This is a genomic window from Janibacter sp. CoH_79_TC_3 (genome assembly GCF_058197955.1).
Window position 1 is genome coordinate 1 of the sequence record NZ_JBXWIV010000017.1, and the last position, 57,671, is coordinate 57,671.

Sequence of the window (57,671 nt, forward strand, 5' to 3'; positions counted from 1 at the left end):
GCCGACTGTCATTAACACGGCACAATCAACCATGATAACCACACCAACCACCACCAATCCAACTCGCGCTATAATGAGTAATTTTTTTGCCATAGTTTTGCTTTTATTATGTCTAGATAAATATGCTAGTGTTTAATTTTTATTGAATCGAATATTGCTTTGTTTATTTAATCAAACGTTTTTTTAATTGCATGGCTGTTTGGTGATATCAATCCGTACCAAATCCGATCCCTTTAACATTAAGAGAAAAACCTTATGACGCCAATGATTTTTCATAATCCAAAATGCGGCACCTCTCGTAATACACTTGCCATTATGCAAGCATCAGGTGAAACGCCAGAAGTGATCGAATACCTAAAAACACCGCCGTCTCGTGAATACTTAGTTGAGCTATTAGGATTGATGCACATCACGCCGCGCGAGCTAATACGCAGTAAAGAGAACATCTATACTGAGCTTAACTTAGACAATCCAGTATTGAGTGATGCGCAGTTGATTGATGCCATGATAGCGCACCCTATTTTAATCAATCGTCCTATTGTTGTTACCAATAAAGGCGCGGCGCTATGTCGACCGGCAGAGCGGGCGTTTGAGTTACTGGAAAATCCAGTCAGTAGCTTTACTAAAGAGAACGGGGAAATCGTTAAACATATCAAAGTTTAAAGACACTAGAGCGCTAGCAGCAGAAGACTATCTTGATAGTAAACGTGATGGTAATAGTGCCTCTGTGAATGCTGATTTGCCCAATGTTGATTTACTTAGGAATGACTTGGGACCAAAATTCACGCCTATCGGTAGTTTGGCGACGTGATTGTGGTTACACGTATTGGCAGAAAAAGACTATAAGATAAGCTGGAGACAATATATGAAGGTCGGACTGCTGATAATGCCGCCGGTATTATTAGCCACGCTATTGGCATTGGTGTTTTGGTTGCCTAAATTGCCTAGCGTTTAAGAATAGGTTTTAAAGGTTTATTTCTAATAGCTGTATTGTCTAAACCATTATAATAAAGACAAATTTGCACTCGATTTTATTAAAGAGTGGATTATGTGAGATAAATCATAAAAATTAACTTTATTAGTTAATAGAAATACATCTTCTATTGTCAAGCTAATGAATACTCATATCTAAGTTTTGATTTATGAATAAAGGCTATTTTAGGCTTTTATTAGTAATTAACTTTAATAGTAACTGTATCAGAGTATGTATCTGGCTTAAAATCAGCGCTAGGTACAGTAACGTATACACTTTCTAATTGTTCTGCTCCGCTACCAGTTTTGGTAACACCGTTATTATCCCATTTCGTACCATTAAGGCCTGGTGCTGAACGTAATTGGTAGGGAACTTTATCATCATTATTACCAGTAACACTCATAACCCCCGATCCATCTCGGTTACCGTTGGACGGTGCTAGACCGATCGTATAGGGTGCGTTTTTTGTACAGGTTACGCCAATAGCATTACTTCTGCTACCAAGGATATTTGTATTACTTGCTGGATGGCTACCTAAGTTGACATCGTTCGTAGTAGTGATTTCACAACTATTGATCACGGTAGCTTGGACGGTAAAAGTTTCAATTGGCTTTTTTTCTCTACGATCCGTTAGACAATTAGCATCACTTTGATTTGTATCCGCGTCAAAAGTAAGTGTCGCTGATAATCCACTAAATACAGTGCTATAAAGCCCAGCTGTGGGTAAAGTGCCGTCTGTATTTGGTATTAGAGATACATTAATAGGCACACTACCTGATCGACTGCCGCCAAATAACCCTGGAACGTATAATTGAGGTGCTTGATATTCCGAACCACCATTGGTTCCTGTTCCCCAAACTTTACCTTCTGGCAAAATTATAATGAATGGTAAGGTTGAATTATTATTAGTACGATTCATCATATAACGAGGATTAATGTCAGTGGAGTTATCATTGCCACCATTAGCTGCAAGACAAACTGAGACATAACCACCAACGATTTGACTCCTACACTTATACTGTAATGTAGCATTAATTTTCGCACTGCCAACGTTGGCTGAGGTAATGGTATTGCTGATATTAATAGGGTTGGTAAGTATGCTTGCATCGCAGTCAACAAGTGATAAAGGGTAAGCATTCACATTGCTTGAATACAAAAATAATGTACCTAATATTAACAAAGGACTGTAATGCCATTGGAATATATTTATTTTCATTATGGTACCTTATGACAGATGAATGGCCCTAGTAGTGGAATGCCGTCGCCTTGCTTTTGATAATCAAAACTGACTTTGCAAATATCACCAGATGGAGTAGTGACTTCTAATGCATTATGCTCATCAAGCGTATCTAAATATACTTCGCCATCGAACCCGACGATAGCTGACGGCGCATCCTTCTTATTAATCAACCGTACTTGACTGCCAATCTCTATCGGTTTATTTTCGCCGTCTGTCAAAATAACAGAAGCAGAGCGTGCTTGTGTAATGCCAAATGCTACCAGAGTACCAGCGCGGTCAGTTGGTGTGGCACTCATACTTACTTGGTCGATACGCAAGTCAGCAGGCAAATCCATAGGATCGATACCAATCTTATTATCTTGATAAGCGTTGAGCGGCGATATCAGCAATAAGCCACGACGATTGGTGGTACCGATGACATTGTTCTGTAGTAATACTGGAACGTCGGCGATGCCATCAGTAGATACGACGGCAAAGCCATCGTTGATCTGACGCGCCGCAAATAATCCGCCGCCCATCATTACTAGCGAACCTGTGCCACTGGCATAAGTAGAGTAACTATCTTGGTTGCTGCTGAGGCCCGCCTGTACTTGACCGTAACGACCAAGATAATTTAGCTCAGCCACACCACGAGTATCATCGTCGCTATCACCTTTATCGATACTGTGTTGGGCCTGTGCACGCCAACCTAATCCACCAATACTTGGAGCGGATTGAGAAATATCAGCTACCATGATATTTTGTGTATTACTGTGCTGTAAACTACTATTTACTGAGATATTACGGTCGAATGAAAAGGACGCTCCGATGGTGGCACTATTATTATCAGAGTTATTCAGGTCATGATTGTAGTTAGCGTTGATACTTAAGCGCCGACCTAATGACTTGCTCCAATAAGCGCTGGCAAATTTTGCCGTTTCTTGCTCGTTATAATCTACCTCATTATAACTCACGCCGAAGCTGCCTAAAGACTGGGTGCCATAACCTGTAGAGAGTTGATAGCTATGACGAATAGGTGTCGAACCATATTGAGTAGCTACGTCACGATAGTCGCCTTCAGTGCCAAGGGTATTGATACCGAAGTTATAGCGGTTGCTATTCCACGAATAGCTCGCGCTGTATTGGGCACCATTTTTATTTTCACTGTTGCTACCAGCTAATGAAGCAAATAAAACCCCACCAGGTCCACCTAATACCCATGTCCCACCAATGCCTGCATTAGCGAGATCTTTGGTCGCTTCGGCATGAGTTTCTGCAGTAAAACGATTGTTTACCCCATAACGTAAAGTACCACTGACGGCGATATCGCTGCCGTAATCGAAGGATTTTATACCATAGTTTTCACGTACGGTACCAAGCTCTATAGACCAGTCAGCCAGACCAGGCTGTAGCAATCTATGAGTATCATATAGAGAGAAGTTAACGGTAGAGCTTTGACCTAATGCATCGGTCAATACCAGTTGAGCATTACCTGTTCCACTAATACTAGGAGTGGTATTGAGCTCAAACGGACCAGCCGGCACATCACCACTATATTGCTTTAGACCATTTACATACAGCTCTACCGCGGAAGGCAGCGTTGCAGAACCAAAGAATGAAGGAAGTGGAGTAGTGGTCATATAGGGTTGCAAATTAAAATTGCTACCAATTTGTAGACCACCCAAGCGTGTAGAGCGTGTCCACGACAACGCCTCTGTGAGAATATCTCCAGCACGCAGGGTCACAAGCTTATCAGGGAATGATTTGCTCCAACTGGTATCTAATCGCACAGTACGATTATTCCAATCTTGATTGCTATTATCGTTATTTGCTACATGATTACTGGTTGTAAGCGCAGTCGAGCTTAAAACACCATTAGTATTAAAGGCGCGCACTTCAGTAAAAGCACTTAAATTGGTTGAGTTATTCTCTGACCTTGAGCCATAAAGGTTATAGTTTAAGAGAATACCAGGTGAGGCGGTAGGTTGTGGACGTCTAGTATCGTGAGTATTAACGACGGTTATAGAGAGATTGAGCATATTTAGCGGTGCAATAATACTGACCGTTTGCTGACGCGCGTTATAATTGATTTTCACGCCTGTTAAGCTGCTTAGTTTAACAGGATCAGTGATATTTTGCGGTAAAATAAAGCCGAGCTGTTTAAGAGTATCGATACTCGCCCAGAGTTGATTTTTATCATACTTAAAATGAGTTAGACCAACACTGCTACCATTGAGAGTAACATCCAAATACAGATCGATACCGTCCATGTTTTCAGTAGGGTTGCTGGCGAGATTAAGCTGAGCTAGGCGAGCATCGGCATTGTCGGTAGAGTCAAGATTACTCAGATCGACGGCGTAGCTGCTAGATATCCATACACTTTGTAGTAAAAGTACTCTAGTGAGTGGAAGTGTCCAGATTAACGTCTTGTGTCGTTTGAGTTCCATTAATCATTACCTTGAATTTACCGCCTGTCTTTAGTGTAGAAGGTGGTATTTTCAGTGTCCATTGCATGGTAGCGCCTGGTAATACATAGCCTAATAATCCCTGATGGATATCCATATCATTGCCAGTAGAGTCTATAAGGCTTAGACCAGCCAGTTGAGCATGACCATTACCACTATTTTTGACGCTTAATTCTATCTGTTTACCATCTGGTTGCAAGCGATAATTCCAATGCAGTTTCGGACTGGTCTCGGTGATACCAACAGGATTTACAAATACAGGTAAAGAGTAGCTTAGTGCAAACTGCAATCCTGCCTTTTGTTCAGCAGATTTAATCGGTATCTCGTCAATTGATAGGCGATAGCTGGCTTCCACGGCTCCGGCACCACTTGGTGGAGCAGATGCACGGATGACCCGAATAAGTTGCTTTTCACCCGGCTGCAGTTCAATCATTGGCGGACTAGCCAATAATCCTCGAGATGTGGTGAGCTGATCGCCTTTTTCATTCTGCGACCATTGGTACACACGTACCTGCGCATGTACCGCATTGTCACCAGTATTACTTAGCGTCAGTCCACTGGCATGTTCTTTGGCTTGTAAGCTTAGGGAAATAGGGGAGACCTGGAGGCCGCTCGCTGCAGCAAAGCTTGAAGATACAAATAGTCCAGCAATGAAAGTATATTTAGCAATACGGCTTAGCAATGAATTTGTCATAGATGTTAGTAAATTACAGATACATTAACGGTATCAGCATAGTCACCTACTGTAACGTCTGTAGAACCAGTAACAGTAGCATAGACAGGATGATTAATAACTTTAGTTACTCCTGTACCTGTGCCTCCAACACCATTACCAGTTGCACCAAGGGATCCCGTGTTACCCCAAGCAGTATAAGTTCCAGTTGTAGATGATAACTGATAATTTATAGTATCTGTAGGTGCTGAAGTACGTGTCATTATTCCTGTACCATCAGTTTTCTTACTTGAAGGGGTTAAATTAATAACATATGGCGCACCTTTTGAACATTTTACTGATAAAGCGGTGGCTGAAGTTTTGGATTGAAGAGAAGTTTGGGTTATAGCAGTACCAGCGGCTACTTCACCGAAATTAATATCTTGTGCGCCTGTGGCGGCATCTACAGTACAAGCCGAAACAATTTTTATTTTAACATCAAAGTTTCCAGTAGCCGTGCCAGCAGCGTTAGCGGAAACAGCAGTCAAACTAACAGCAGCAAGTAAAGTAGCGGTCAATAGTGATTTATTAAATTGCATGGTATACCTCTAAATGTTTAAATAGTTTTTGTTACTTAATAAACACATTGTCACATAGGGGTATTAGCGAATCCATTAAGAACAGATGAATGACGCTTTTAGTAGGATGAACGGTAAGTTATTAATTCTTCAATTATTTTGAAGGTATGTTTGAAATAAGGAGCGATTGCTCAATCTATGAATATAAGGCATGACAAATATAAGCAGTAAGCTTTATGTAGAAAACTTTAAGGAGGTATTTATAGAGGATGTTCAGGCAGATATGGATTAACTAAGATTGGCGGTGAAGGAGGGATTCGAACCCTCGATACGCTATGAACGTATACACACTTTCCAGGCGTGCGGTTTCAGCCACTCACCCACTTCACCGTTTTTTGCAAGACCAAGATTTTTGGCTGCCTAAGTATAGCGGATAGCATTTAAAATGTCACGGCCTGCGCCGCATCTTTCTTTATTGCTAACTGCCTGCTAGGATAGCGCATACGTAATAGTAGGCATAGATGGTTGAAAGTGGCATGATAAGTTTTTTTAAAGATAAAGCACGGGTTAAAAATAACATCATAATGGCAGTATTGATTTTCATAGTAGGGTTATCGTCTGCACAGGCTGATGACCTGAGTAAATGCAGCCAATCTTTTTATGGTGGCGTGTACCCTGAATTTACCAATCCTAAGCTCAGCAATAATATCCAAGCGCTATGTATGGACGGTTTTGCCGTTATGTACTCAGGCGTCTCACGCACCCCGCTGTGGTCAGCAGAATATCTTGACCGCAAGCGCTTGCAGCAAGCCAAAGAGATTGACCGTGAAGACAGCTTTCATGAAGAAAGCCGCCTGCCAAAATCTATGCGTGCCAAACTATCTGATTATTCAAGCTCTGGTTATGATCGTGGGCATTTAGCACCCAATGGCAATATGGCCAATCGCAGCCAGCAGTACGATAGTTTTAGCCTTGCCAACATTGCGCCGCAATCACCGCGTAATAATCGCTATATTTGGCGTAATATTGAGTCAGCCACACGCTATTTAACCCAGCAATACGGTGAGGTTTACACCATTACAGGGGTAGCGTTTACCAGTAAAAAAACCAAACAGCTGGCCGATCGGGTGCTGGTACCCAGCCATTTTTTTAAAGCGGTTTACATACCAGCAAGCAACCAAGCAGGCGTGTATTATGCGCCCAATGATGAATCAGAGCGTATAGAAGTGATTAGTCTTGATGAATTAACCCGCAAGATTGGTATCGATGTGTTACCGGTACTTGATGCCCAAACCAAAGCGCAAGCGTTTGATTTGCCTTTAAAGGCAGGTGACAGCTCCGATTTGCCCGAAACTTCCCCAGAAGAACCAGTTTGGATGCTATTTGTCCTAGCAATCATTGACTGGCTCATGGCACAATTGCAGGCATAAATGCAACTAAATCCACACAGCATTGAAAGATCGTGTAATGCCCTGTTAAGGTAAAGGAGGACTAAATGATTGATCCATTTGCAAATAATCACCAAAGTATGCAGATTGGAGATTTGGTAATCGAAAATCAAGAAGACAAAATTATTATTTATGGCGACATTAATCTGGTCTTTAATGATGTTGGATATGAGCAAGCACAACAGCTACACGAGCTCACAAGTAAAATTATGCTGGCATTTGAAAACCGCAGTCAGTATAGTAATACTGAGGATAAGTCAAAAGAAAAAGATGACCAATCAGATAAAATTATAGACAATCCGTTCCTGTAACTGTTTGATATGCTTTTGGTTTTAGAGAAATAATAAACTATAAAAAAATTACTAGGCAAATTCTAAAAATTGCTTATAATGAGTCAAGACATCGCTTATGTCGATCAGGTTTTTTATATAAGGCTGAGCATTAATTAAATACTAATGCAGGTTACTAACTGAAACTTAGGATAGAACCTCAAGCTTACAATAGAAGATTGTTGATAAAAGGATAAGCGTAGGACATCAGAAACATAACGTTTCTAGTAATCATTGAATGAAGGGAGTCAATTTATGAAATTATTCGCAAAAACCACTTTAGCAGTTGCTGGTATCAGTTTAGCAAGCATGGCATTCGCCGCTGACCCATTACACAACACTACTTGGCAGACTTTTGATGAAGGCCAGCCAAAAGGCGTGGTTAAAATCACTGAATCTAACGGCGTCCTAACTGGTAAGCTTATCAGTACGACTTCAGAAAAAGGTAAAAAGCATGTTGGCATGACGATCATCTCTGGTCTGAAAGCTGACGGTGGTGGTAAATACAGTGGCGGTACGATTACTGACCCTGAAAAGAATAAAGACTATCGCATGACTGCTAACCTAAGTGGCAGCACTTTAAAACTAAAAGGTTATATCGGTCCATTCTCACGTAGCCAAACGTGGAAAAAGAAATAAGCTGATATAATTCTGCTTTATTAAGCTTGGTTGTTAACGTAGATTAAGCTTTATAAAGAATAAGAAATAAAGAATAAGAAATAAAGAATCCCGCATGACCAAAAGGTTATGCGGGATTTTTAATGCTAGCGTTTTTATTAATAACGATTCTATTGGTGCGTGCTTTATCAATACGCTTTTATCAATCCTAATTTTATTAATGATGGTCTTATTGTGGATAAAATGAACCTCAATAAAACCATCGTACATAGTAATCTTACCTTATAAATTCTGGATAAGCTTCCATACCGCATTCGGCTATATCTGCTCCTTGGTATTCTTCTTCTTCAGAGATACGCAGACCAATCACCACTTTAATAACACTCCATACAATCAGGCTACTGATAAACACCCAAGTAAAGATGGTTGCAGCACCAACCATCTGCCCGATCAAAGTAGCAGCTGGATTTGTTAGAGGAACTAGTAGTATACCGAATAAGCCGGCCACGCCATGCACCGAAATAGCCCCTACTGGATCGTCAATCTTGATTTTATCTAATATTAAGATAGATAATACGACGATGACACCTGCCATTATCCCAAATAGCGTTGCCTGAAGCGCCGACGGTGTAGAGGGTTCTGCAGTGATAGCGACAAGACCTGCTAGTGCACCATTTAAGAGCATGGTCAAATCTGCCTTACCAAATATAATACGCGCGATGATAAGTGCGCCGATGGCACCACCTGCAGCAGCGGCATTGGTATTTAAAAACACCACCGCAACTGCATTGGCGCTAACGATATCGCTAAGCTTGAGTACGGAACCACCGTTAAACCCAAACCAGCCCATCCATAAGATAAGCGTACCAAGCGCGGCCAAGGGTAAGTTGGCCCCCGGAATAGCGCGTATCTCACCATTTGGACCGTATTTACCTTTACGCGCCCCTAAGAGCAAGACACCCGATAGCGCGGCAGCGGCTCCAGCCATATGGACAATACCTGAGCCAGCAAAATCTGAGAAGCCCAAGTCGCCCAAACTATATAAACCAAATACTTCTTTACCGCCCCAAGTCCAGCTGCCTTCTAATGGATAAATAAACCCAGTCATGACAACGGCAAACAGTAAAAAAGACCATAACTTCATGCGTTCAGCCACTGCACCTGAAACGATTGACATGCAGGTGGCGACGAAAACCACTTGAAAGAAAAAATCAGAGGCGGTCGAATATACCGCGTCGCCAGCAAAGCCATTTTCAGCTGAGGTCGCTAATGCATCTGCTACTAAGGTTTCAGTGCCTGCAATACCGCTCAAAAACAGAGTGCCATCGTACATAATGGCATAACCGCATATCATATACATGGTACACGCAGTTGCAAAGAGGGCGATATTTTTGGTAAGGATTTCGACGGTATTTTTTGAGCGTACCAGCCCTGCTTCTAACATGGTAAAGCCGGCGGCCATCCACATGACTAGCGCCCCACACATTAAAAAGTAAAACGTATCTAGCGCGTACTGGAGCTCAAAGATTTGATTTTGCATGTTAATTCCCCCTTGAATATATGCAAATATAGAAATCGAGATGACCTATAACTCAGTGTTTATAGGTGGTCTGGCGCTTAAGTATTAAATAGCATCAGGACCTGTCTCACCCGTACGAATACGAATGACTTGCTCAAGATTAGTCACAAATATCTTGCCGTCACCGATTTTGCCAGTACTTGCGATACGCGTAATGGCTTCGATAGCAGGTTCGACCATCTCATCCATCACTGCCACTTCGACTTTTACTTTAGGTAAAAAGTCCACCACGTACTCGGCGCCGCGATAGAGCTCGGTATGACCTTTTTGACGACCGAAACCTTTGACCTCGGTGACGGTGACACCTTTCACACCGATGTCAGAAAGCGCTTCACGCACATCATCGAGCTTAAACGGTTTTAAGATCGCAGTGATTAGCTTCATAAAAAAATCCTTATATGGGTGATGTCGCAGGTTAATAGAGGCAGTTTGCTGCCGCGTACTATTGTCATGCTTACGGACAGTGCTTCAAGAACTGTGCCAAATCTACTCAAGGGGGTAGGTAGGTTTGCACACAGGCGCTCAAAAACACTCATAAAAATGACAACGAATAGCGCTTATATCATAACGATAAATAGCACATTTATTGATACAAGTTAGGGAAATTAACCTTTAACGTTGAGTGAACGAACACTTTATTATAACCAACTTTTTAAGCACTTAGGTAGGCTATCACTTTATTTCATGTGATGATTTGCTAAAAGATGATGGCAGAGAAAAGGGCAGGTATAACAGGAGGAAGTCGTAGAGGTTTATGCGAAATGGAATATTAAAAGCGCGATAAATCACGCTTAACATTAAGCTTCTACAGTCAAATGAAGGAGGAGTGTTATGTTTGATTATGCCTTGGGGAAGAGTAAATACGGGGTTTTAGTGCTGCCAAGTAGTTTTTTGGTCTCGCTACCTTTTAGTAATTCAAGCAAACGCGGCTGCCCAAAAGCACCGGTCATCAGCATACCAATATCGTTTTTGCTTTGGTAGTAATTTAGGGCAGCAGTCACATCGCGGCAATCTAGCAAGGCTTTTTTACATTTGATGCCCGCTTGTTTGAGGCGCGCATACGCTTCACGTAACGCATCGCAGTTTTCTGGATTTTCTTTGGCAACCATGACAATGTGTATTGTCAAAGCACGAACGAGTGGTGTTTTGCAGAGCCAATTTAGCAGTTTATGCGAGGTTGGGCTATTATCAAAGGCAAACAATGCCGTGGTTGGGGGCAAAAATGGTGCATGAGTCACCAAAATGGGGCAGTGACTTAAGCGGATAAGCTGGCTTAAGGTTGATTTACAGGTGACATGATGACCGATGACAATCAATTGAGCCTTGTCATCGACGTAATCAATGCTATCGCTCAGACTTTCATGCCGATGCAAGGTATAGGTTTTAAACTTATGGGGTTGCTGCTCACAGTAAGTGGTCGCTTGGTGTAGTAGCAGCTTACCTTGGGCCTTTAGCTCGCTATTACTCGAGTGTTCTTTTGCCGTAAATTGATCGAGCAAGGCATTTTCATCATCAATATTTAGGCAGCCGGAATAATCGACGGCGGCTTTTTGTTGTAAACTTGGTACGGAATGGAGCAGACCAATAGGTGCTTGCAGACGAGCAGATGCCCACATACTGGCATCCAATACCGCTTGCACATGATTGGGACAATCCAAGCAAGCAATCACACTATCTGGCTTCAAATTACTCATAAAGGCACCACATATCTCAATAATAAAAACGCAGGCCCGCTGATTAAAGTCATTCCTTTAACCAGCGAGCCTGATTTTATATACCAATATAATTGCTGATGAATAAACTAAGCGCTTATCTCAGCTTGATAACACTAATGCAGTTTTACTTAATCTAAGAGCCCAATATCTCGGCGATCATGAATCGAAAAACGATCGATAAGGGTACGGCTGGCGCTGTTCAGTCCGACCACTTTGACGTCAATACCTTCGCGTTGCAAGCGCATGACCAGTTTGTCCAAAGTATCAACGGCGCTCACATCCCAAAAATGGGCTTGGCTGACGTCGATTTGTACGCTATCCAAAGCTTCTTTGGTATCAAAACTCTGCAAAAACTGCGTCGTTGAAGCAAAGAACACCTGTCCTTGTACATAATAATAGCGGGTATTGCTGCTATCATCATATTCGCTAAAAACAGTTAAAAATTGCCCGATTTTATTGGCAAATGCTAAGGCAGATAACAACACCCCAACGCCGACACCATACGCTAGGTTATGCGTAAAGACGGTGGTCAAAACTGTCGCCAGCATAACGATATTAAAGGACAGCGGATGGGTTTTAAATTCACGAATAGACTGCCAGTTAAAGGTACCGATAGAAACCATAATCATCACTGCTACCAGTGCGGCCATCGGTATCAGGCTGACCCAATCACTTAAGAATACCACCATGATAAGCAGCACCACGCCGGCGATGAGCGTTGATAAACGCGTACGACCGCCAGATTTGACGTTAATCATTGACTGTCCAATCATCGCGCAACCTGCCATACCACCAAAGAATCCTGACACCACGTTAGCAATACCTTGACCACGGCATTCTTTATTTTTATCACTTGGTGTGTCGGTCAATTCATCGACAATGGTCGCGGTCATCATCGATTCTAATAGGCCTACAATGGCAAGCGCGATGGAATAAGGGGCGATAATCAATAAGGTATTCAAATTGAGCGGAATATCAGGCAATAAAAATACTGGTAAAGAATCTGGTAAAGCGCCCATGCTACCGACGTTACGAATATCAAGATTCATATACATGGCGACCGCGGTCAAGCCAACGATACAAATCAGCGGTGACGGAATCACGCGACCGATTTTGGGAATCAGTGGAAACAAGTAGATAATCGCTAACCCAGCAGCGGTCATGATATAAACTGTCATACCGACGCGCTCAGTCATCGGGTTAAGCTCAGGCAACTGGGCGACAAATATCAAAATCGCCAGCGCATTGACAAAACCAATGACCACCGAGCGCGACACAAAGCGCATCAAGTTACCGAGCTTTAGAATGCCCATGATAATTTGGATACCGCCGCATAATAGAGTGGCGGCAAGCAAATATTGCAAACCGTGCTCGGCGACCAAGTCAACCATAACCAGTGCCATTGCACCGGTTGCCGCTGAAATCATACCCGGACGCCCACCGACAAAACTGATCACCACAGCGATACAAAACGATGCATACAAACCGACTTTTGGGTCGACACCAGCGATAATAGAAAAGGCAATCGCTTCTGGAATCAAGGCCAGTGCGACGACCAAACCTGACAACGTATCACCGCGGATATTAGAAAACCACTCTTCACGCAAACTGCCAAAAAAAGATGTCATAAGTAAACTGCATAGGGTTAGAGGCAAAAAAAACAATCATTTCTAACTCAGCAATAATGCTTAGCGATAAAATGATTGTATAGAGACCAACTATTTATTGACCTTTATAACGGTATCGCAAATGCCATCACCCATAATCACTATGATGACAGTCTTTAAAATGATGAATAAGTGTCCGCGATGGCCTATTGCGGTAGAAGAAGATAACAAATCTGTCAGACAAAACGCCATAATCTAGGGCAGTAATTGTCTGTCATACCATTATCAACAGACGAATCGTTGCTGAAGGAAGATGACAATATCCCGATACGTGTGACAACATGCTAAACTAAAATGCTAGATTGCATACTTGGTCAAAATAGCTATTTGCGATAGCAGTTACTATTAAGGCAGCTATTATAGCATTAGCGACTCAATATAAAAACAGGCGCATAATAACACAAAGCCTCAAAAAATCAGTACCGAAATCCGAGTAATGGCTTTATGATGCTGTTCATCTAAAACGTCTTATTCAGACTATATAGCACGTATTCATAGAGCTAAACTTATAGGCAAGTTTTTTATAAAAATTGCTTATAAAAGCTGTTTATTAAAGTCGAGTTGCTTGACACAATTTTGTTTGTCCAATAGATAGAAGGAATAGATATGACCGCCAGCACCGCAAAAGAAGCCTTACTTCATAAAGGCAGTGGTTTACAAGTCGTGGTCGGTTTGGGACAGTCAGGACTGTCGGTGGCGCATTATTTGACCGAGCAAGGCTACCAAGTCGCTGTGACTGATAATCAAGTGAGCCCGTCTTTAGCAGACCAGTTACCTGCTGCTGTTGAGATTCGTCAATTCGGGGCGATAGATGCGGAGTTATTGCAACAAGCGGCTCGAATTATCATCAGTCCAGGCATCTCATTGAAGACATCAGCAGTTGCCGCGGCTAAAGCGGCAAATATTCCAGTTGTCAGCGACATTCAGCTATTTTGTGAAGCATGCCGCGTACCTATTATTGCCATTACTGGCTCTAATGCTAAAAGCACCGTCACCACATTGGTTGGACAAATGGCAGCAGATGCAGGGGTGAATGTTGGCGTGGGCGGCAATATTGGCGTGCCAGCACTGACTTTACTGTCTAATAGCGAGATGGAGTTGGCCGTTATCGAGCTATCGAGTTTCCAATTAGAGACAGTGACCAATTTAGGCGCGCAAGTGGCAACGGTGCTAAATATGTCACCTGACCACTTAGACCGTCATGGCGATATGCTTGGTTATCATCAAGCCAAACATCGCATTTTTCAAGGTGCCAAATCAGTGGTTATCAACCGCGAAGATGCCTTGACGCGCCCGCTGGTGGCAGATAATTTGCCAAGATTGAGCACGGGTATTCATGCCCCTAATAAAGGTCAGTATGGGCTTATTACCGACTCAGAAGGGCAGACGTATCTTGCACGCGGGACAGAACGTTTGCTATCGGCGGATAAACTGCGCATCAAAGGTCGTCATAATTTGCTCAATGCGCAAGCGGCTTTGGCATTGGGTGAGCTTGCCGGTTTACCACTTGATAGTATGCTTAACACCTTGCAGGCATTTACAGGGCTTGAGCATCGCTGCGAATATGTCGCTACAGTCGATGGGATTGATTATTTTAATGATTCTAAAGGTACGAACATTGGCTCAACCATGGCCGCTGTCGAAGGTTTGGGGGCAGTATATGCACCTAAAGATGGCAAGCTATTATTAATCTTAGGTGGGCAGGGTAAAGGTCAGCAATTTGGTGAATTGACGCCATTTATCAATCAGTACGTCAGCCAAGTGCTGTTTATTGGCGAAGACAGCCAACAGATTGAGCAGCATCTACGCGCAGCAGGCATCCGTGATGATGATGTTTCATTACATCAATGCCAGACGTTAGAAGGCGCTTTTTCGATGATTAAGCAAGTCACAGAAAGCAGCCTATCGCAAGTACAAGCGGTGCTTTTATCGCCCGCTTGCGCTAGCTTCGACCAGTTTAGTGGTTTTGCTGCCCGTGGCGAGCATTTTAGCCAACTGGTTAAGCGATTAGACAAAGTTTCTTGACGCAGTGTTTCTTGACGCACTGTTTCACAAGGCAGTGTTTTTTAAATAATGCTTCACAAGATAGTGTGTCATCAGATAGTTGGTCGTGAGATAACTGGTTATAAAAGAGCTTGTCGCTAGATAGTATGACTATCAGCTTTTATACTGTTTCGTGTAGCGTGGTAAAAATGGCAGGCGTTTTTTGATAAATGATTGTTTTGCTTATAAATTGCTGCTACTGTCAAATATAAGCAGTGGGGCATACGACAAATCAAGTAACGGATAAAGTGAAGAACTAAGCAGCAACCCGAAATATGTTGCCATATCGGTCCTTAAAATTGACGTTATAAACCGCTAATAAGTCGTGGTTTGTTACCTGCTAGCGGTTTGCTATTATCTTGCTAGATAAAATCTATTTCATATTTTTTAAACGGTGGCGTTTTATAGACGCCGTGTTTTTCGTTTTCTAGTGTATATAAAATTATGGCGCTCTCTTCTCTTTTTCGTTCGACCCCTCAATCGCCACGAGCCACGGGCTCAGATGGCGTTCTGTCCATGCCATCAGCGCGCGCAACTTTATTATCGAGTGTCGGCTGTATGCTGGTGCTTAGCTTATTGATGGTGGCTTCCGCTTCTATTCCTTTTGCGCTTAGTCGCGGCATGAGCGAATTGCATTTCTTTTATAATCAGCTTTTGTATATGGCTATCGGTCTGTTTATCGCCGGTATATCTTACAAAGCAGTATCTCTAAAAAGACTTTATAGAACTGAAACCCAGTTTATGCTGTTAGCAATTACTGGGCTTTTGTTATTTGCTACTTTGTTTAGTACGCCTATTAACGGCTCGAAGCGTTGGCTAACGCTCGGTGGCTTTAACTTTCAGGTCGCAGAGCTTGCTAAATTGGTGATGATTATATTTGTCTCAGACTTTGTGGTACGGCGCTCATTTGAGGTGCGTAATGGCTGGGATGGCTTTTTACGCATTGCGATAGTAGTCGGGTTAATTACCGTTCTATTATTAGCACAGCCAGATTTCGGTTCGTTTGTGGTTATAATCGGCACTGTCTTTGCGATATTTTATATTGCCGGAGCGCCCTATAAGCAGTTTATTGCGCTCGGCGCCGTCGCCGTTGGCGGAGCCGTATTAATGGTGGCGACCGTCCAGTATCGACTTGTACGGGTGATGTCGTTTTTGGACCCTTTTGATGATGTGCAAGATACCGATTATCAGCTAGCACGCAGCTTAATTGCTTTTGGTCGTGGGCAGTTTACCGGTGTTGGTTATGGTGAAAGCGTACAGAAACTGTCGCATTTACCAGAGGCACATACGGATTTCCTATTAGCAATTACGGGTGAAGAGTTGGGCTTCGTTGGGGTCACGATGATCTTGATACTTGAGGCGCTCATTATCGGTAGTGCGATGCGCATCAGTTATAACGCGCTTAAACGTCGCCAGATGCGGATGAGTTATACCGCTTTCGGTATCGCGGTGGTATTTATTGCGCAGACGATTATTAATGCGGCGATGAATATGGGGGCGATTCCGACCAAAGGTTTGACCATGCCATTTTTTAGTTATGGCGGCTCATCGATGTTGATTAGCTTGGTAATGGTGGCGGTGCTACTAAAGATTTATAAAGAAAGCCCTGAGATTGAAAAGAGCCAGTGTCGTTATTACTAAGCCATTTAATGATTAGATTTTTTAAGTCATTCCAATTATTAACTATAAAAAAGCGTCGCTAGTAGCGGCGCTTTTTCCATTGATGGTTAGACCTGTTTTATTAGATGCTAGGCATATTTAAAGACTGCATGTTTTGTAGCGGTGAGTTATCCCATTGTGCTATCGCTTGTTTAAGCATATTTGTCGGGGTATCACTATCGACGACAGGCTGCTGCAATAGCTTTAAAGCATGCGCGATTAGCTTGCTTGGATTGCGGGTATCAATGGGCTGAGCAAGATTTTGTTTAGAGAGTTTTTGACCGTCAGGACTGCATATTAACGGCAAATGATACCAATGATCGATAGCCGGTAAGCGTGCGGCATGCATGATGCTGATTTGTGCGGTGGTCATGGGTAAAATATCTAAACCGCGCATAATATGTGTGACGCCTTGCAAGCCATCATCGAGACTGGCAGCCAAAATATAATTAATCATGCCATCTTGGCGACGCACCACCATATCTCCTAGGGTTTGCTGCGGATTATCCCATTGCACGCCTTGAATACCATCTTTAAAGCCCATGCGATAGTTTGGCAGCTGTATACGTAGCTTATTTTGCTCTTTATTAAAACCTGCATTTAGACAACAGCGCGGATAGCGTTGTCTGTTCAAAAGTTTTTGGTTAGCCTGCTGCGGGTCAGTACTTTCTCCTATTGCCTTTCGCTCCCAGTAACGCTCAAGACTTTTACGTGAGCATTGACAGCCATAAGTGAGCGGATACAGATTAGAAGATAAGTAGTCATTATAAATATCAATGCGCTCAGATTGGTAGATAACATCGCCATCCCAGTGCAGCCCAAGTACCTCTAAATCTATCAAAATCTGCTCAGTAAACTGTCCATCACAGCGTTCAGTATCAGTATCTTCGATACGCAATAGCCACTTACCACCAATGGATTTGATATGACAAAAGCTGGCGAGCGCCGTCGTTAATGAGCCAAGATGCAGCTCACCAGTGGGTGATGGGGCAAAACGGCCAATAGGTTGGGAAAGAGAAAGGTTCATAGGCGTATTTGCCATAGAAGTAGAAGATGTTTTCAAAATAGACACTTATCGAAAAGAGAAATAGATAGAATAAGGAAATTGATGAAAAAAAGATATTTAGCAAATATGCCTATTTTGTTGGTAACGTGTCAATAAGTAAGGGCTATTCGTTGAATAACAACGCTATAAAACGCAACGAGCGACCAATAAATGGTCGCTCGTTTTTATATTTCAATTATGAATGACTTTTAAACTTGCTGGATTTAAGCACCTTGGTTTTGACGCTCTTTAATCTCAGACAAAGTTTTGCAGTCAATGCACTGCGTTGCGGTTGGACGCGCTTCAAGGCGACGTAAACCAATCTCTACGCCACAAGTTTCACAAAATCCGTAATCATCGTTTTCAATTTCGGCGATAGATTTGTCGATTTTGCGAATCAGCTTACGTTCACGGTCACGCGTACGCAAGGTCAGGGCAAACTCTTCTTCTTGAGTGGCGCGATCATTAATATCTGGCATGGCGCTGGACTCATCTTGGATATAAGTCTTAGTACGATCCGCTTCGCCAATCAGTTGGTGCTTCCAATCTAATAACATGGCCTTAAAATGTGCCAATTGCTCATCAGACATATACTCTTCGTCTTTGGCAGGCTCATAAGGGGTGAACTTTACATCGCTCGGATTCGTGGTCAGGGTGCTCATATGGGTATCCTACTTTTTCAAATTAATTCAATAAAACGACATATCAAAAGACAAGACGTTATAAATTTATCAAACGCTATAAATTGTCCCTTTATAAAACGTTTTACCACTTAGTAACACAAGTAACACAGCTGATCTAATAATACGGTTATCTCAATAGGCCGCAAGCGACCTATCAATTATCAATGGTCAGGTATATGGTTATGAATTTCTTTATTTAAATACTTACTGTTAAATAAATAGACAAATCACTGACTGTGAAAACTTAGCTTGTGGTCAATTTAGCCATCCTAGCTATTATAATTTCGTCTAAATAAAACTTAGACCGTTCTAATTTATTCTTACATTGGCTAACAGTATAAGATACAGCCTCTGGCGATATTATTCTAGCCAAATTTTTGCCAATAAAACTGGTCGTCAAGTATCTAGTCTTTTAACCCAGCTTGCAACCTCTCCATTGTTGGCTAATTGCAACCAGCGATATCCAGGTAGGGCATTTTTATCATAAGCAAAATCGTCTACAAAAGGCTCGAACTGATAGCAGGTAGACGGCGTGCTATAAACGGTCACCCCTTGACGGTAACGGACTTGCTCTTGATGAGTATGGCCGCTAATAATCACTTTTAGGTGCTCAAATGCGGCCATTCGTTGCCAAAAGGTATTCGCATTTTCTACCATATGTTGATCAATCCACTCAGAATCAACCGGTATTAGATGATGGTGTAAGGCGATGAGCGCAGGCTTAGCGCAAGTCTGCAACTGTTGATATAGCCAATCAATGTCGGTTATCGTCAATTCTCCTTCTACTTTACCGGTAATAGAAGAGTCTAATAACAGTAGCTGCCAATGCTCGGTTTCAATGATATGTCGGCTCAGCAGGCGCTCATCCGCAGCTCTAGCAATCAGTTCACGCTGGAAAAATGGCAACTCGCTGTCATCTTCATCAGTGACATCATGATTGCCGGCGATACAGGCGAAAGGAATACCAGTTGCTTGCAGTACTGCAAAAATATGATCGTAAATCTCTGCTTGTACTTTATTTACTAAGTCGCCTGTGACAAGGATTAAATCACAGCGCCGATCTTCACTTAACGCTTGCTTGATAATCGCCTCAAAACTGAATTGGCAAACCGCTACTTCGCTACTGGTTTGGTCAGCCACCGCAGGCACGTGGGATGATAAATGCAAATCGGTAATTTGCAGAATATTTACCTGTCCGTCTGGCGTGCTGACTGCACTAGCAGGATAGCTAAGCATTGGATTCAGTCCCTTATGAAGTCAAAATAATTCGTGGTTATATATCAATAATTTATCAGTTATTTAAGCGTTGGTTTGATTATAAAAGTCGCTAACTATACTGTTGATAATATTAGAGAAAGTTTATAACATTATAACGAGTAAAGCTCTAGCAATATTGATGAAATAAAGTTCGATTAAGGCGAAGACAGTGGCTGTTTTACGAGGGTGATAATAATGGCTACGACTGCCATAAGCGCTGCCAGATATTTGGATGTTTAGTGGCGTGGGCACCAGAATTTTGCCATTAGGGATTTTGTGCCTGATTTTTTACTTATTAGCTTAGATATAATTAACGCCATAAAGAATAAAATAGCGAGTACTAAAACGATAGCAAGTCCAGTCTGAATATCAAACCAAATACTGCCCCAAACCCCAAGCGTGACGCCAAGCTGGGCGATTATCAAGGCGATAATGACCATTTGTTTTGGCGATGCAGACCATAAGCGCGCTGTCAGTGCGGGTAGTACCAATAAACCACTGATTAATAAGCTACCAACTGCCTGTAAGGCAATGGCACAAAACCCCGCCAATACGCCCATAAAAAACAGCCGTTGACGGGTGGGATTGATACCTTGAATCCGTGCTAAGGCCTCATGAGTAGCCAGTTTGATTTGTGCCGGCCATATATAAATAAGTAACCCTAAGCCCACCAAAACACTGGTTGCAATTAAGGGTAAATCTGCCCAATCAAGCTCGAGCAAATTGCCAAATAAAAAACCTAAGACATTGGCTTGCTGATCGGTCAGCTGGGTTAACGTCAATAAACCCAAGCACAATAGCGACACTGCAACCACGGCCAACACCGCATCGACGGGCAAACGCTCATCATCAATTAACACCAGTCCTAGCACTACCATTACACTGACAAGGGCAATGCCAATGCCCATGGGTAATTGCCACAATACTGCTAACGCCACCCCTAGTAAGGTACCATGCGCCAATGCATCGGCAAAAAATGCCATGCGCCGCCATAATACCAAGCAACCTAGCGGTGCAGAAAGTAAGGCTAAAATACTGCCAGCGATCCAAGCAGGGGCAATGATGGCTAACCAAGCGGTCATAATAGATATCCGTAACGTTTTTAGAAAAAATACAAGGCGATTTTTTGCTTGAAGAAGCTTGGTTGTTGATTATATCTCGATTGGGGCATGATGCTCGCAAGCGTGTGGCTGATGGACGTACGGCTGCTCGTAATGGTGTCCAAAGAGCTTTTGAAATTCCGAACTAATAGCAAGCTCGCTTGGTTGCCCCTCACAGCAAATATGCTTATTAAGACAAATGACCCGCCTGCTACCTTTCATGACCCAATGCAAATCATGCGAAACGACCAACATGGCGCAGCGTAAAAACTCCGGTAGCTCATCAATAAACTGATAGAGCCAAACCTCGGTATCAGGGTCAAGCCCTTGCATCGGCTCATCTAAAATCAATAAATTGGGCTTATCTAATAAAGCGCGCGCCAGTAATACCCGCTGGGTTTCACCACCTGATAAATGTAGCATTTGCCGCGATAGCAGATGGGTTAAGGACAATTTTTCAAATATAAATTGACGCTGCTCAGGCGTTAAGTGCTTTTTGTCTGCTTGAGCCAACAAATCACAAACACGTAACGGTAAAATGGGCGCTACCGCAAAGCGCTGTGGCACATAACCGAGCTGCAATTTTTGATGCGGCGTTATCTGTCCATTCGTTGCTTCTATTAAGCCCAAAATTAGCTTAACCAAAGTTGATTTACCTGCACCATTAGGACCGATAAGGCTGACTGTTTCATTAACAGCGATATCAATATTGATATGCGAGAGGATGCGTTGCTGCCCGATATGGTAGCTGATATCGCTTAAGCTCAGCAGTTTGGCGGCATTAGGCATCGTCTTATTACTTATATTAATAGCAGAAGAGGATTGGATCGGTGAAATCGCTAGGCTCATAGGGCAGTACTGATATATTAGTAGTAATTAAGAAATAACAGAATAATGGTTAAGCATAAGAGCGTAAACATAAAATATTGGAAAGCAACTATTTTACTGGCAGGCTTGGCAACGACCACTGAGCTCAATGACACTGCGTTCTACCACAAAACCGACGTCTTGTTGCGCAAAGCTCATCATTTCTTGTACCGGTAAACTGCTGCATTCTTGTACACGCTGGCACTGCGCACATATCAGAAATGCTGCCGTATGCTGGGCGCGCGGATGACAGCAGGGCACATAAGCATTGATAGAGGTTAGCTGATGAATCAAACCTTCACTCAATAGAAACTCCAAGCTGCGATAGACAGTCGGCGGTGCGACGTTTTTTGGCGTCTGACTAGTTGTTTGATTGCTCAATGCGACGTTTTCTACTTCAGGCTCATTAAGACGCATTTGCTGCAACTGCGTAATCAAATCATAAGCACCCACAGGCTTATTGGCTTGTAAAACCAGCTGATAAATTTGTTGTCGCAATGGCGTAAAGCGCGCACCGCTTGCACGGCATTGCTCTTTTGCCGCCATAAGGCGCTCATTCACATCGGACGGTGTAAAATCTTGCACATCATGTACATGAGCGCAAAGAGATGAATGATTAGACATGCAGCAAGCTCCTAAAGATAACTCAATACTAAAACAACCAGCACTTTTATATTTATCACCTTCATATATGTAAGGTACTTTTATCTAACTCACTTTTATATGAGGCATTTTGTGATGGTTTTTAATATTGTTATAGTATAACATACTATAACTAAGAAATAGATAAGTCGTTTTCACTTATTAATAGATATATCGTTTCCTAAACAGAAAAACGCTTATACGCACTATTGCCATTCATCATTGAATTTCGAAAGCAGCCATTATGATTTCATTCTCTAAAACTTTTATACATTCACCTCTGACCTTACAGCGATTATTCATAACTGGCGTGCTTATATTGGGCTCGTTAATGATGAGCGCGCAAGCGGCTACGGTCAGTGTGAGTAATTATCCACTGTTTTTATTGAGCCAAGCGGTGACAGAAGGCGCGCCTTCTGCCAAGCAATTATTACAGGCAGGGGAGGTAGGGCATCATGGTAGTATCAGCCCCGGCGATATTAAAGTGATTCAGGACAGTACGTTTGTGGTTTGGTTTGGTGAGCCACTAGAGAATAACTTAGCCGCTACGCTTAATAGCGCGCCCAATGCCATTGCTTTATTTAAGTTTGATGCGTTTAAACGTCATCCGCTACGTGATATCAAAGGTAAAGCCATTGCTGGCACGCTTGACCCGCATATTTGGCTCGATCCTGAAAATGCCAAAGCCATTACCCGTGTGCTTGCTGTTATTCACAGTCATGCCAATCCACAATATAAAAAACTCTATCATACCAATGCGCAAAAATTTGCCCAGCGCATGAATAGGGCAGTGGCGGCAGCCAATAAAAACCACGCTCAAAAACCTTTGCCGTACTGGGCGTACCACGACGCTTATCAGTATATGGAAGACAGCGCCAAGCTTCAGCTGATTGGCAGCTTAAGTACGGACCATCATTTGGCACCAAAAGCGAGTCAACTACGTTGGCTTAATGAGCAGCGCCCAGCCAAGCAGATGTGCTTGGTCAGTCCAAGTGAGCCTGCAAAAGGTTTATTGGCAAAATTACAACCCGTTAAAAGTACGGTGCAAGTGGAAGATATGAGCAACAGTAAAGACTTTGTCAGCGGTTGGCAGTCAATGGCACAGCAAATTCGCCAATGTATCGCATAAACTTTTCAACAAATAACTTGTAGCTATTTACATAATGAATTTTGAAAAAGCTGTTAAAAAAACGCTATTAAAGAAAGTATGCAGCGAAATTGCTTAAGGATTATCGGTAAATTGTTAGGTAAAACACGATTTTATGAAGTATTAGCAACACTTTATTCACTCTGTAGAAGAGTTTTCGCCGCAAAACAAGTAAATGCTTGATAAAAGGCATATTCTACTTGCTTAAAAGCGGCTAGCTCCTTATAATAAGGGCGTTTTATTTTGGTTAAAAGATAATGCCTATATGGTGACCCGCTCGCGGATAACAGTGTCGCAAGTATGCTACATTATCCCCACGTTATAGGGCTATAGGAATATCAATGACCAAGCCTGCCAAACGCACGCAGAAAGATAAAATTGGCATCTATCTTAAACGCCAAGCATGGATATTGTTTATCCTTATTATTATTGCTTGGGTCATAGATGTTATTTGGCTGCATAGTGAGCTTACTGTCGCAAAAAGTACCGCTATCGGTGCGCTACTAAGTTTTGCTACTCAAGCTGTATTTGCATTTTTTATCTTTTGGTATAGCGGATATCGCGCGCGCTTACATATTGTTAGCCAGCTTTATCGGGGTCAGATGGCCAAATGGCTATTGACTGTATTTGGTTTCGCACTAATTTTTATTACCGTACAACCCCTATCAGCGCCTGCGCTATTTATCGGTTTTATGGTAATGCAAATTAGTCATAGTTGGATGTTGTGGCATATACGCTAGTATTTATAGACGATTATCATTTTAATCATCAGCATTATAAATAACGTTAGTTTGTCATCCTGCGGTCCAGCTTCTCTACGATTATTGCTATAAATCATTGATACATCATAAAACGACTAAAAATCGTTTTTATAATAAAAACTATGAATACAGCGTTTATATCAGCGTAAAGCGTCAAATAATTGTGATTACTAACCCCTTATCTAAACAGAGTTATTAAATATAAACAGATTATCTATATAGTATTATAGACGCAAAGCTATGTAAGCTAACGTTAACAGCGTTTAACGTATTTATACACTAAATAAAAAAGTCATAATTGACTTTACACGAATACCACGCTGCATTAATATAGGCAGCTAAATATCTTGCTGACAAGCGCTGTATTAAGCGTTTATCGTGATAAAACGATATAAGCAAACACCTATATGATATTTTTGCGTACACATGCAAGGGCTATTACTGAATCATCATAAGCCCTTTTTTGATAGCTAAAATTTATCCCCGCTATCGTATTGAGTAGCATTGGTAACACATTTTGGTTATTCAGTTTGGTTAATGAGTAATAACAGCTTAATTAGATAGTTATGGGTTGGATGTTATTGGTTACATGAGCGTGTTAGCGTGATTCATTTGCCTGCTTTGTTACAAGGCAGATAGACATACTAAAACCTCATCAGATGACAACCATATTTTTGGTAGTTGATTAAATCGTTGATTAATAAGAAGCTGACATTATGGCAGGCGAGCAAACAACAACAGACTATATCTCTCACCACTTAACGAACTGGACGTACGGCTATCTGCCGGGCGAAGGTTGGAAAGTTGCCTATACTGCTGAAGAAGCTAGTGCAATGGGCTTTAAAGCAATCCACCTTGATTCTATGCTTTGGTCAATTGGTCTAGGCATTATTTTCTGCGCCATCTTTTGGATGGTCGCTAGAAAAGTCACTTCAGGCGTGCCGGGTAAACTCCAAGCCGCGGTTGAGATGATCGTTGAGTTCGTGGATAACAACGTTCGTGATTCGTATAGTGGTACCTCAAAGCTGATTGCGCCTTTGGCGTTGACTATCTTTGTTTGGATATTCTTAATGAACTTGATGGATTTACTACCCGTCGACTTTATCCCTATGCTTGCTGGCCAAATCGGCGCAATGATGGGACATGATCCACATCATGTGTTTTTTAAGATAGTTCCAACCACGGATCCTAATATCACGCTTGGCATGTCTTTTTCTGTCTTTATATTGATTCTGTTTTATAGTATCAAAGAAAAAGGTCTAGGCGGCTTTGTTGGCGAGCTGACACTGCATCCGTTTAGTGCCAAAAATCCTATCGTACAAATTATTTTAATACCCATCAACTTTATCTTAGAGTTTGTTACTTTGATAGCCAAGCCTATCTCTTTAGGTTTACGACTATTCGGTAACATGTATGCTGGTGAGTTGATTTTCATACTGATTGCCCTAATGCCGTTTTGGATTCAATGGGCTTTATCAGTACCGTGGGCTATTTTCCACATCTTAATTATTACACTTCAAGCGTTCGTATTTATGATGCTGACGATAGTTTATATGTCACTTGCATCATCAACTGAACATTAATTAGACATTCAATAGGTAAATGAGGATACATCCATGGATCCAGTATTAGGTGGTTACACAGTTATCGCAGTAGCACTACTTATCGGTTTAGGTGCACTAGGTACAGGTATTGGTTTTGCTATTCTAGGTGGTAAATTCCTAGAAGGTGTTGCACGTCAGCCAGAACTTGGTTCACAGTTGCAAACTCGTATGTTCATCGTAGCAGGTCTTCTTGATGCTATTCCGATGATCGGTGTTGGTATTGCTATGCTATTGTTGTTCGCTAACCCTCTAGCAGGTTAATCAGAAAGCTCAGTTGTAAATGTTTGGTAGTCAAAGTTTGTATGTTAACCATAGCCAAAGTTTGGCTATCAAATATGATCAATGAAACTGATTTTTCATTAACAAAGAGGTGATCACGTGAATATCAATTCTACCCTCATCGGTCAAGCCATTGCTTTTGCAATCTTTGTGATGTTCTGCATGAAATTCGTGTGGCCACCACTTATCGGCGCAATTAATGATCGTCAGCGTAAAATTGCTGAAGGCTTAAACGCTGCTGAAAAAGCAAAAGCAGATTTGGCCACCGCGGAGCAAGATGTACAGCAGGAGCTTAATCTGGCTAAGACCAAAGCTGCTGCTCTAATTGAGCAAGCGAACAAAAGCGCCAATCAACTTGTTGAAGATGCTAAAACGCAAGCCCAAGCGGAAGGCGAGCGCATTCGTCAACAAGCACAAGCGGCAATCGACCAAGAAATCAATCAAGCGCGTGAGTCATTACGTGCCCAAGTCGCCGAACTGGCTGTCCTTGGTGCTGAAAAGATTTTGCAAGACACAGTCGATGTGCAAAAACATGCCAGTATGTTAAATCAGCTGGCGGCGAAGCTGTAATTGTGAGGATAACATGGCTGACTTATCAACCTTAGCACGACCATACGCTAAAGCCGCGTTTGACTATGCCAATGAAAACGGGGTAGTAAATGACTGGGAAAACTTCCTGTTCATTGCCGCTACCGTTGTCAATGACAAGTCGTTCAGTACTTGGCTAGACAATCCAGCTGTTTCTGCTGAGCATAAGTCAGCTGCTTTGGTCGATCTTTATGATACACAAGTAGCTAGCGCGAATGATTCTGCTTTTAAGCAGTTATTAGGTGAGACCCAAGGGGCTCGTCAAGACAGCAACGCCAGCTATCCAAAAGTATCAGTAGCATTTAGTAACTTCGTTAAACAGTTATCAGAGCAAGAGCGTCTGGCGCTGCTTCCTGAAGTTTATGAGCATTATCGCCGTCATAAGGCAGTAAGCTTAAAGCAGCTTGACGCTTATGTGACCTCTGCTTATCCATTAACCGATGCCCAGCGTGATACGCTGCAAGCACGTCTTGCTGCTTCGCTCAATGCGAGCGTGGTGATTCATGAATCGGTGGATCCAAGTCTCTTGGCAGGCGTTACGATCAAAGTCGGTGACAAAGTCATTGATGATTCGATGCGCGGCAAGTTACAACAGTTAAAAACACAGCTAACGGCCTAATGCCAATCGTCAACGCAGTTTATCAAGCTTGCGTGATATAAGAGCATTTACGTCAGTGGCGGGTTATCATAAATTAAAGGAAACAAGGCAATGCAACAATTGAATCCAGCGGAAATCAGTAACCTGATTAAGCAGCGCATTCAAGACCTTGATGCGGGTGCAACTGCAAAGAATGAAGGCACGATTGTCAAAGTATCTGACGGTATCGTGCAGATTCATGGTCTTGAAGATGCCATGTACGGCGAAATGATTGAGTTTGAAGGTGAAGTCTACGGAATGGCGCTTAACTTAGAGCGTGATTCGGTTGGCGCAGTAGTACTGGGTGACTTCCTAAAACTACAAGAAGGTCAAAAAGCCTATTGTACTGGTCGTATCCTTGAAGTTCCGGTAGGTCCTGAGTTGCTAGGTCGCGTTGTTGATGCTTTAGGTAACCCTATTGATGGCAAAGGTCCTATCAATGCAAAAATGACTGACAAAGTCGAGAAAATCGCCCCAGGCGTTATTGATCGTCAGTCAGTTGATCAGCCAGTCATGACTGGTTATAAATCTGTTGATACCATGATTCCAATCGGTCGTGGTCAGCGTGAACTTATCATTGGTGACCGTCAGACGGGTAAAACCGCGATGGCTATCGATGCGATCATTGCCCAGAAAGCTTCTGGTATTAAGTGTGTTTACGTGGCTATCGGTCAGAAACGTTCTACCATCGCCAACGTGGTACGTAAGCTTGAGCAAACTGGTGCATTAGAATATACGACGGTAGTCGTAGCTTCAGCGTCAGAGCCAGCAGCACTACAGTATATCGCACCGTACTCAGGTTGTACGATGGGCGAATACTTCCGTGACCGCGGCGAAGATGCGCTGATTGTTTTTGATGATTTATCAAAACAAGCGGTTGCTTATCGTCAGATTTCACTATTGCTACGCCGTCCGCCAGGTCGTGAAGCGTATCCTGGTGACGTATTCTATTTACACTCACGTTTACTTGAGCGTGCCTCACGTGTAAACGCGGCGTATGTAGAAAAATTCACCAATGGTGAAGTGGTTGGTAAAACCGGTTCTTTAACCGCGCTACCGATCATTGAAACCCAAGCCGGTGACGTATCTGCATTCGTACCAACCAACGTGATTTCAATTACTGATGGTCAGATCTTCTTAGAATCAAGCCTATTTAACTCAGGTATCCGTCCAGCAGTCAACGCTGGTATTTCGGTATCGCGTGTTGGTGGTGCTGCTCAGACTAAGATCATTAAGAAACTGTCTGGCGGTATTCGTACCGCTCTAGCTCAGTATCGTGAACTTGCTGCATTTGCTCAGTTTGCATCAGACCTTGATGACGCTACCCGCGAACAGCTTGACCATGGTGAGCGTGTGACTGAACTGATGAAACAGAAACAGTATCAGCCAATGTCTATCTCTGAGCAAGCCGCAGTTATTTATGCGTCAAACGAAGGCTTCTTAGCAGACGTTCAAGTTGAAAAAATCGGTTCTTTTGAAGAAGCTTACTTACGCTATATGCATGATGAGCAAGCTGACTTAATGAAAGAGATTGATGACACTGCGAATTATAACGATGATATCGCAGGTCGTTTAAAGTCATCTTTAGAGACTTTTAAACAAAATCACAGTTATTAATTTAACGGGTTAAGCCAGTTTTGTTGTGGCTTTAGTGTTAGAGCTCATGAAGTGGCGCGTTGTCTGATAAGCTTTTTATTAAGACAGTAGCGCCACTTTAGTCACAACTCATGGTCTATGGTTGCGTCATGTCACAAGATATTAAAATATTTAAACAATGATAGATCGTTAATAAGAACACCGTTTTATATTAAAATATTGTTGCATGTGCCAATGCTTTTTTAACCCTCTTATATTGGAATCATTATGGCAAACTTAAAAGAAATACGTGCCAAAGTCACCAGTATTCAAAGCACCCAGAAAATTACTCGCGCTATGCAAATGGTAGCGGCTAGTAAAATGCGCCGTGCCCAAGAGCGCATGGAAGTGGGTCGCCCGTATGCTGATAGTATGCGCCGGGTTATTTCGCATTTGGTGCATGCCTCATCCGATTATAAACATCCGTATATGGTAAGCCGTCCAGTCAATAGAGTTGGCTATATCGTCATCACATCTGACCGCGGTCTAGCGGGTGGTTTAAATATTAATTTATTTAAAGCATTAACAAAGAATATCCAGCAATACCAAGACCAGTCTGTACAAGCTGAATTTGCCGTGATTGGTTCTAAAGGTGTCAGTTTCTTTAAAAACTTTGGTGGCAAGGTCACTGCAGCGGTTACTGATTATGGTGATAAACCTACTTTTGAGCAGATAAACTCACCGGTTCAAGCGATGCTTGATGATTATACGAACGGTAAAATAGACCGCATTTATGTGGTTTATAATAAGTTCGTCAATGCAATGACGCAACAGCCAACGGTCAATCAGTTGGTACCTTTACCAGAGAGTGCGTTTGGTGAAGAAGAAAGCGGCATTCAAACAGAACTGAGCTGGGATTATATCTACGAGCCTGATATCAAAACATTGATTGATGAGTTGCTAGGGCGTTATATTGAGTCTATCGTCTATCAAGCGGTAATGGAAAACATTGCCTCTGAGCAGTCCTCACGTATGGTTGCGATGAAAGCGGCGACAGATAATGCTGGCGACCTAATTAACGATTTACAGTTGGTTTATAACAAGCTGCGTCAAGCGGCGATTACACGAGAAATCTCGGAAATCGTTGGCGGTGCTGCTGCTGTTTCATAATTGAAACCCTTTATAAAACCCACTATATACAGAATTTCCAGGAGAACGCAATGAGTAGCGGTCGTATTGTACAGATTATTGGCGCGGTTCTTGACGTTGAGTTTAACCGTAACGAAGTACCTAAGATTTTTGATGCTTTGCTAGTTGATGGCACCGAAACTACTTTAGAAGTACAGCAACAGCTGGGTGATGGCATCGTACGTACGATTGCTATGGGTTCTACTGAAGGACTCAAGCGTAACCTACCGGTTACTAATACTGGTGGCCCAATTTCTGTGCCAGTCGGTATCGGTACGCTAGGTCGTATCATGGATGTTCTTGGTCGCCCTATCGATGAAGAAGGTCCAGTAGAAGCCTCTGAGCGCTGGTCAATCCACCGCGAAGCGCCAAGCTATGCAGAACAATCAAACAGTACTGAACTTTTAGAGACTGGTATTAAAGTAATCGATTTACTTTGCCCGTTTGCTAAAGGTGGTAAAGTTGGTCTGTTTGGTGGTGCTGGTGTTGGTAAAACCGTTAACATGATGGAATTGATCAACAACATCGCGCTTAAGCACGAAGGTCTATCCGTATTTGCTGGTGTTGGTGAGCGTACGCGTGAAGGAAATGACTTCTATCACGAAATGCAAGAAGCTGGCGTTGTAAACACTGAAGACTTTAGCAAATCTAAAGTTGCGATGGTATATGGTCAGATGAATGAGCCACCGGGTAACCGTTTACGTGTTGCACTGTCTGGTTTGACCATGGCTGAGTACTTCCGTGATACTAAAGATCCTGCTACTGGCAAAGGTCGTGACGTATTGCTATTTGTTGATAACATCTACCGTTATACACTAGCCGGTACTGAAGTATCAGCACTACTAGGTCGTATGCCATCAGCGGTTGGTTATCAGCCAACACTAGCTGAAGAGATGGGTATGCTGCAAGAGCGTATTACCTCTACGCAATCAGGCTCTATTACTTCGGTACAAGCGGTATATGTCCCTGCGGATGACTTGACGGATCCATCACCTGCTACTACTTTTGCTCACTTGGATGCGACAGTCGTACTAAGCCGTGATATCGCGTCACAAGGTATTTATCCTGCGGTTGATCCACTAGATTCTACCTCACGTCAGTTAGATCCATTGGTTATCGGTGAAGAGCATTACAACGTTGCTCGTGGTGTTCAGGAAGTTCTACAGCGCTATAAAGAGCTAAAAGACATCATCGCGATTTTGGGTATGGATGAGTTATCAGAAGAAGATAAACTGGTTGTTTATCGTGCACGTAAGATTCAGCGTTTCTTATCACAGCCATTCCACGTTGCTGAAGTCTTCACTGGAGCACCTGGTAAATATGTACCACTACGCGATACTATTGCTAGCTTTAAAGCAATCATCGCTGGTGAATATGACAGCTTACCAGAGCAAGCATTCTACATGGCTGGTGGCATTGACGAAGTAGTAGCTAAAGCTGAAAAAATGAAGTCTTCTGCAGCGTAAGTTGTATCCGTATTAACTAACGAGTAGGTATAATATAAATCTTATATCTACTCCTAAGTAATGCATCGCAGTTTTGATCGCGCTTTGATAGTAAGGAATTAAGTATGGCAACATTACAATGTCGCGTCGTAAGTGCTCGTGAAGAGTTGTATTCAGGCGAAATTAGCATGTTAATAGCTAGTGGTACCGAAGGCGAGATTGGTATATTGCCAGGTCACACTCCGCTTATTACTTTGCTAAAGCCTGGCGCAATGCGCGTACAAACTCCTAACGGTGAAGAAGAAGTGATTTATGTTTCAGGTGGCGTGTTAGAAGTACAACCTAAAATGGTTACCGTACTTGCTGACACTGCTATGCGTGCACACAACCTTGACGAAAGTAAAATCGTTGAAGCACGTAAAAAGGCTGAGCAGATGCTGGTCAACCAATCTGATACCGTACAAACCAATGCTGCCTTGGCATCATTGGCGGAATCAGTCGCCCAGCTCCAGACTATCCGTAAGTACAAAAACCGTGCTTAGTATTATGCTTTGTAGCAAAGGTTAACGTCTTTCTTTAATTCTTGCGCCAATAATAAAAAAAACAGTCCATCATGGGCTGTTTTTTTATGCCTGTTCTTCCAATATCTAATTGTTTAATACCTGCTTTTTTAATAGCTAGCATTTTAGCTATTAACGTTTTATTTTTCTTAAAAACTAAACATTAGCTATCTGAAAAGCTATTAGGTCATTAGGCATTTATCCATAACTAAACTAATTTTTATTAAATGCTAGAAAAGTCACTAGCGACAACCGTGATATATGGTTATATTAGGGATTAGAAAGTAAATTTTTAGTGGTTAAACTCAATCAGGTTTTCTTGTATTTTTACTTTGCTGATTTTTGACGTCATGGTTAAGCTACAATAGAACCACTATTATTATATAAAATTTATCTTATGCCCTTTTATGATGATAAAGGGTATAATTTTTGGACGCAAACTAACGTTTTAATGGAGGTAGTTTATAGGTTTTGTTACCAACTATAAGCTATAGTATAGGAAGCTGTGTGTTTAATAGTATACTGTGCTACCAAGTTTGTAACAGCTATACAAACATCGATTGCATTAGCTTACGGATCGATTAAGTTACGGTGCTATTAATTTACCGCTCTTACTTTTACTGTTTTTAAATTAGATGTATTAGAGGATATAACAATGACAACGAATGACGAAGACAACACCCCCCGAATCTTGATTGTTGAGGATGACGAGCGCCTAGCTATGTTGACCCAAGATTACTTGGTTAAGAATGGTCTAGAGGTAGCTATTGAAACGGATGGTAATCGTGCCATTCGCCGTATTGTCAGCGAACAACCAGATTTGGTCGTACTTGATGTCATGCTTCCTGGTAGTGATGGGCTGACGGTTTGCCGTGAAGTTCGTCCACATTTCCATAACCCGATTTTGATGTTGACTGCGCGCACAGAAGATATGGATCAAGTATTGGGTCTTGAAATGGGCGCTGATGATTATGTTGCCAAACCTGCGCAGCCACGCGTATTGCTCGCGCGTATTCGTGCGTTATTACGTCGCTCAGAAAACGCGCCATCTGAAGACGTGCCACAGCGTTTAGAATTCGGTGAGTTGGTTATCGATAACGGTGGGCGTTCAGTCAACCTTGGCGATGAGCTGGTTGATTTTACCAGTGCGGAATATGATTTGTTATGGTTACTAGCTTCTAACGCTGGTCGTATCTTGTCACGTGAAGATATCTTTGAGCGTCTACGCGGTATCGAATATGATGGTCAAGATCGCTCGATTGACGTACGTATCTCACGTATTCGTCCAAAAATCGGTGATGATCCAGAGAACCCTAAACGTATCAAAACGGTCCGTAGTAAAGGTTATTTGTTCGTTAAAGAAGGCAATTAATATTTCGTAGTAGATGTAAATATTTAGTCTGCATAAGTTTCTTATAAAAAACCAGCTGAATGCTGGTTTTTTATGGTTTAAATTTTAATTTTTGAACTTAAATGCTGCGTTATGTGGTTTAATTGAGCGATAATTATCGTTGTAAATTAAATGAGTCTCATATAAATAGTGCAGCAAATATTTAGCATTCATTAATATTTTTTCTTTATTAGGTTGGTCACGGCACGTATGTCATTAGTTTCTTCTCTTAAACACAGTATCTTTGTTCGTATTTATGCCGGACTCTTAATCGTCTGTTTGTGCGTGGCATTATTTGCCCAGTTATTGATGGATACCATTAATAAAGAACGCGTCCAGTCTTACCGTGAAAATATGGCAACGGGTGCATTTCATATCGTCAGTGAAGGCATTGCTCACCAAGAGAGTGAATCGCAGCGTGAGTATTGGTTGTCTGACGCTAGTAGTTTGTTTGGTGCAGAATTCAGCATTGTACCGATTGATAAAATAGATTTTAATGCCAGTGAGCTGCGTCGTTTTGAGAAAGGTAATACCGTCGTTCGCTATATTGACCAACCGGTTTATGCCGATGTCTATTATGGCTTACCAGACAATCAAAATATTTTAACAGCGCGTATCACCCAAGTGACTGAGCAGCAAGTACGGGCGATAGCTGTATTTTTACTCGATGATTTATCTTATCATGCAACCTTATCCGATAAACGTTCGCGTTTGGCGCAGTTAGAAGAGAAATTTGCTTTTCCTTTAGAGTTTAGAGCAGTCAATACGCTCAATTTAGATCCTGATCAGATGGCACGTTTGCGCCGCGATGAGGTGGTCATCTTATTACAAGATACCAATACCAGTAAGAGCAACTCGTCGATTACGGTCGTTGTGCCCTCTGAAATCAATGATATGGCGATTTTAATTGGTCCGGTACCGCTGTTTAATTGGTTCCCGCTGAATTTGATTATTAGTATGATTTTGATCAGTATGTTCTTAATCAGCTTGGGTGTTTATGCGCTTATTTTCCCGCTCGAACGCAAATTGCAACTGATTCAAGTGGGTGTTAACGAGGTTAGTAAAGGCAATCTTGATATTAACGTACAGGTTATCGGGCAAGATGAAATTGCGCGTTTATCCGCGACCTTCAATGCGATGACGGCGCATATTAAGCGATTAATAGAATCGCAACGCGAGCTGACGCGGGCGGTATCGCATGAGCTGCGTACACCGGTGGCGCGTATTCGTTTTGCGGTCGACATGCTGGCCGATACTGATGATGAAGACTCACGCTTTATGCAGCGCGATTATATTGATGAAGATATCGAAGCGCTGAATGGTTTGATTGATGAGATGTTAACTTACGCCAAGCTAGAAGAGGGCTCGCCAAAGCTAGATTTGGAGCCAGTAAATCTGCGTGAATTGCTTGAGCAAATCGAGCGTGAGACCAATGCTTTAGGCAAACCTATCAAGATAGTGACCAACTTGCCCAACGCTAAAGTAACAGCGGTTGCCGATAGACGTTATCTGCATCGGGTGATTCAGAATTTAGCCGGTAATGCCTTACGCTATGCTGAGAGTACCATTATCATTAGTGCTGGGATCAGAAAGGGCAATGCCTTTGTCAGTGTTGAAGATGACGGTCATGGTATACCTGAAGCCGATCGTGAAAAAGTCTTTATTCCATTTTCACGCTTAGACGATAGTCGCACCCGAGCATCAGGTGGCTATGGTTTAGGCTTGTCTATTGTGTCGCGTATTGCCTTTTGGTTTAATGGTAATATGAAAGTGGATGAGAGCCGTGAGCTTGGTGGTGCAAGATTTGTCATGACTTGGCCAATTAAACCTTTGACCCAAGTCCTTGCCGCCGATGAGATTACCCAAGAGAAAAGCGCCCGCGATTTTGATGCTTAATCTTTTTTTATGATGATAGTTAAATGAGTATTGATGGTTTGTTGAATTTATTGAAATCAGCTTAATAATAGAGGATAGCAAAGGATGCCGTATTTATTTGGTGGTTTGGTAGTATTGAACGCAGCAGCGCTCGGTTATTATTTATTTTTACAACAGCCGACCAGCACAGAGACGCTAAAGGCCGCGCAGGATGAAATAACTCAACCTTTAGCCTTTACCAATAGTGCTGAGTATATTCCGCCTGTCATTGGTACTAGAAAGTAGGTTTTTTTAAGCTTTATAAGTGCTAATTGCTAATTGTCCGAATCTGGTCTTGTCTGCTATTCGTTATTATTTACGGATTATTAATACTATCAGCAGCGATAGATGAGTTATCGCTGTCGATATCCAATGACGGCTCACCTGCAACTTTAGAGATGAGTGGGATACGGACACAAACTTGTAGTCCGCCATCTGGATGATTAATCGCTTCAACTGTTCCATGATGCAAGCGCGCGATACGGTCGACAATCGCCAGACCTAAACCACTACCTTGCGTGGTACGGGCTGATTCACCACGTTCAAACGGTTGCATAACACGCTCTAACTGGTCTTCTGCGACCCCATCACCACAGTCACGCACACATATCACTAATTGCTCTTTTGCTTCTTTATTGACCTCGTTTTCAGTCACCACATCGCTGTCTTCTACTACTGTTTTTTCTATAAAGGTTGGTACGACGGTCGCTGATAAATAAATCGGTGCTTTGCCATAACGCTTGGCATTATTAACCAAATTGATAACCAAACGCTTAATAGACATCGGCCTGATAGGAACCATTTTTTGACATTCGGACTGGTAGATAAATTCCAGCGGCGCAAATTGCACCATGATCTCATTAAAGATGGTATCTAAATTGGTCAGGCGTACTGGCTCATCGGAGCCGTCTTTCATAAATGAGATAAACTGCTCTAAAATGGCATCCATATCTTCGATATCATAAATCAAACCTTCACGAAAAAAATCATCAGGTAGCATCTCAGCGGTCAAACGCATACGGGTTAACGGCGTACGTAAATCGTGTGAAATACCCGCTAGCATAATTGTCCGCTCTTTTTGTGCTTGATTGAGGGTGGTAAATAAGCGGTTAAAGGCCATATTAACTTGGCGTATTTCAGTCGGCCCGTTATGGGTGGGTAGGGTAGTGGCATTACCCAAACGGATATAGTTGGTCGCCGCCCGCTGCAAATACCTCAAAGGACGATTTAATTGCCGCGCCAATAAAATAATGGTTAGCAAGGTCAAAATAGGCAAACCTACTAAAAATAACCATAATAGCGCTGGGCTATACTGCGAGTAGTACACCACCGGTTCGCGAACCCAAAAGCTGGTATCACGGCTGTCTTGCACCCACAGCTGAGGGGTCGGTTTAAACTTAAAATAAACCTCAACCGGACGACCCAACTGCGCGCCAATTTCACGTTGCAATACATCAGTGAACACGCCAACAAAGGCTTTATCTTCTATGGTCGGGAAATCGCTGGGATTATTGACCACCACCACATGTGAATGCTGATAAATCCATTGCCGCACAGCAGGGTCATGTTTCCAGTCTTGATTGACGCTGTGCATCAAACGTAATTCGCTGGTCAGATAGCGCGCATGATTTTTAAGCTCGGGTAAATACAGACTACGCCAAAAAAACAAAATCGATACCCCGACACTGATAATGACAATAAACGCCACCATTAAAGTGGTCAGCCAAGTATTGGAGTAAGAGCGTGCAAGCCGACCTTTGCGCCGAGGTTGCGATTTTGGTGTAATCATAGCAGTCCAAAAGGTTGAGCAAAATATTTATAAGATAAGTTTTTAAGAATCACCTATAAACATAGCGTTTTTTATTGAGTTTGACATATAAAAAGTATAACGTTATTCAGTATGACAAGCCTACGGTTTAAAGCCTTATAAAGCAGCTTTTTTGGCTGTGCGGTTCAATAATAGGGTTTGGTCTTAGCGTTTGCTTGTAGGATAGCATAATCAAATAATGTGGTTGTTGGCTTTATCGATAGAATTGGTAGCCGATTTAATAGGGTCAAGCCTAATAAATTGACCACGAATTATGAATTATGTTTTACATGCCTTGCTATTTAAGCTATTGTTAATAAATAATTAAATAAGCACAGTTTATGTTTTCAATAAAACAAGACTGTGATATAATTATGCCCTTTTTGGTATACCTGCGAAAGAGAGAATTCACATGGTTGTTATTCGTTTAGCACGGGGCGGTGCCAAGAAACGCCCATTTTATCAAGTAGTTGTTGCTGATCAACGCCGCGCGCGTGACGGTCGCTACATTGAAAACATCGGCTTTTTTAACCCACTCGCTAAAGAGTCTGAAGAAGCAGTACGCCTAAATATGGAAGCGTACAATGCGTGGATCGCTAAAGGTGCACAACCTTCAGATCGCGTTGCTTCATTAGCAAAAGCTTATAACAAGTCTGTAGCTCAAACTGAAGCAACTGCTTAAGTTTCAGCTACTAAGTACTGATAGCGTGATGTTCACGTTTATTGGTCGGCTTTAGAAAACATAGCGTAACTGGTCTGACCAGGGTGCGCCATTAACTGTTTATTACTTTTGATTGCGTTTATCGCTTTTGATTGAACTGTATTCAGCGCCGCGTTTTTAATCATTGCTGTTTTAGTCATTGTTAGGTTAGCCGTTATGTCATCTGTTCCAAACGCTAGTGCACTTATGAAAATCGGTCAGCTAAAGAAGCCTTATGGCATTAAAGGCTGGCTGTGGGTATTTAGTGATACGGATGATCGTACGGCAATATTTGACATGCAGCCTTGGTGGATGAAAACTGCTACTGGCATGAAGCCTTTGACCGTAAAGGCTTGGCGTGAGCAAGGGACAGGTATTGTCGCTCAATTTGAGCAAATTCCTGACCGTAACCTTGCTGAGACCATGAATGGGGTAACCCTTTGGGTCGAACAAAACGTTTTGCCAGAAACAGCGGAAGACGAATATTATTGGTCGGATTTGGTCAGCTTGCGCGTGATGAACGAGCAAGGTGAGTATTTAGGCACTATCACTGAAATGTTTGAAACCGGTGCCCATGACATCATGCGTGTAACGGCAAATTCAGACAGTTTGGATAAAGAAGAGCGCCTGATACCTTGGCATAAGCAGACAGTGATTGCAGTCAATATGGCTGAGAAAACCGTGCTTGTGGCATGGCCAAGTGATTATTAATAAGCGATTATTAATCAGTAATGGTTAATAATTAATTATTAAGACAAGTTTTGGTGAGATAAGCTTCGGCTTTATCGTTAAAGGTTGTTGATAGTCACACCGATTTATTTAGCCACTGTTATCCATTGTGCAAGTAGACATCCGATGTATTTTGCCGTGATTAGTATTTTTCCTGAAATGTTTGCCACGATTCGTGAGTTTGGAATCACGGGACGGGCAGTCACTCAGGAACAAGTCACGATTGAATGCATCAATCCGCGTGATTATACCACTGATAATTATCGCCGTATTGATGAGCGCCCGTATGGTGGTGGTCCTGGCATGGTGATGATGGCTGAGCCATTATCCCAAGCGATTGAGGATGCGCGCCTACGAGCCAGTCAGCACGGTTGCCGTGTCGATAGTGCGCATTGTCCGGTGATATATATGTCACCACAAGGCAAGACGCTCAGTGAAAGTAGTGTGGTCAGCATGACTGAGTATGACGGCATGATTTTATTATGTGGTCGTTACGAAGGTATTGATGAGCGCTTACTGTCGCAGTATGTCGATATGGAGATATCGCTCGGTGATTATGTCTTAACGGGTGGTGAGCTACCAGCCATGGTTCTGATGGATAGTGTGATACGTCGTCTGCCTGATATTATGGGCGATGACAAGTCAGCTGAGCAAGACTCATTTGTCGATGGCTTGCTTGATTGTCCACATTATACTAAGCCGCATGAGTTTGCGGGTATGGCGGTTCCTGAAGTATTACTTTCAGGTCATCATGCCAATATCGCTAAGTGGCGCTTTAGCCAACAAGTCGAACGTACGCAAACGCGGCGTCCAGACTTATGGCAAGCGTTTACGCCAACGGTAGAGCAAGCAAAGTGGCTCAAAGCATTGGCTAAAGCAGATAAAAAGCAGCGTTAATAGCGGTTGAAAAAATAAACAGTTAAGAAATAAAATTTTGAGCAGTAATAAAACGAGTCATAGCATAATGGCCGTTTGTCATAACCCATTTACGTTGTAGTTATTATTAATCAAAGATATTAATAATAGCTATGATTAATTATTACAAACAGGTGATATGCGTCAAGCCTCTATTATCTAATGTGAGGAGATAACTCTCATGAGCAACAAGCATCCATTGGTTCAGGTCATCGAAAATGCTCAATTGATTGAGCGCCCAAGCTTTGCACCCGGCGATACCGTTGTGGTTCAAGTAAAAGTACGTGAAGGTGAGCGTGAGCGTTTACAGGCTTTTGAAGGCGTTGTAATTGCTAAGCGTAACCGCGGTTTAAACTCAGCGTTTACCGTACGTAAAATCTCAAGCGGTGTTGGCGTTGAGCGTGCATTCCAATTGCATTCACCAATCATCGATAGCATCGAAGTGAAACGCCGTGGCGCTGTTCGCCGTGCGAAACTATACTACTTACGTGAGCGCTCTGGTAAATCAGCACGTATCCGCGAGAAGCTTGCTCCGCGTGCACCTAAAGTTGTTAAGCCAAAAGCTGACGCTTAAATTATATCCAGTATCTGCTTTTAAGCATTGTGCTTAAAATTACTTTATTGCGGAGCCGTCTATTATGCGATTCGGCAATAAAGAGTAAGCAGATACAAGCCCTTATTCATAGGTTTATCATATAAATAAGCGGGTAGTACCAAAAAAGACAAAACCCCAATCTGTGCGACTGCCAGATTGGGGTTTTTGTATGTGGGGCTTTATTTTAGTTAAACGCTTTAAGCTTAACGTTAGCTTTCTAAATTGTCTATACGGTTGATTTGGTCTTTAGATTTACTGTATTTACGCAGGCGAATGTAAATAGTCTTGGTCACGGTAGCGATGATTTTTTGTTGCTCATCGACGATATCAACCATATATTCACGAAATACGGGTTCGCCGTCTTTCGCTAAATCCTGAATGGTTTTGATTTCATCACTAGGGATTTTCATGCGCGCGGTGACTTTGCTGTTGCCCGGTGCCACAAACTCAATGTGTGAGCTTTTATCCCAAACCACATAGCTGCTACCCAATTGGTGCATGAGCATGAGCATATAAAACGGATCAACCATCGAATATAGACTGCCACCAAACTGAGTACCGACGATATTCTTATTTAAGCTGTTTAGCCCCATGCTGACGACGCACAAGCCTTGATCGAGATTGATATGCTCAATCTTGATACCGGCACCGATGTAGGGCGCATAAGTATTAATACGCATTTTAAGCAAATAAGGGGTAAGTAATGGCATGATGTTCTTTTTGGCATTACGCCTTAGTGTTTCAAGTTTTTTTGGCAGTAAACTCATTGATGTTTCCTATTGATTTTTCGGTTTTGCTCATCTTATCGTATGGATTATTTTTATCGTATAACGTGTTTTTATTGTATTAAGTTGAATATGACAGCAAGCATGGTTGTTTGTAAGGTATGACTATCAAGCAATAAGTCATAAAAAGACATTTATCATAGTGAAAAACACCTAAGCCCACCAGCTTTAAAGCGTAACGATAGCGCTATTAGTATCATAACGCTTATCTCTTAAGGGTATTCATTACTATTTTCTAACTATCGACCACCGAGTCATAAAAAATACTTTTCATAACGATACGGATAGTATCTTTTAATTGTTAAAGCCTCGCATTATCCCTACTGATACCTTACAATAGCGGCATTTTGTTTTGAGTGACTTTATTTACACTGTATTATTTTACGCCATATTAGGGTAAATAAAACTGCTCAAATCTCAGTCGACATAAGGAAATGTGATGAGTGGTACACAGCTTCCCGCCTCAGGGTCCAACCCGCAGCAATCAATCCCTTCTGATAAAGATTTGCAAGGCAGCTATGTAGATTTACATAAGCCCAATTCTAGTTTTAAAAATCGTAACGCCTATCTCAATCATGAACTACAAATCATGCAGCCGAAACGCTGGCGTCCAAACTTGCCGTTCCGTGATTATCGTTTTGAGTATGAAGATACGATTCCAGCGATGGCGGCGACCATTGGTAAAGTGGTGATGGTAGGTGCTATTGCGGCAACCTTTGCCGGCCCGCTTGGTTTAGGTGATGCCTTTGTCCTAGAAAACGTCCGCTATGAGCTGCTAATCGTTTCCTTTTTTATTATTTTATTCTCGGGTTTTCTACTGCCAACTGCTAACCTTGCCGGTACGCACGGTCCACTGATTCCGCTCATTCCTATCGTCGTTGCCGCTGGCGGTCACCCGATGGCTTTTGGTTTGCTAATCGGTGCTTTTGGCTTGTTACTTGCCATCAGTAAAGGCGGCAGTCTGCTGGCAAACTTGACCAGTAAAGGTGTGTGCGGTGGTTTACTGCTGTATTTAGGCTTTATCGGCACCACCTCCCAAGTTAAAAACCTATTTACGTGGGCTGAAGGCATTGGCATGTCGCATATTGCTTTTGTGGTGATTCTACTGACGATTATCTTATATGCGGTCTTAGAGAATTACCAAAAGCGTTGGCTGGCTGTGCCACTGAGCTGTCTGTTAGGCGGCGGGGTTGCCTTTGCGATGGGCGCGCCATTTGCCTTTAAAACAGCACCCGGTCTACCGCATATGAACCCGATGTATTGGTGGGGTGAAAATACGGGTTGGATGTTAGGCTTGCCAACGATTGAGAGCTTTATTGTAGTGCTGCCATTTGCGGTATTGGCCGTTGCTATGTGGTCACCAGACTTTTTAGGTCATCAGGTCTTTCAAAAAATTAGCTATCCGAAACGTACTGAGCGCGTGCTGATGGATATCGATGATACCATGACCAGTGCATCTATTCGTCAGGTGGCAGGCTCTTTATTGGGCGGCGCGAACTTTGCATCGTCATGGGGCACGTATATTGTACCGGCAGCGATTGCCAAACGTCCTATTCCAGCCGGTGCAATTTTAACGGCTCTGTTCTGTATTATTGCAGGCGTTTGGGGTTATCCCATGGATTTAGCCATTTGGGAACCAGTCATGTGCGTGGCGCTGATCGTTGGTGTGTTTATACCGCTGCTTGAAGCAGGGATGGAGATGACACGCGAAGGTAAAACCACCCAGTCTGCGGCCATTGTCGTTTTTGCCTCAGCCTTGGTCAATCCAGCCTTTGGTTGGTCGATTACCCTAGTACTAGACAACTTAGGTTTAATTGGCTCAAAAGAGCGCAGTGCCAATCTGACCAAAATGAGCCGCTGGATTATTCCTGTGGTCACTTTTGTGATATTAACAGGAGTTATGGCAATCGTTGGTATGTTGCCGGGTATTCCAGCGTTATTGCCAAATTTCCGCCACTAGATTTTTAAAGTTTGCTATAAAAGCCAGCCTCGATGCTGGCTTTTTTATGGTTGTTGCTAAGCTCACTATTGGCTTGCAAAATACTGGTTGTTGCCCCATAAATGATGATATTACTCACATTTTTAATGTGTGCTAATTTTAAAGCCCTAATTTAAGAGTCAGAAATTCTATGGTCAATGTCTCCGCATCGAGTCCCGTCGACGATAAAAAAGCCCGCCTTAAGCACTTAATCCAGCGCCTGCCGAATCTACCAGGGGTCTATAAAATGCTGGGTAAAAATGGCGATATTCTGTATGTTGGTAAAGCCAAGTCGCTAAAGAGCCGCGTCAACAGTTACTTTGCTAAGACCATTGACCATCCAAAGACGCGGGCACTGGTGGCGCGGATTCATAATATCGAAACCATTATTACCCGTAGTGAGACCGAAGCGCTGCTGCTTGAGCAAAATCTGATTAAAGAATATCGCCCGCCTTATAACGTGCTATTGCGCGATGATAAATCTTATCTTTATGTGTTTATTTCAGCAGATAAGCCGTATCCGCGTCTGGCTTATGGACGCGGTAAGGGCAACCATCAAAAAGGTCGCTTTTTTGGTCCTTTCCCATCGGCTCATGCGGCAAAAGAAACATTAGTCTTAATGCAAAAAATGTTTCAGATGCGTCAATGTACCAATACCTTTTTTAAGCAACGTAAGCGCCCTTGTCTTGAGTATCAAATTAAGCGTTGCCGTGCGCCCTGTGTCGGTTTTGTGTCGCCAGAAGAGTATAGCGAAGATGTCAATAATACTATTCGCTTCCTCAAAGGCGATTCTAGCGATATTCATAGTACGCTGATTGAAAAAATGGAAGCTTCTGCTGAGGAACTAGATTTTGAAAAAGCGGTCTTCTATCGTGATCAGCTCTCCATGCTGCGCGAAGTGCAAGCGAAGCAAGCCGTTTATACCGTGCAAGGCGAGGCCGACGTGATTGCGATTGCCAGTCAAGCAGGCATGACCTGTGTTAACGTGTTGACCGTCCGTGGCGGGCGCGTGCTCGGTGGTAAGAACTATTTTCCTGATGTCGATAGCAGTGAACCACTCGCTGACAATCTATCGGCATTTATTACTTCCTTCTATTTTCAGGTAACGGATGACTTGCCAGCAGAGATTATCTTAAGCGATGAGTTACCTGATCAGGTCGCGGTTAGTGAAGCACTGGCAACGCATTTTGGCAGCAAAGTTGTCATTAAAACCAGCGTCCGTGAGCACCGCGCTGAATGGTTAGACTTGGCAAAACTCAATACCAATAATGCCTTAAAAACCAAGCTTGGTGATTATCTAGAATTACATGCGCGCTTTGGAGCACTCAAAGACGTCTTAGCGGACGTTACTGATCGAACCATTGATCGTATCGAGTGTTTTGATATCTCGCATACCATGGGCGAGGCCACCATTGGTAGCTGCGTGGTCTTTGACCAAGGTGGTTCGCGCCGCCGTGATTATCGCCAATATGCGATTCATGATATTGTCGGTGGCGATGATTACGCAGCAATGAGGCAAGTGCTGAAACGGCGTTATCAGAAGCAGCCATTGCCTGATTTATTGCTGATTGATGGTGGAAAAGGTCAGCTTGGCATCGCTAAAGAAGTGCTGACCGAGTTAGGTATTCTTGGCGACACTCTGCTGATTAGCGTGGCAAAAGGTGAAGGGCGTAAGGCGGGGCTTGAGGTATTGCATTTCCTTGACCATGAGCCGCTTGATTTGCCTATGGATAGTAAGGCGTTACATTTATTGATGCATATTCGCGATGAAGCGCATCGTTTTGCCATTACTGCGCACCGTAAAAAACGTGATAAGCGCCGTTCATCGTCAGTACTAGAAGTTATACCGGGGCTTGGTGAAAAGCGTCGCCGCGATTTGCTCAATCACTTTGGCGGTATGCAGCAATTACTTGGGGCGTCACAGCAAGAGCTGGCTGGAGTACAAGGTATAGGTCCAATTTTGGCTAAGACGGTTTATAAGGTATTGCATGAATAAGTGGATTTTCATAAAAAAATGACAACAGCCTAAGACTGTTGTCATTATAAACTTAAACAGTTAAGATTTTTGAATCGTTAAAAATCAAAACTTAACTGTTGGTTTGGGTAGCTGCGACAGTGCTCGCAAACGCGCTCCCAACGATTAAAGCGATAGCGCCAATACCAACGAACATGCACAGCTTTAGGATAACGACAATATACTTTTGTCATTTATTTCTCCATATTTGTTATGAAAATTTCACAACTATGGAGACATAGACACTTATTAGCATTTACTATAAAATGTATAAACCCTCGACAGGTAAAAAATGCTATTAGTAAGCTAACATTGGAGTCTTAGCTCCACAGTTGTCTTGTCTAAAAGTTTTTTAAGCCCAGCAATTAATTTTGCTGGGCTTTTTTAATTGTACATAAGCGGTTTCTCCTTTTAAGTAGTAAGTTATAAGAATTGAATGAGACTAGGCTTTTCTTCTATAAGTCACAAACTTAAAATCTAAGCCACTTTTTTCATCATGTATCTGCTCAGATTCCTCTGCGACTGCAAACTCGTTTGGCAGCTCCGGATAAAAGGCATCGCCATCCATAATGTCAGTATCGACATGCGTCAGCTCGACACGGTCGGTATACATCATCGCTTCTTTAAAAACACGCTCGCCGCCGATGACCCAAATAGTATCAAGGTGCGCACCATGAGCCAAACTTGCCGCTTGGGTCAGCGCATCGTCTAAATTGTGCATCACATAAGCTTTTTCGCTACCGACTAAGCCTTTTTGTTCAGCATAATCTAGTTGGGTGGTGATAATAAAGCTGATACGTTTTGGCAGTGGTCGGCTGCCCATTGACTCAAAAGTCTTACGACCCATGATGACGATACCTTGTATCGCGCTCTCATTTTGCTTAGTTGTCATGCTTTTAAAATGCTGCAAGTCTGCTGAGATATGCCACGGTAGCTCATTCTCTTTGCCGATACAGCGATTGCTACTGATAGCCGCGATTTGGGCAACTTCGGTATTGGCATAACTCATAACATATCCTTTTTATTGTCTTTTAATATTAAAGCGATAAAAAATTAGACTGCAACCTTGGCTTTAATAGCAGGGTGCGATTCATAACCATCGACGCTGATATCATCATAGTTAAAAGCAAAAATATCGGTCACATTAGGATTCAGGGTCAAGGTTGGCAAGGTATAAATCTCGCGTGTCAGCTGTAATTCAACTTGCTCACGATGGTTTTGGTAAATATGACAATCGCCGCCCGTCCAAACAAATTCACCAACCTCTAATCCACAAACTTGCGCCACCATATGGGTAAGTAAGGCGTAGCTAGCGATATTAAATGGCACACCTATGAAATTTACAACCCCTAATTTCTGCATAATATGTTTAATTACGTAACTTATAACGTTATATTATGACTGTGCATTTTTATTATTGCACAATACGAAAACTTCGCCCGAGCCGTTATACTTAGTAATAATACTAAAGTCACTCAGTCTACGTAGAAGAGTACTTTTGATTCTTATTATACCTTATTTTAAAATAGCTCTGCTAACTGATAACACGTTCTAGTTTATGTCAATTGAAATAACACCCATGAAAGACCTTCAGTCTAAAACTGCCAGTTGAGCTAAAGGATCATTATTTAATGAATTAGTAAGCAGAATTTGAATTGATATACGATTAAAAAATTATGTAACCAAAATTTGCAAACTAATGACGTAATGATGAGTTTACTAAAATGTTGTTAGTTGATGAAATAGCGTTTTGCCTTCAGACCTGTTAACCGCTACAATCTGACACCATGCCGCCATCTCCTTGATCACTTATAAAGACCAAACTGCCTTATGAATAAACAACAACTAGCTAACAAAATCTGGCAATCCGCCAATCAAATGCGCTCTAAGATCGAAGCGAATGAATATAAAGACTATATTATCGGGTTTATGTTCTACAAATTTTTATCAGATAAAGAATTGCAATTTTTAAAAGCTAATGATTTTACTGATGAGAATATTAGCAGCTTGACGGAAGAAGACGTTGAAGCTGTCGAGTTTATTAAAGAAAACCTTGGCTACTTTATTCCTTATACGCATCTGTTTTCGACCTGGATAAGTAAAAGTAGTGATTTTGAGATTGCTAACATACGTGATGCACTAAACTCATTTTCACGGCACATAGAGAACAAGAAGGTGTTTGAAGGTATCTTTTCAACCTTACAAACTGGCTTAAGCAATCTTGGTAAAGATGCGGCATCTCAGACCAAAGCGGCCAGTAGTTTGATTCATTTGATTAAAAGTATTCCTATGGATGGTAAGCAAGATTATGATGTTCTTGGCTTCATCTATGAGTATCTTTTGGGTATGTTTGCAGCCAATGCAGGTAAAAAAGCTGGTGAGTTTTACACCCCACACGAGGTGTCATTGTTGATGTCTGAGATTATTGCAGACCATCTAAAAGATCGAGACAATATTGCTATCTATGACCCAACCAGTGGTTCAGGTTCGCTACTTATTAATATCGGTCAATCTATTGCCAGACATATTGATAGTAAAAACAACGTCAAATACTACGCCCAAGAACTCAAACAAAATACCTATAACTTGACTCGTATGAACTTAATCATGCGCGGGGTTTTGCCTTCTAATATCTTTACTCGTAATGCGGATACGTTAGAGGATGATTGGCCATACTTTGATGAAGCTGACCCAGTCAATAGCTATAACATCTTGCACGTAGATGCTGTGGTATCTAATCCTCCTTATTCACAAGAATGGGACTCTGCCAACAAAGAGTCTGATCCGCGCTATGCTCGTTTTGGCCTTGCACCAAAAACTAAGGCAGACTATGCCTTTTTACTTCACGACCTATATCATCTCAAACCAGACGGTATCATGGCGATTGTGCTGCCTCACGGCGTATTATTTCGTGGCGGTGAAGAAGAAAAAATTCGCACAAATCTTATCGACTATAATCATATCGATACCATTATTGGGCTGCCTGCTAATATCTTCTTTGGCACAGGTATTCCTACGGTTATCATCATTCTCAAACAAAAACGCGTCAACACAGATGTGCTAATCATAGATGCTTCAAAAGATTTTATAAAAGTTGGCAAAGACAACCAACTACAAGCATCGCATATCAAAAAAATCACGGATGCGGTTATTGACCGTCAAGATATTGACAAATACGCCCGTGTGGTCAGCCAACAAGATATACGTGATCAAGGCTACAATCTAAACATTCCACGATATGTAGACTCTGCTGAAGCAGCTACTGCTTGGGATATTTATGCCACTATGTTTGGCGGTATCCCGAGAAATGAGATTGATGCGCTTGATCGTTACTGGACAGCGTTCCCAAGTCTCAAAGGCAGCTTGTTTAATCAGGAAGAAGATAAGCCTTATTACGAGCTTGCGACAACCGATATTGAGCCACATATCTACCAGAACCATGACGTAAAAGCATTTTTTGAGCGTTACCGCAGTGGTTTTGCCGATTTTGCTGACTACCTGGATCAACAGCTGATTACTAACTTGGATAACCTGAAAATATCAAGGCAAGAAGATGTATTAGCAAATGACATTTTTACTCGTCTGCAAGATTTTTTATTAATTAATAAATACATCGCTTATCAAGCACTCGATGATCAGTGGCAACTCATAACAGTAGATTTAGAAATTATCAAAACAGAAAGTTTTGCTGCCACCACTGTTGTTAATCCCAATATGGTACTTAAAAAGGTAAACGGCAAAGACGAAGAGGTTCAAGAAGGTTGGGCCGGTCACATCCTGCCTTTTTACTTGGTACAGCAGCATCTATTAGCAGACAGACTGCAAAGCCTACAGGATAAAGAGCATCAGCTAACTGCTGTCATTGGCGAATTAGAAAGCTTGATTGATGAGCTAAATGAAGAAGAAAAAGAGAAATTACTAAACGATAGCAACACCAGCTTTGCCTCTAGTGAAATCAACAAGGCACTGAAAGCTGCTTATAAAGATATCGAAACTCCTGAAATCTTAGGCTTAAACCGATATCTTGTATTCCTAGACCGTAAACCTAAAAAACCTGAAAAACTTGATTTTATTGCTCAAGAATCAGCGGTCAACTGGGATGCCATAGAGGCAAATAAAGATGGTACTTATGGCAAATCTGCTATCAATAGCTATCTAAAAACTTTACAAGCGATGCATCAATTTGCAGCTGACAGTGAAGAAGCAAGGCTCGTGCAGGCAGATGGGCTATTAACACAAGAAAAGACGCTAAAGATTGAAATTAGAGACGATAGCGAAGCCTTACATCAACTCACTAAGCTCGTTATCGAATGGCTGGATGATGACACGGTTAATGAGCTACTTCACCTTAAATGGGTACAGCCGTTAGTACAGGTCATGGCGCAGTTGGCTGATGACGTCATTAGTGACCTTACAGGACAAGTAAGGGCGCTAGCGGACAAGTATGCAGACACTTATACCGCAACGACGAATGAGCTTACAGCATCAGAATGCCAGCTTGCCGATATGATAGATGACTTAGTTGCTGATGAGTTCGATAGTGCAGGACTGCAAGCGCTACAGGCCATTTTAAAAAGCTAGCTATGTTAAATGCTGATATCAAATAAACATGTATAGAAAAGCTGATTTTTTATGCGTATACGCATAACATGTATAAAAAAGCTGAAATATTATACATATCCCAAGAGGTGTCCATGGACGAGTATCAGATTATCCCTTTACCGCTCCCTGATATGGAGGCGCTAGAAACCAGAGCCGTCCTAAAAAAACTGTCTTCAGCCAATCGCTATTTAGCTGAACTCAAAGGTGTGGTCTCATCCATCCCTAATGAAGCGATCTTGATCAATACCTTGGCTCTACAAGAAGCGAAGCACAGCTCTGAGATAGAGAATATTGTCACTACCAATGATGAGCTGTTTAAAGCTGAGCTTGATATCGTCAACCAAAGTCTTGCAACCAAAGAGGTACAGAACTATACGCAAGCGCTAAAATCAAGTTTCGACACAGTACGAAAAAGTGGCATTATTCGTTTAAGTGATATTTTGGCCATTCAAGAAGAGTTAGAGAAAAACGTCGCAGGCTTTCGTAAGCTGCCAGGTACTACTCTCAAAAACAGCCAAGGCGACATAGTCTATACGCCGCCCCAACACGGCGACGATATCAAAGTATTGATGGATAATCTCGCCACCTTCATAAATGATGATGCGATCTGCGATCTGGACCCACTGGTAAAAATGGCGGTCATTCATCATCAGTTTGAGAGTATCCATCCGTTCTATGATGGTAATGGACGTACAGGACGGATTTTAAATATTCTCTATCTAGTGGCGCAAGGCTTACTAGATTTGCCTGTTTTATACCTTAGCCACTACCTGATTCGCCATAAGGCTGATTACTATCACTATCTACAGCACGTTCGAGATACTGGTGACTGGGAAGGCTGGCTGTTATTTATGCTTGATAGTGTAGAAGAAACGTCTAAATCCACTATCACGTTAATTAAAGACATCAAGGCATTGATACAAACGTACAAGCTTAAAATACGCGATGAAAAACCCAAAATCTATCGCCAAGAGCTGCTAAACAACCTATTTAATCATCCCTATACCAAGATAGAGTTTGTGATGGATGACTTAGACGTGTCGCGCATCACCGCTACTAAATATTTAGACGAGCTGACCGATATTGGACTACTACAAAAAGAGAAAATCGGACGTAGCTCCTACTATATCAACATCTCACTACTGCAACTTTTAATAAATAGAGCGTAATATGAATGTAAATAACAACATGCCAAACATACGTTTTAATGGGTTTAGTGGAGATTGGGTTGAGAAAAAATTAGGAGATATCGCTAATTTTTCGAAAGGAAGTGGCTATTCAAAATCAGATTTGAGATCAAGTGGCCACCCTATTATTTTATACGGTCGTCTGTACACCAAGTATCAAACTGTCATAGATAAAGTAGATACGTTCGTTAATGAAAATAAAAACTCTATCAAATCTCAAGGTAATGAAATTATTGTACCTGCGTCGGGAGAAACAGCAGAAGATATTGCTCGTGCCTCTGCGGTAAAACAAAAAGGGATTATATTAGGCGGTGATTTGAATATAGTGGGGTTAAGTGATGCTTATAGCTCAACATTTACGGCACTTAAAATTTCAAATGGACAAAGTAAGTCAGAATTATCTAAAAAGGCTCAAGGTAAATCAGTCGTTCATATCAGAAACTCAGACTTAAAATCATTATTATTAAGTTTCCCAAACCTTGAAGAGCAAACCACCATCGGTAACTTCTTTCAGCATATCGACGAAACTATTGCATTATCTAGAAGTAAGTATAAAAAAACCAAAACCCTTAAAAAATCCTTCCTCAACAAAATGTTCCCTCAAGCAGGAAAAAGCCAGCCTGAGATCCGTTTACAAGGATTTAGTGGAAATTGGGTTGAGAAGAGGTTAGAGGAGGTTGTAGAGATAGTTGGCGGCGGCACACCTGACACGACTAACTCAGATTTTTGGGGTGGCGAAATCGATTGGTATTCACCGACGGAAATAGGTAAGAAAGTATATGCTGACAACAGTGTCAAAACCATTACAGAGTTAGGTCTACAGAAAAGCTCAGCACAGATTTTACCAGCTCATAAAACTATTTTATTTACATCTAGAGCAGGTATTGGTGATATGGCGATACTAAGAAATGATGCAGCTACCAATCAAGGCTTTCAGTCTTTCATAGCAAAAGACATAGACGTCTATTTTCTTTACTCTATGGGTCATCTACTTAAAGAGTATGCACTGGAAAAAGCTTCTGGCTCCACCTTTTTAGAAATTTCGAAAAAACAGCTTAGTGTAATAGAAATCCTGATACCTTCTAATATTGAGGAACAAACCGCCATTGGCAACTTCTTCAAACAATTAGATGACACCTTGGCCTTACAAGCCAAGCAGCTCAAAGCCCTCGAAAATCTTAAAAAAGCCCTATTGGCAAAGATGTTTGTATAACTATGTTCCTAATCCACATTTAACGTAAAGTAATCTAACGCCATAAGGCAAGCCCATGACTTTTAAATCAGAAGATGAGTTTGAAAACGCCCTTATCAAAATTCTTATTCAAAAGGGATGGGAAAAGACGGTTATCAACCGTCCGACAGAGCAGGATTTAATAGACAACTGGGCCAATATTTTATTTCAGAACAATCGCAATCCGGACCGACTTAACAACATTCCATTGACTGATAGCGAGATGCAGCAGCTCATCGAGCAGATCAATACCTTAAAGACGCCGCTCCAGCTAAACGGTTTTATCAATGGTAACAGTGTCGCCATTACCCGTGATAACCCAGATGACACCTTGCACTACGGCAAAGAAATCAGTCTTAGTATTTATAACCGTCATGAAATCGCCGCCGGTCAAAGCCGTTATCAAATCGTAAAGCAGCCGCTATTTCCTACCAAATCACCTATTCTAAAAAATCGCCGTGGCGATCTGATGCTACTCATCAACGGTATGCCTGTATTTCATCTTGAGCTTAAAAAAAGCGGTATCGCCGTCAGTCAAGCATGGATTCAAATCGAAAAATATGCCGAAGCCGGTATCTTTAGCGGACTCTTTGCCCTAGTGCAGATATTCGTCGCGATGACACCGGATGAAACGGTTTATTTTGCCAATCCAGATGGTAATTTTAAACCTGAGTATTATTTTCAGTGGGCCAACGTCTATAACGAGCCATACACCAGTTACAAAGACATCGCCGCTTCATTACTGTCGATTCCTATGGCTCATCAGCTTATTGGCTTTTATACCGTGGCAGATAATGCCGATGGGGTGCTAAAGGTCATGCGCAGCTATCAGTATTATGCCGCTAACGCCATATCAGACAAGGTATCTACGACGCAGTGGCAAAGTAAAAACAGCCAGTTAGGCGGCTACGTTTGGCATACTACAGGCTCTGGTAAAACCATGACTAGCTTTAAGTCAGCACAACTGATTGCCAGCTCAAAAGACGCTGATAAAGTGGTGTTTTTGATGGATAGAATTGAGCTAGGTACGCAGTCACTTGATGCTTATAAGAGCTTTGCTGAAGAAAGCCAAAGTGTACAAGCTACTGAAGATACTAATGCGCTAATAAGCAAGCTTAAGAGTGATGATCCTGCTGACGTCTTGATTGTCACTTCTATTCAAAAGATGAGCAACATTAAGGCCGATAATAATGCGATGAACGCGCATGACTTGACCGTTATGCAAGATAAGCGCTTGGTATTTATCGTTGATGAGGCTCACCGCTCTACCTTTGGTGAGATGCTGCAAACCATTAAGCAGACTTTTCCTAACGCTATGCTATTTGGTTTTACAGGTACGCCAATACACGATGAAAATCAGCGTAAGATGAGTACCACCGCGACTATCTTTGGTAATGAATTACATCGTTATAGCATTGCTGATGGCATTCGTGACCGTAATGTCTTAGGCTTTGATTTGTACCGTGTGGCAACTTTTAAAGATAAAGAGGTTCGCCAGGTCGTTGCCCTCCATCAAGCAAAAGCGGATAGCGAATCTGACGCTTTAGCGGATGACGTTAAGCAGAAAAAGTATTATAAATTTATGAACGACGTGCCTATGGCGGGTGATACCTCTGCTGACGGTACATATAATAAAGGTATTGAGGACTATTTGCCGAAAGTGCAGTATCTAACGCCAGAACACCAAGAACAAGTGGTAGCTGATATCTTAGATAATTATCCAACCTTGAGCCGTGGTAATAAATTTCATGCGCTATTCGCTACCAGCAGTATTACTGAGGCCATTACCTACTATAGGCTACTTAAACAAAAAATAGCCGAGGGTAATCTGGATTTAAAAATAAGTGCTTTATTCGATCCTAACGAAGGCAATGAAACCACCTCAATTTTTAAAGAGCAGGGCCTAGCTGAAATCATAGAGGACTATAACGCTCAGTTTGAGCAAAAATTTACAATCTCTAGTCATAGCAAATTTAAAAAAGACATTGCTAATCGTTTATCCCACAAAGTTGAATATAAGCTCATTGAGCGTACCCCAGCGGATCAACTGAACATCCTTATTGTGGTTGAGCAGCTGCTAACAGGATTTGACTCTAAGTGGGTAAACACCTTATATCTAGATAAGCTCATCCGCTATGAAAGTATCATTCAAGCGTTCTCTCGTACCAATCGATTATTTGGCCCTGATAAACCCTTCGGTACGATACGTTATTACCGTAAGCCACATAGTATGGAGCGTAATATTGCGGCAGCTATCAAGCTGTACTCTGGTGATAAGCCTCTTGGGCTCTTTGTAGATAAGCTTGAGAAAAATCTAAATGAGATGAATAGAGTATTTGCAGAGACAGTAGAAGTATTTGCCATTGCTAGTGTACAAAACTTTGAAGCGCTACCCACTGAGGAGGCGAGTCAAGCTAAGTTTGCCAAGCTGTTTAAGCTACTTAATGACTACCTAGAAGCTGCAGAAATACAGGGCTTTGTGTGGGATCAACAAACTTATGAATTTGACGATAGTAGTGTCAGCTTAGATTTTGATGAACAGACTTACTTGGTGCTTGCGATGCGCTATAAAGAGCTGTTTTCAGGCGGAGGATCAGGTGGTGATGGTGACGTTCCATTTGATATTTCAGGCTACTTAACGGAAATTAATACCGACAGAATTGATACCGACTATCTAAATGCTCGTTTTGATAAATACCTTGAACTGATTGACTTAGAAGGTGCTGAACAGGCCCTAAATGAGCTGCATCAGGCCTTTCCATCGCTTAGTCAAGCAGAGCAAAAGCATGCCAATATATTTTTAAATGATGTACAGCGCGGCAAAGTTAAAGTCGATGCCAACACCACTTTTAAAGACTATATCACTAAGTATCAAGCTCAAGCTGAGAGTGATGAAATACACCAGCTCTCAGATGATTTAGGACTTAATGAGGCAAAATTGCGTGAGCTTATGAGTAGACAGGTTACGGAAGCCACAATCAATGAATTTGGTCTTTATGACGAACTAAAAGAGACCGTCAATAAGACCAAAGCAAAAGCACACTTTGAATCTATCGAAAACGCGACTATACCTGCGTTTAAAGTGAACATAAGAGTTGATAGCTTGCTTAGGACTTTCATTTTGAATGGCTGAAAGTTATATGTTCTTTCATTATGCGTGTCAATTAATATTAAATATCTATTCTCGTATGAGACATGACCTAAGTAGCTTTACGCCTTTTTTAGTATAGGCCGGTTCACAGTTCAAAAAGCGTCCCATTAGAGATTATCTTGAATATTAAAGCCCAACTAACGATATAGAACATAGCTTTTGTTATAGACAAGTAAGTGTAATTGCAAATTTAGATTAAGCCCCCATATTACTTCTTTGATTTGAGGGATAAATTATGTATTACAATTGGAATAGTGGTAGAGCTGAAGACCATATTGACCAGCTTTGTAAAGAAGTTGAGAACGTTGAAATTGTGACTTATAAAAGATCATTAGATCTAGGGAAAATACCTGTAAATAAAGCTTATGAGATGGACGCTGTTCACCTATATGTTGATATATTAAATCTTAATAAAATATTAGCAGATACTGAAGGTAGTGAAACAGAAAGCTCTCATAAAAAAGCTTTAAGGTTTTTTGACTCACATTTCCGTGCGATTAGGTTCATATTAGAAAAAACTGATGCTATTTTTGTAGACTTCCATAATCAACGTTTGCATGCCGTTATTCCTAGACCTTATGGAGATAACAAAGATGAAAAAAAACGCTTAGATAGGTGCGTTGCCATAAGTGAATTAATTATTAGAGTAGTTGAAGAACAAAGAAGTTTTAACGGTGATGATGCTATTCCAGCAGCAAAAATCAGAATCGGTATAGATACAGGGGTTGCTCTTGCAGTAAATAATGGTCGGAGAAGCGAGAGAGAGCCATTGTTTTTAGGTAATCCGGCAAATCATGCAGCAAAACATGTATATGGAAAGACTAAAGGCATCTATCTGACGAGCAATTCTAGAAATATTTTAGAACTAGTAACTGTAGAAGATACTAAAAACACAAGCCTAACTACTGACGAAATTAACTCATCAGTCAAGAGAGCTAAAATTGAAAAAGATGTTACATCAGATCAAGTTATTGAAGAATTGCGCCACAACAATAAGCTCTTGAAAGACTTTAGCTTCAGTCGTACTGAACCTCCTTTAAAAGGTTTAGATTTATCTTCATTGTATTACAAGTCTGCAAAGCGACAGGAAATACTGTCCATATATGCTGATATTGATGGTTTTACAGACTATGTAAGCGGAAATTTAGGCTCGGTGGAAGGAAAAGAAAATATTATCAGATGTTTACATGTGCTTAGATCTGAGCTAGATGATTGTTTATATAAAGATTTTAGTGGTCGACGAGTTAGATTCATTGGTGATTGTATGCACGGATTAATCTGTGAAGGCTCTAAAAGTCATACTGATTATGAAAAAACAGCCATTGTGGGTACTGAAGCTGTAAGTGGTTTACGAAGCAGTTTTAACTTGAGCTTAAATAAGCTTCAAGAGAATTTTGGAATTGATGCGGATAGCTTAGGGTTAGCAATTGGCTATGAACTTGGGGTTACATCGCTTACAAGAGTAGGGAAAATAGGTTCATCAACTCGCTGTTCTTTAGGTCTTTCTACAATTGCATCAGAAAAAGAGCAAATGCTATGTAATGAGATGACCGAAACAAGGATTGGGGTTGACGCATACAAAAATTTGACTTTGGAGTATCAGAATCTATTTACCAATAGATCATCTGCAGATTTAACCTTTGAGCAAATTGAAAGTCTAGACCATCAAGCCTCGATGAAAAATGAACCAGAAAACCTATATGAATCTAACAAAAATGCCGCTACTCAATCTAGATTAAAAGCTCATGCTATTGTTAAATGAACTTAAACTATATTTAGAAGAGATCAAAATCCCTTTTAATATTATGAATCTTAAGAGTATATTTTTTGACTTAAAAATATACGGCGCTAATGGAAAACCAGAGATTTTTTCCCTAGAGGTTATAGAGGATAAAAACATAATAAAAGTCAGGGAGGCTCGAAACGAGCTACCTGACTTCTGCCCTAACAGACACATAAATAGAGGTGGTTTTTTTTGTTTAGGACTCTTAGATAATACAACTAAGAATACTCCAGAAATGTGGCTTAACCTTGTGAAGGAATTTCTAAAAGCTCAAGTTTTTGTAAGTAAATACAGGTGTTGGTCAAAAAAATATGGTGAATGGTCTCATGCGGATGCAGCTTACTATCAAGGGCGTGTTGAATTTAATTTAGAAAAGCTAAGCAAATATGGTATTTCTCTTGCAGTTGAAAAAATAGAAATTGTAGTAAAAGAAAATAAAGCGCTTCCTAGCAATGTTTATTACCATTTGTTCTATGATAAAAAGCTATTACTTTTAGCTTTCCGTGGTAGTCAAAATAGTAATGAATTAACTTATGTATATAGTAGCTATGGTAAGAGTTTACATAG

At 41.8% G+C, this 57,671-nt stretch carries 50 protein-coding genes, 1 tRNA gene and 1 pseudogene (1 of these 52 running past the window's edge); 32 read left to right on the top strand and 20 right to left on the bottom strand.

From position 1 onward, the window contains the following. The first annotated feature begins 255 nt into the window (after positions 1 to 255). The gene (gene arsC / locus AC2FA3_RS12055; protein ID WP_490509788.1) at positions 256 to 663 is read left to right on the top strand and encodes an arsenate reductase (glutaredoxin); all 408 of its coding nucleotides are present in this window, start codon (positions 256 to 258) and stop codon (positions 661 to 663) included. A 148-nt stretch (positions 664 to 811) separates the two neighbouring features. Beyond that, positions 812 to 955 carry an ArsB/NhaD family transporter gene (locus AC2FA3_RS12060; RefSeq protein WP_490509789.1) on the top strand — a complete coding sequence of 48 codons (144 nt, stop codon included), beginning with the start codon at positions 812 to 814 and terminating at the stop codon, positions 953 to 955. 214 nt (positions 956 to 1,169) lie between these two features. Here AC2FA3_RS12060 and AC2FA3_RS12065 read toward each other — a convergent pair whose 3' ends face one another. From AC2FA3_RS12065 to AC2FA3_RS12085, 5 genes are all read right to left on the bottom strand, one after another. Then, positions 1,170 to 2,189, bottom strand: a complete 1,020-nt coding sequence (locus tag AC2FA3_RS12065) for a Csu type fimbrial protein (protein WP_490509790.1) — start codon at positions 2,187 to 2,189, stop codon at positions 1,170 to 1,172. Continuing rightward, complete coding sequence (locus AC2FA3_RS12070) at positions 2,189 to 4,639, bottom strand: fimbria/pilus outer membrane usher protein (protein ID WP_490509791.1); 2,451 nt, start codon at positions 4,637 to 4,639, stop codon at positions 2,189 to 2,191. Before AC2FA3_RS12070 ends, AC2FA3_RS12065 begins: the two co-directional genes overlap by 1 nt. Then, positions 4,590 to 5,351 carry a fimbrial biogenesis chaperone gene (locus tag AC2FA3_RS12075; RefSeq protein ID WP_490509792.1) on the bottom strand — a complete coding sequence of 254 codons (762 nt, stop codon included), beginning with the start codon at positions 5,349 to 5,351 and terminating at the stop codon, positions 4,590 to 4,592. Before AC2FA3_RS12075 ends, AC2FA3_RS12070 begins: the two co-directional genes overlap by 50 nt. A 5-nt stretch (positions 5,352 to 5,356) precedes the next feature. Further along, positions 5,357 to 5,908 (bottom strand): Csu type fimbrial protein, encoded by a 552-nt coding sequence (locus tag AC2FA3_RS12080; RefSeq protein WP_490509793.1) that lies wholly within the window; start codon positions 5,906 to 5,908, stop codon positions 5,357 to 5,359. A gap of 278 nt (positions 5,909 to 6,186) precedes the next feature. Beyond that, a tRNA-Ser gene (locus AC2FA3_RS12085) sits at positions 6,187 to 6,277 on the bottom strand. 146 nt (positions 6,278 to 6,423) lie between these two features. Between AC2FA3_RS12085 and AC2FA3_RS12090 the strand changes: the two genes are divergently transcribed. The 3 genes from AC2FA3_RS12090 (at position 6,424) to AC2FA3_RS12100 (ending at position 8,303) form a co-directional block, all read left to right on the top strand. Beyond that, positions 6,424 to 7,317 (top strand): DNA/RNA non-specific endonuclease, encoded by an 894-nt coding sequence (locus AC2FA3_RS12090; protein WP_490509794.1) that lies wholly within the window; start codon positions 6,424 to 6,426, stop codon positions 7,315 to 7,317. 65 nt (positions 7,318 to 7,382) lie between these two features. Next, positions 7,383 to 7,646, top strand: a complete 264-nt coding sequence (locus AC2FA3_RS12095; RefSeq protein WP_490509795.1) for a hypothetical protein — start codon at positions 7,383 to 7,385, stop codon at positions 7,644 to 7,646. Between the two features lie 273 nt (positions 7,647 to 7,919). Continuing rightward, positions 7,920 to 8,303 carry a DUF2147 domain-containing protein gene (locus tag AC2FA3_RS12100; RefSeq protein WP_201545882.1) on the top strand — a complete coding sequence of 128 codons (384 nt, stop codon included), beginning with the start codon at positions 7,920 to 7,922 and terminating at the stop codon, positions 8,301 to 8,303. A gap of 256 nt (positions 8,304 to 8,559) precedes the next feature. On the opposite strand, the gene AC2FA3_RS12105 is transcribed toward AC2FA3_RS12100, so the two are convergent. The 4 genes from AC2FA3_RS12105 to AC2FA3_RS12120 form a co-directional block, all read right to left on the bottom strand. Next, complete coding sequence (locus AC2FA3_RS12105; RefSeq protein WP_490509796.1) at positions 8,560 to 9,822, bottom strand: ammonium transporter; 1,263 nt, start codon at positions 9,820 to 9,822, stop codon at positions 8,560 to 8,562. 84 nt (positions 9,823 to 9,906) lie between these two features. Beyond that, positions 9,907 to 10,245 (bottom strand): P-II family nitrogen regulator, encoded by a 339-nt coding sequence (locus AC2FA3_RS12110; protein ID WP_011514651.1) that lies wholly within the window; start codon positions 10,243 to 10,245, stop codon positions 9,907 to 9,909. Between the two features lie 455 nt (positions 10,246 to 10,700). Continuing rightward, positions 10,701 to 11,555 carry a hypothetical protein gene (locus AC2FA3_RS12115; RefSeq protein WP_490509797.1) on the bottom strand — a complete coding sequence of 285 codons (855 nt, stop codon included), beginning with the start codon at positions 11,553 to 11,555 and terminating at the stop codon, positions 10,701 to 10,703. Between the two features lie 149 nt (positions 11,556 to 11,704). Beyond that, the gene (locus AC2FA3_RS12120) at positions 11,705 to 13,204 is read right to left on the bottom strand and encodes a SulP family inorganic anion transporter (protein ID WP_490509799.1); all 1,500 of its coding nucleotides are present in this window, start codon (positions 13,202 to 13,204) and stop codon (positions 11,705 to 11,707) included. Between the two features lie 645 nt (positions 13,205 to 13,849). Here AC2FA3_RS12120 and murD point away from each other — a divergent pair. Together murD and ftsW are read left to right on the top strand one after the other, a co-directional pair. Continuing rightward, on the top strand, positions 13,850 to 15,268 hold the full coding sequence (gene murD, locus AC2FA3_RS12125) for a UDP-N-acetylmuramoyl-L-alanine--D-glutamate ligase (protein WP_490509800.1): 1,419 nt from the start codon (positions 13,850 to 13,852) through the stop codon (positions 15,266 to 15,268). A 462-nt stretch (positions 15,269 to 15,730) separates the two neighbouring features. Continuing rightward, positions 15,731 to 16,927 (top strand): putative lipid II flippase FtsW, encoded by a 1,197-nt coding sequence (gene ftsW, locus AC2FA3_RS12130; RefSeq protein WP_490509801.1) that lies wholly within the window; start codon positions 15,731 to 15,733, stop codon positions 16,925 to 16,927. A 100-nt stretch (positions 16,928 to 17,027) separates the two neighbouring features. Here ftsW and gluQRS read toward each other — a convergent pair whose 3' ends face one another. From gluQRS to AC2FA3_RS12160, 6 genes are all read right to left on the bottom strand, one after another. Further along, the gene (gene gluQRS / locus AC2FA3_RS12135) at positions 17,028 to 18,008 is read right to left on the bottom strand and encodes a tRNA glutamyl-Q(34) synthetase GluQRS (RefSeq protein ID WP_490509802.1); all 981 of its coding nucleotides are present in this window, start codon (positions 18,006 to 18,008) and stop codon (positions 17,028 to 17,030) included. A gap of 206 nt (positions 18,009 to 18,214) precedes the next feature. Next, positions 18,215 to 18,652: an RNA polymerase-binding protein DksA gene (gene dksA / locus AC2FA3_RS12140; RefSeq protein ID WP_201545900.1), complete on the bottom strand. Its 438-nt coding sequence runs from the start codon at positions 18,650 to 18,652 to the stop codon at positions 18,215 to 18,217. A 417-nt stretch (positions 18,653 to 19,069) separates the two neighbouring features. Beyond that, a complete protein-coding gene (locus AC2FA3_RS12145; RefSeq protein WP_490509804.1) occupies positions 19,070 to 19,909 on the bottom strand; it encodes a metallophosphoesterase in 840 nt (279 codons plus the stop codon). Positions 19,910 to 20,166: 257 nt separating this feature from the next. Next, positions 20,167 to 21,012, bottom strand: a complete 846-nt coding sequence (locus AC2FA3_RS12150; protein WP_490509805.1) for a metal ABC transporter permease — start codon at positions 21,010 to 21,012, stop codon at positions 20,167 to 20,169. Positions 21,013 to 21,081: 69 nt separating this feature from the next. After that, positions 21,082 to 21,879 (bottom strand): metal ABC transporter ATP-binding protein, encoded by a 798-nt coding sequence (locus AC2FA3_RS12155; RefSeq protein WP_490509806.1) that lies wholly within the window; start codon positions 21,877 to 21,879, stop codon positions 21,082 to 21,084. Between the two features lie 93 nt (positions 21,880 to 21,972). Then, complete coding sequence (locus AC2FA3_RS12160; RefSeq protein ID WP_490509807.1) at positions 21,973 to 22,521, bottom strand: Fur family transcriptional regulator; 549 nt, start codon at positions 22,519 to 22,521, stop codon at positions 21,973 to 21,975. Between the two features lie 262 nt (positions 22,522 to 22,783). Between AC2FA3_RS12160 and AC2FA3_RS12165 the strand changes: the two genes are divergently transcribed. From AC2FA3_RS12165 to AC2FA3_RS12225, 13 genes are all read left to right on the top strand, one after another. Next, positions 22,784 to 23,668: a metal ABC transporter solute-binding protein, Zn/Mn family gene (locus tag AC2FA3_RS12165; protein ID WP_490509808.1), complete on the top strand. Its 885-nt coding sequence runs from the start codon at positions 22,784 to 22,786 to the stop codon at positions 23,666 to 23,668. Positions 23,669 to 24,027: 359 nt separating this feature from the next. Then, on the top strand, positions 24,028 to 24,426 hold the full coding sequence (locus AC2FA3_RS12170) for an ATP synthase subunit I (RefSeq protein ID WP_490509809.1): 399 nt from the start codon (positions 24,028 to 24,030) through the stop codon (positions 24,424 to 24,426). 737 nt (positions 24,427 to 25,163) lie between these two features. Continuing rightward, on the top strand, positions 25,164 to 26,030 hold the full coding sequence (gene atpB, locus AC2FA3_RS12175; RefSeq protein WP_490509811.1) for a F0F1 ATP synthase subunit A: 867 nt from the start codon (positions 25,164 to 25,166) through the stop codon (positions 26,028 to 26,030). 33 nt (positions 26,031 to 26,063) lie between these two features. Beyond that, on the top strand, positions 26,064 to 26,312 hold the full coding sequence (gene atpE / locus AC2FA3_RS12180; RefSeq protein ID WP_010197960.1) for a F0F1 ATP synthase subunit C: 249 nt from the start codon (positions 26,064 to 26,066) through the stop codon (positions 26,310 to 26,312). Between the two features lie 117 nt (positions 26,313 to 26,429). Next, the gene (locus AC2FA3_RS12185; protein WP_079692821.1) at positions 26,430 to 26,900 is read left to right on the top strand and encodes a F0F1 ATP synthase subunit B; all 471 of its coding nucleotides are present in this window, start codon (positions 26,430 to 26,432) and stop codon (positions 26,898 to 26,900) included. Positions 26,901 to 26,913: 13 nt separating this feature from the next. Further along, entirely contained in the window at positions 26,914 to 27,537 is a 624-nt protein-coding gene (locus AC2FA3_RS12190; protein ID WP_201545919.1) for a F0F1 ATP synthase subunit delta, read from the top strand. Positions 27,538 to 27,627: 90 nt separating this feature from the next. Beyond that, on the top strand, positions 27,628 to 29,172 hold the full coding sequence (gene atpA, locus AC2FA3_RS12195) for a F0F1 ATP synthase subunit alpha (RefSeq protein ID WP_490509812.1): 1,545 nt from the start codon (positions 27,628 to 27,630) through the stop codon (positions 29,170 to 29,172). A gap of 246 nt (positions 29,173 to 29,418) precedes the next feature. Next, positions 29,419 to 30,300 (top strand): F0F1 ATP synthase subunit gamma, encoded by an 882-nt coding sequence (gene atpG, locus AC2FA3_RS12200; RefSeq protein WP_490509813.1) that lies wholly within the window; start codon positions 29,419 to 29,421, stop codon positions 30,298 to 30,300. Positions 30,301 to 30,350: 50 nt separating this feature from the next. Beyond that, positions 30,351 to 31,784 carry a F0F1 ATP synthase subunit beta gene (gene atpD / locus AC2FA3_RS12205; RefSeq protein WP_201545923.1) on the top strand — a complete coding sequence of 478 codons (1,434 nt, stop codon included), beginning with the start codon at positions 30,351 to 30,353 and terminating at the stop codon, positions 31,782 to 31,784. Between the two features lie 104 nt (positions 31,785 to 31,888). Next, positions 31,889 to 32,305 carry a F0F1 ATP synthase subunit epsilon gene (locus tag AC2FA3_RS12210; RefSeq protein WP_149493092.1) on the top strand — a complete coding sequence of 139 codons (417 nt, stop codon included), beginning with the start codon at positions 31,889 to 31,891 and terminating at the stop codon, positions 32,303 to 32,305. Positions 32,306 to 32,978: 673 nt separating this feature from the next. Further along, positions 32,979 to 33,695, top strand: coding sequence for a response regulator (locus tag AC2FA3_RS12215; RefSeq protein WP_201545925.1), 717 nt, complete (start codon positions 32,979 to 32,981; stop codon positions 33,693 to 33,695). A 228-nt stretch (positions 33,696 to 33,923) separates the two neighbouring features. Next, on the top strand, positions 33,924 to 35,609 hold the full coding sequence (locus AC2FA3_RS12220) for an ATP-binding protein (RefSeq protein ID WP_490509814.1): 1,686 nt from the start codon (positions 33,924 to 33,926) through the stop codon (positions 35,607 to 35,609). Positions 35,610 to 35,693: 84 nt separating this feature from the next. Continuing rightward, positions 35,694 to 35,873 (top strand): hypothetical protein, encoded by a 180-nt coding sequence (locus AC2FA3_RS12225; protein ID WP_201611573.1) that lies wholly within the window; start codon positions 35,694 to 35,696, stop codon positions 35,871 to 35,873. A 70-nt stretch (positions 35,874 to 35,943) separates the two neighbouring features. Here the strand turns inward: AC2FA3_RS12225 and AC2FA3_RS12230 are convergent, their stop codons facing one another. Then, on the bottom strand, positions 35,944 to 37,416 hold the full coding sequence (locus tag AC2FA3_RS12230) for an ATP-binding protein (RefSeq protein WP_490509816.1): 1,473 nt from the start codon (positions 37,414 to 37,416) through the stop codon (positions 35,944 to 35,946). A 430-nt stretch (positions 37,417 to 37,846) separates the two neighbouring features. Here AC2FA3_RS12230 and rpsP point away from each other — a divergent pair, with 430 nt between their 5' ends. From rpsP to rplS, 4 genes are all read left to right on the top strand, one after another. Further along, entirely contained in the window at positions 37,847 to 38,116 is a 270-nt protein-coding gene (rpsP, locus tag AC2FA3_RS12235; RefSeq protein WP_010197931.1) for a 30S ribosomal protein S16, read from the top strand. Between the two features lie 195 nt (positions 38,117 to 38,311). Then, on the top strand, positions 38,312 to 38,845 hold the full coding sequence (gene rimM / locus AC2FA3_RS12240) for a ribosome maturation factor RimM (protein WP_490509817.1): 534 nt from the start codon (positions 38,312 to 38,314) through the stop codon (positions 38,843 to 38,845). A gap of 144 nt (positions 38,846 to 38,989) precedes the next feature. After that, positions 38,990 to 39,760 carry a tRNA (guanosine(37)-N1)-methyltransferase TrmD gene (gene trmD / locus AC2FA3_RS12245; protein WP_490509819.1) on the top strand — a complete coding sequence of 257 codons (771 nt, stop codon included), beginning with the start codon at positions 38,990 to 38,992 and terminating at the stop codon, positions 39,758 to 39,760. Between the two features lie 199 nt (positions 39,761 to 39,959). Further along, positions 39,960 to 40,352, top strand: a complete 393-nt coding sequence (gene rplS / locus AC2FA3_RS12250; RefSeq protein ID WP_011281271.1) for a 50S ribosomal protein L19 — start codon at positions 39,960 to 39,962, stop codon at positions 40,350 to 40,352. Positions 40,353 to 40,582: 230 nt separating this feature from the next. Here the strand turns inward: rplS and AC2FA3_RS12255 are convergent, their stop codons facing one another. Further along, the gene (locus AC2FA3_RS12255; protein WP_490509820.1) at positions 40,583 to 41,140 is read right to left on the bottom strand and encodes a DUF4442 domain-containing protein; all 558 of its coding nucleotides are present in this window, start codon (positions 41,138 to 41,140) and stop codon (positions 40,583 to 40,585) included. Between the two features lie 457 nt (positions 41,141 to 41,597). Here AC2FA3_RS12255 and AC2FA3_RS12260 point away from each other — a divergent pair, with 457 nt between their 5' ends. Then, entirely contained in the window at positions 41,598 to 43,118 is a 1,521-nt protein-coding gene (locus AC2FA3_RS12260; RefSeq protein WP_490509821.1) for a DUF3360 family protein, read from the top strand. A gap of 169 nt (positions 43,119 to 43,287) precedes the next feature. After that, positions 43,288 to 45,132, top strand: a complete 1,845-nt coding sequence (gene uvrC / locus AC2FA3_RS12265; protein WP_490509822.1) for an excinuclease ABC subunit UvrC — start codon at positions 43,288 to 43,290, stop codon at positions 45,130 to 45,132. Between the two features lie 77 nt (positions 45,133 to 45,209). Here uvrC and AC2FA3_RS12270 read toward each other — a convergent pair whose 3' ends face one another. The 3 genes and pseudogenes from AC2FA3_RS12270 to thyA all read right to left on the bottom strand — a co-directional run. Further along, positions 45,210 to 45,344, bottom strand: coding sequence for a hypothetical protein (locus tag AC2FA3_RS12270; protein WP_490509824.1), 135 nt, complete (start codon positions 45,342 to 45,344; stop codon positions 45,210 to 45,212). 248 nt (positions 45,345 to 45,592) lie between these two features. After that, entirely contained in the window at positions 45,593 to 46,159 is a 567-nt protein-coding gene (locus AC2FA3_RS12275; RefSeq protein ID WP_490509825.1) for a dihydrofolate reductase, read from the bottom strand. A 44-nt stretch (positions 46,160 to 46,203) separates the two neighbouring features. Beyond that, positions 46,204 to 46,488, bottom strand: a pseudogene (thyA, locus tag AC2FA3_RS12280) (thymidylate synthase); the annotation flags it as partial. A gap of 492 nt (positions 46,489 to 46,980) precedes the next feature. Here thyA and AC2FA3_RS12285 point away from each other — a divergent pair. From AC2FA3_RS12285 to AC2FA3_RS12310, 6 genes are all read left to right on the top strand, one after another. Continuing rightward, positions 46,981 to 49,731, top strand: a complete 2,751-nt coding sequence (locus AC2FA3_RS12285; protein WP_312749203.1) for a type I restriction-modification system subunit M — start codon at positions 46,981 to 46,983, stop codon at positions 49,729 to 49,731. Positions 49,732 to 49,844: 113 nt separating this feature from the next. Further along, entirely contained in the window at positions 49,845 to 50,921 is a 1,077-nt protein-coding gene (locus AC2FA3_RS12290; RefSeq protein WP_312749201.1) for a Fic family protein, read from the top strand. 1 nt (position 50,922) lies between these two features. Beyond that, positions 50,923 to 52,152 carry a restriction endonuclease subunit S gene (locus AC2FA3_RS12295; RefSeq protein ID WP_312749200.1) on the top strand — a complete coding sequence of 410 codons (1,230 nt, stop codon included), beginning with the start codon at positions 50,923 to 50,925 and terminating at the stop codon, positions 52,150 to 52,152. Positions 52,153 to 52,207: 55 nt separating this feature from the next. Continuing rightward, complete coding sequence (locus AC2FA3_RS12300) at positions 52,208 to 55,303, top strand: type I restriction endonuclease subunit R (RefSeq protein WP_312749199.1); 3,096 nt, start codon at positions 52,208 to 52,210, stop codon at positions 55,301 to 55,303. A gap of 253 nt (positions 55,304 to 55,556) precedes the next feature. Next, positions 55,557 to 57,083 carry a transcriptional regulator gene (locus AC2FA3_RS12305; protein WP_312749198.1) on the top strand — a complete coding sequence of 509 codons (1,527 nt, stop codon included), beginning with the start codon at positions 55,557 to 55,559 and terminating at the stop codon, positions 57,081 to 57,083. Further along, positions 57,073 to 57,671, top strand: partial view of an E2 domain-containing protein gene (locus AC2FA3_RS12310; RefSeq protein WP_490509826.1) — the 5' portion only. 157 nt of this gene lie beyond the right edge of the window; the window shows 599 of its 756 coding nt (coding positions 1-599); the start codon lies at positions 57,073 to 57,075; its stop codon lies off the right edge, out of view. Before AC2FA3_RS12305 ends, AC2FA3_RS12310 begins: the two co-directional genes overlap by 11 nt.

Coding starts and splice junctions, on each gene's coding strand:
- ftsW (WP_490509801.1), top strand. CDS start 15,731: ATGGCGCTCTCTTCTCTTTTTCGTTCGACCCCTCAATCGCCACGAGCC.
- rpsP (WP_010197931.1), top strand. CDS start 37,847: ATGGTTGTTATTCGTTTAGCACGGGGCGGTGCCAAGAAACGCCCATTT.
- AC2FA3_RS12255 (WP_490509820.1), bottom strand. CDS start 41,140: ATGAGTTTACTGCCAAAAAAACTTGAAACACTAAGGCGTAATGCCAAA.
- atpG (WP_490509813.1), top strand. CDS start 29,419: ATGGCAAACTTAAAAGAAATACGTGCCAAAGTCACCAGTATTCAAAGC.
- AC2FA3_RS12075 (WP_490509792.1), bottom strand. CDS start 5,351: ATGACAAATTCATTGCTAAGCCGTATTGCTAAATATACTTTCATTGCT.
- AC2FA3_RS12170 (WP_490509809.1), top strand. CDS start 24,028: ATGACCAAGCCTGCCAAACGCACGCAGAAAGATAAAATTGGCATCTAT.
- AC2FA3_RS12260 (WP_490509821.1), top strand. CDS start 41,598: ATGAGTGGTACACAGCTTCCCGCCTCAGGGTCCAACCCGCAGCAATCA.
- AC2FA3_RS12115 (WP_490509797.1), bottom strand. CDS start 11,555: ATGAGTAATTTGAAGCCAGATAGTGTGATTGCTTGCTTGGATTGTCCC.
- AC2FA3_RS12275 (WP_490509825.1), bottom strand. CDS start 46,159: ATGAGTTATGCCAATACCGAAGTTGCCCAAATCGCGGCTATCAGTAGC.
- murD (WP_490509800.1), top strand. CDS start 13,850: ATGACCGCCAGCACCGCAAAAGAAGCCTTACTTCATAAAGGCAGTGGT.
- AC2FA3_RS12160 (WP_490509807.1), bottom strand. CDS start 22,521: ATGTCTAATCATTCATCTCTTTGCGCTCATGTACATGATGTGCAAGAT.
- AC2FA3_RS12230 (WP_490509816.1), bottom strand. CDS start 37,416: ATGATTACACCAAAATCGCAACCTCGGCGCAAAGGTCGGCTTGCACGC.
- AC2FA3_RS12080 (WP_490509793.1), bottom strand. CDS start 5,908: ATGCAATTTAATAAATCACTATTGACCGCTACTTTACTTGCTGCTGTT.
- AC2FA3_RS12295 (WP_312749200.1), top strand. CDS start 50,923: ATGAATGTAAATAACAACATGCCAAACATACGTTTTAATGGGTTTAGT.
- AC2FA3_RS12300 (WP_312749199.1), top strand. CDS start 52,208: ATGACTTTTAAATCAGAAGATGAGTTTGAAAACGCCCTTATCAAAATT.
- AC2FA3_RS12150 (WP_490509805.1), bottom strand. CDS start 21,012: ATGACCGCTTGGTTAGCCATCATTGCCCCTGCTTGGATCGCTGGCAGT.
- atpD (WP_201545923.1), top strand. CDS start 30,351: ATGAGTAGCGGTCGTATTGTACAGATTATTGGCGCGGTTCTTGACGTT.
- AC2FA3_RS12305 (WP_312749198.1), top strand. CDS start 55,557: ATGTATTACAATTGGAATAGTGGTAGAGCTGAAGACCATATTGACCAG.
- AC2FA3_RS12090 (WP_490509794.1), top strand. CDS start 6,424: ATGATAAGTTTTTTTAAAGATAAAGCACGGGTTAAAAATAACATCATA.
- AC2FA3_RS12105 (WP_490509796.1), bottom strand. CDS start 9,822: ATGCAAAATCAAATCTTTGAGCTCCAGTACGCGCTAGATACGTTTTAC.
- AC2FA3_RS12190 (WP_201545919.1), top strand. CDS start 26,914: ATGGCTGACTTATCAACCTTAGCACGACCATACGCTAAAGCCGCGTTT.
- AC2FA3_RS12165 (WP_490509808.1), top strand. CDS start 22,784: ATGATTTCATTCTCTAAAACTTTTATACATTCACCTCTGACCTTACAG.
- trmD (WP_490509819.1), top strand. CDS start 38,990: ATGTATTTTGCCGTGATTAGTATTTTTCCTGAAATGTTTGCCACGATT.
- AC2FA3_RS12100 (WP_201545882.1), top strand. CDS start 7,920: ATGAAATTATTCGCAAAAACCACTTTAGCAGTTGCTGGTATCAGTTTA.
- AC2FA3_RS12145 (WP_490509804.1), bottom strand. CDS start 19,909: ATGCTTAGCTATCCTGCTAGTGCAGTCAGCACGCCAGACGGACAGGTA.
- AC2FA3_RS12290 (WP_312749201.1), top strand. CDS start 49,845: ATGGACGAGTATCAGATTATCCCTTTACCGCTCCCTGATATGGAGGCG.
- AC2FA3_RS12225 (WP_201611573.1), top strand. CDS start 35,694: ATGCCGTATTTATTTGGTGGTTTGGTAGTATTGAACGCAGCAGCGCTC.
- AC2FA3_RS12155 (WP_490509806.1), bottom strand. CDS start 21,879: ATGAGCCTAGCGATTTCACCGATCCAATCCTCTTCTGCTATTAATATA.
- AC2FA3_RS12070 (WP_490509791.1), bottom strand. CDS start 4,639: ATGGAACTCAAACGACACAAGACGTTAATCTGGACACTTCCACTCACT.
- AC2FA3_RS12215 (WP_201545925.1), top strand. CDS start 32,979: ATGACAACGAATGACGAAGACAACACCCCCCGAATCTTGATTGTTGAG.
- dksA (WP_201545900.1), bottom strand. CDS start 18,652: ATGAGCACCCTGACCACGAATCCGAGCGATGTAAAGTTCACCCCTTAT.
- AC2FA3_RS12120 (WP_490509799.1), bottom strand. CDS start 13,204: ATGACATCTTTTTTTGGCAGTTTGCGTGAAGAGTGGTTTTCTAATATC.
- AC2FA3_RS12220 (WP_490509814.1), top strand. CDS start 33,924: ATGTCATTAGTTTCTTCTCTTAAACACAGTATCTTTGTTCGTATTTAT.
- rplS (WP_011281271.1), top strand. CDS start 39,960: ATGAGCAACAAGCATCCATTGGTTCAGGTCATCGAAAATGCTCAATTG.
- AC2FA3_RS12110 (WP_011514651.1), bottom strand. CDS start 10,245: ATGAAGCTAATCACTGCGATCTTAAAACCGTTTAAGCTCGATGATGTG.
- AC2FA3_RS12095 (WP_490509795.1), top strand. CDS start 7,383: ATGATTGATCCATTTGCAAATAATCACCAAAGTATGCAGATTGGAGAT.
- AC2FA3_RS12065 (WP_490509790.1), bottom strand. CDS start 2,189: ATGAAAATAAATATATTCCAATGGCATTACAGTCCTTTGTTAATATTA.
- atpA (WP_490509812.1), top strand. CDS start 27,628: ATGCAACAATTGAATCCAGCGGAAATCAGTAACCTGATTAAGCAGCGC.
- uvrC (WP_490509822.1), top strand. CDS start 43,288: ATGGTCAATGTCTCCGCATCGAGTCCCGTCGACGATAAAAAAGCCCGC.
- AC2FA3_RS12270 (WP_490509824.1), bottom strand. CDS start 45,344: ATGACAAAAGTATATTGTCGTTATCCTAAAGCTGTGCATGTTCGTTGG.
- AC2FA3_RS12210 (WP_149493092.1), top strand. CDS start 31,889: ATGGCAACATTACAATGTCGCGTCGTAAGTGCTCGTGAAGAGTTGTAT.
- rimM (WP_490509817.1), top strand. CDS start 38,312: ATGTCATCTGTTCCAAACGCTAGTGCACTTATGAAAATCGGTCAGCTA.
- AC2FA3_RS12285 (WP_312749203.1), top strand. CDS start 46,981: ATGAATAAACAACAACTAGCTAACAAAATCTGGCAATCCGCCAATCAA.
- arsC (WP_490509788.1), top strand. CDS start 256: ATGACGCCAATGATTTTTCATAATCCAAAATGCGGCACCTCTCGTAAT.
- atpB (WP_490509811.1), top strand. CDS start 25,164: ATGGCAGGCGAGCAAACAACAACAGACTATATCTCTCACCACTTAACG.
- atpE (WP_010197960.1), top strand. CDS start 26,064: ATGGATCCAGTATTAGGTGGTTACACAGTTATCGCAGTAGCACTACTT.